The organism is Streptococcus suis (genome assembly GCF_046032535.1).
Classification (GTDB): Bacteria; Bacillota; Bacilli; order Lactobacillales; family Streptococcaceae; genus Streptococcus; species Streptococcus suis_AK.
This window is the reverse complement of sequence record NZ_JARQPL010000009.1, coordinates 1-57,671: the sequence shown is the minus strand read 5'-3', so window position 1 is coordinate 57,671 and position 57,671 is coordinate 1. Positions and strand designations below refer to the sequence as shown.

Here is a 57,671-nt window from a genome sequence, read left to right as displayed (position 1 = left end):
ACCATTACGCCGTTTGGTGTTATTTCAACTATTATTTTGCTTTTGTTGACTATCCTTTTCATCTTTCCTTTCTATTGGATTATGACAGGGGCCTTTAAGTCACAACCGCATACCATTGTCATTCCACCACAGTGGTGGCCAACCCAGCCAACACTGGAAAACTTTACCAAGTTGACGGTTCAAAACCCTGCCTTGCAATGGTTATGGAACTCCGTCTTCATTTCCTTGGCAACCATGATTTTGGTGTGTTCAACGTCCTCACTAGCAGGCTATGTTTTGGCTAAGAAACGCTTTTATGGTCAGCGGATTTTGTTCTCTATCTTCATTGCGGCTATGGCCCTTCCGAAACAGGTTGTTCTTGTGCCTCTCGTTCGGATTATCAACTTCATGGGCATTCACGATACGCTAGCTGCGGTTATTCTGCCACTTGTTGGTTGGCCATTCGGTGTTTTCTTGATGAAACAATTCTCAGAAAATATCCCAACGGAGCTCTTGGAATCTGCTAAGATTGACGGTTGTGGCGAGCTATCAACCTTCTGGAATGTTGCCTTTCCAATTGTCAAACCTGGCTTTGCTGCCTTGGCTATTTTTACCTTCATCAACTCATGGAACGACTACTTCATGCAATTGGTTATGCTGACTTCACGTCAGAATTTGACCATTTCGCTGGGTGTTGCGACCATGCAGGCTGAGATGGCAACCAACTATGGTGTCATCATGGCAGGTGCCGCTATGGCTGCTGTCCCAATCGTTACCGTCTTCCTTGTCTTCCAAAAATCCTTTACACAGGGTATTACAATGGGAGCAGTTAAGGGATAAGTTATCTAGTTTTTCATGGAGAAAGTTGCATGATTTACGATCATATTGAACATGTTAGGCACTATAAGGACCTGCATCCTAACTTGGATCTTGCCTTGGCTGTTCTGGAAAAGGGAGATTTTCGAGAGCAAGAGCTAGGCAAGTATGAAGTTGCAGGTCAGAATGTCTATTATTTCCTCCAAGAAAATACCCTCTCTGAGGAGTTTAAGGAGGAATTTGAATACCACCGTTCTTATGCGGATATTCATTTTGTCATCAGTGGTCAGGAACAAATTTCCTATGGTTGCCGTCTGGTTGGAGAGGATACTGGATTTGACCAGGCAGGTGATATCGGTTTTGTTCCCAGTGAAAAATGGGTGGATTGTCTACTAGATGGGAATTACTTTGCTATTTTTCTACCCGGGGAAGTTCATCAGCCAAACCAATGGGCAGGTGGTGCCAAGACTGTCCACAAGTGTGTATTTAAAGTCTTAATTGATGATTAAGTCCTTTATAAAATAGAAAGGGGGAAGATGAGGATGAAAGGAAAAGGTGGTAGAACACTGGTTCAGTCCCTGTTTGATGTCCATCATCCAGCTTGGCAACTGGTAGAGAAGATCTTCGATTTAATGCTCTTAAATGGCTTAACTGTTTTGGCAAGTCTTCCTCTTTTTACCCTGGGAATTGCCAAACTTGCCCTTCAGGCTAGTTTATGGGACATGCATGAAGAGGGGAAAATCAAGGTCTGGTCGACCTACTGGGGGCATTTTCGTCGCCAGTGGAAACAGGGTCTAGTCTTGTCACTGGTAGAAATTGGGCTAACAACCTTTTGCCTTTTGGACCTCTATCTAATCTGGGGGCAGGCTGGACTAGTTTTTGATGGTTTCCGTGCAAGCTGCATTGCTATCTTGCTCTTTAGCCAGTTGCTCTGGGTCTATGTCTACCCACTAGCCAGTCGTTTTCAGCTCCGCTTGAAAGACTTGTTTTTGCAAGGGATTTTCTACCTTGGGACTATGTTGTCTCTGACTTTTATGGTCAGCCTGGTCTTGCTCCTCTTGGTTGCGATCCTCTTCTATTCAGACCTCACTCTCTTGATTGGTCTGGTGAGTTTCCTGTTTTTTGCCTATGCTGGCCTATCCTTTCTATTTATTAGAGAATTTGGGTCACGATTACAATCGTTAAAAAGGAATTAGAATGAAAGATTTATCGAAATATCATGGTATTATCCCAGCCTTTTATGCCTGTTATGATGAGGCTGGGGATATTAGTTCAGAGCGTGTAAAAGCTCTGGTTCAGTATTTCATTGACAAGGGTGTTCAAGGGCTTTATGTCAATGGTTCGTCTGGTGAATGCATTTACCAGAGTGTGGCAGACCGCAAGCAAATTCTTGAAGCGGTTATGGAGGTTGCCAAGGGCAAATTGACCATCATTAACCATGTGGCCTGCAACAATTTGAAAGACAGTGTGGAACTGGCACGCCATTCAGAGGAATTGGGTGTCGATGCTATTGCAGCTATTCCACCGATTTATTTCCGTTTGCCTGAGTACAGCATCGCAGCTTATTGGAACGGCATTAGTGCAGCTGCACCAAATACAGATTTCATCATCTACAACATTCCGCAACTGGCAGGTGTGGCTTTGACGCCTAGTCTGTACAAGGAAATGTTGAAAAATCCACGAGTGGTAGGGGTGAAGAATTCTTCTATGCCAGTTCAGGATATTGATACCTTTGTTAGTCTAGGCGGTGAAGATTATGTGGTCTTCAATGGTCCAGATGAGCAATTTCTCGGCGGTCGCCTCATGGGGGCGAAGGGAGGAATTGGTGGTACCTATGGTGCTATGCCAGAACTCTTTCTACGACTTAATCAGTTGATCGCTGACAAGGACTTGGAAACAGCCCGTCAATTACAGGCAACCATCAATACCATCATTGGTAAATTGGTGTCTGGTCATGGTCATATGTATGCTGTCATCAAGGAAGTTATCCGTATCAATGATGGCTTGGACATTGGCTCTGTTCGGGAACCTCTAACGGCCTTAACAGAAGCGGACCTTTCCATCGCTCAAGAAGCAGCCCAGTTAATTCGCGATGCCAAGGAAAGATTTGGTGCCTAGGAGGTGGCTATGAAAACCTATCTTGCTATTGATATCGGCGGAACCCAGATTAAATATGGCCGCCTAGATGCAGCAGGTCAGATTCTAGAAAGTTACAAGATGGATACGGAAGCCCACAAGGGCGGTCCCCATATCCTTGCGACAGTCAAAAAACTTGTAGCAGACTTTCATGCCCAATCCCCACTTTCAGGTGTAGCCATTTCCTCAGCAGGGATGGTCGATCCTGATAAGGGAGAGATTTTCTATTCGGGACCGCAGATTCCAAATTATGCTGGAACCCAATTCAAGTCTGAAATTGAAACAAGTTTCGGACTTCCTTGTGAGATTGAAAATGATGTTAACTGTGCAGGGTTGGCAGAAGGGATTTCAGGCGCTGGTCAAGGTAGTCGGATTTCCGTTTGCTTGACCATTGGAACGGGCATTGGAGGCTGCTTGCTGGTGGACGGTCAAATCTTCCACGGCTTTAGTAATTCGGCTTGTGAGGTGGGCTATCTCCATCTTTCTGATGGTGCTTTCCAAGACCTGGCTTCAACGACGGCTCTTGTCCAAGAAGTGGCTCGCCTGCATGGTCAGGATCCAGCAGACTGGAACGGCTATAAGATTTTCCAAGAAGCCAAGGCTGGAGATGCCCACTGTATTGCGGCTATTGATCGCATGGTCAACTATCTCGGCCAAGGCATTGCCAACATCTGCTATGTAGCCAATCCAGAAGTGGTTATTCTTGGTGGTGGTATTATGGCGCAAAAGGATTATCTCTTTGAGAAAATCCAGGCAGCCCTTAAAGAAAACTTGGTTTCTAGCCTAGCAGACAAGACCAGACTTGCCTTCGCAGAGCATGAGAATGCAGCGGGAATGTTAGGTGCTTTTTATCATTTCCAGCAGAAGCAAGGTCTGGGTTAGGAGGAACTATGATTGATACAATGTCTCTGCAGGAAATGGAGTCTTATCTTGGCAGACAGGAAGTCCCAACAGATTTTGAACAGTTTTGGCAAGGTCATCTTGCCAGTTTGCCAGACTTACCAGATTTTGAATTAGTGGAGAAAGAGGTCGGCCTAGAAGGGGTTGCTTGTTCCGAGTTGACCTTTATCGGTCAAGGAGGCTCAAAGATTTTTTCTAAAGTCATTTTTCCAAAAAAAGAAGAAAAAATACCAGTCCTCTTTTATTTCCATGGTTACCAAGGTCAAGGTCCAGACTGGTCAGAATTACTGAAATACACAGCCGTCGGAATTGGCGTTGTAGCAATGGATGTCAGAGGGCAGGCAGGTCGCTCTCAAGATTTGGGTTGCTTTGAGGGAATAACCGTCAAGGGTCAGGTGATTAGAGGGATGGTCCAAGGTCCAAATCATCTTTTTTATAAGGATATTTACCTGGATGTTTACCAGTTAATTCGTCTTGTGTCAGGATTTGAAGAGGTTGATGCCAATCGCTTGATGAGTTACGGAGCTTCTCAGGGAGGAGCCCTAGCCTTGATTGCAGCAGCCCTCTATCCAAATTTGTCTAAGACTGTCTCTATTTATCCCTTCCTATCCGATTTTAAGCGGGTATTGGAATTGGGCAACAATAGTGAGGCCTACGATGAACTCTTCCGTTATTTCAAATATTCAGACCCATTTCATGAGACTGAGTCAAAAATGTTGGATACACTATCCTATATCGACATTAAAAATTTTGCTAGCATGATAAAATGTCCTGTTGCCATGGTGACTGGTTTGGAAGACAGTGTTTGTCCACCCTCTACTCAATTTGCGGTTTACAATCGTTTGCAGGTAGAGAAGCAAATGAAAATCTTACCAGATTATGGACATGACGCCATGCATGTAAAGGTCAATGACTATGTCTATGATTATTTAATTGGGACAAGTTTTTTGTAATCCCAATTTGTAACATTAAGCTAGATAGAAAAGCTATCTATGTTAGTCTTAGATAAACGACTACATTTGTCTAAAAGAAACTAACATAAATGACCTATATCCGTGAACCACAAATGAACTTGTGATGATAGTGACATACTACTAATAATGCACGAAGCGTGAGCGTTATGATGGACTCGATGTTGTTGATTTCATTAAGCAAATCAAGGAAAAATACCCCGAACAACTTTTTATGGCAGATATTTCAACCATTGAGGAAGGATTAACTGCTTATGAAGCAGGCATCGATTTTGTTGGGACAACCCTTTCGGGGTATACATCTTACAGCCGCCAAGAGGATGGTCCAGATATTGAATTCGTTAACCGCTTGTGCCGAGCAGGTATTGATGTGATAGCGGAAGGGAAAATACACTATCCTGACCAAGTAAAAATTATTCATGATTTAGGTGTGGCAGGAATCGTTGTAGGTGGTGCAATCACGCGTCCAAAGGAAATCGCAGAGCGGTTTATTAGTGCTTTACATAAATAATAAATAGGTTATAGAAAGGAATGGAGTATGAATTTTAAGAAGTTTTCTCAGCTAGGGCAGGCCTTTATGCTGCCAATCTCAATTTTGCCTGTTGCTGGTCTCTTACTGGGAATTGGAGGCGCCTTATCAAATAGTAATGCTGTAGCACAATTTCCTGTATTGGATCAAGCGTGGTTGCAAGCTGTATTCACTATCATGAGTACGGCAGGTAGTGCGGTATTTGCGAATTTAGCGTTGATTTTTGCAATTGGTGTTGCTGTCGGATTAGCGGATGCAGATAAGGGTACAGCCGGACTATCCGCAGGTGTTGCATACCTTATTTATACCGCTACAATTAGTGGCTTTCTAACTCTTTTTGCAGGGGAAGGAGCAAGTATTGATACTGGTGTTCTAGGAGCTTTGGCGATTGGTATCACTGTTGCAACTTTACACAATAAATACCGAAAAATTGAATTACCAGCCTTTCTTGGTTTCTTCGGAGGTTCTCGCTTTATTCCAATTATTTCATCATTTGCAGCAATTGCGATTGGATCCGTTTTTTATATAATTTGGCCACCAATTCAGAATTTGTTAGTTGATTTTGGTAAGGCAATAGCAGAGATGGGAAGTTTTGGAACCTTCTTATATGGTTTTGGTTTACGTTTGACAGGTGCCTTTGGCTTGCACCATACCATCTATCCAATGTTTTGGTATACTTCATTAGGTGGAAGTGAAGTGGTAGCAGGTGAGACAATCCAAGGTGCGCAAAATATTTTCTTTGCTCAATTAGCAGATGCGAACCATACAGGCTTATTTACTTATGGAACTCGATTTTTTGCTGGTCGATTTGCAACGATGATTTTTGGTCTACCAGCATCTTGTTTGGCCATGTATCACGCAATTCCTAAGGAAAATCGTAAGAAGGTTGGCAGTTTTTATTCAAGTAGTGCATTAACTTCCCTATTGACAGGAATTACTGAACCAATCGAGTTTTCTTTCTTGTTTGTTGCTCCATGGCTATATGTTGTTCATGCATTTTTAGATGGACTATCATTCTTAGTTGCGGATCTCCTGCAAATTCGTATTGGGAACTCATTTTCTGGTGGGCTTATTGATTACTTGATTTTTGGTGTTTTTCAAGGAAATGACAAAACCAATTGGATTTACGTTATTCCTGTTGGCTTGCTTTGGGCAGCAGTTTATTATCTTGTTTTCAAATTTTTAGTAACCAAATTTCACGTGCTAGTTCCTGGTATGGAAAGCAGTGATCAAGCATCACATTCTGAAAAAGTTTTATCAAACGGTTCTAGTCTTCGTGATAATGCAATTGCTATCATCGATGCTCTTGGTGGAGCAGATAATATTGAGAATGTGACTGCCTGTGCGACTCGATTAAGAGTATCGCTTAGAAATAGTGGTCTTGTGGATAAGGGAGTTATTCAGTCTATAGGTGCAACGGCTGTTTTGGATGTAAAAGGAGGGATACAGGCTATTTTCGGAGGTAAGGCTATTCTGTATAGCCAAGAAATCAATCAAATTCTTGGTCTTGAAGAATAGGGTTATATTTAAGCGAATTAAAAGCATTCAAACTGTACCTATCGGGTATTTTTGAATGCTTTTTGTTTTATTAAGATTGTTGTGAAATAGAAAGACGGATGAATTATTCTCTAATAGTTTGCTTGAAAATATTCTCTTTTTTCTCCTTGTCAATAGCCAAAAAATAGGCGTAGATAATATCTAGCATGATGAGTAGGGGAATTTGGGGTGAGATACGATTGCCGTAATTGAGGTGGCGGACGGAGGCGACTGGGATGATTTGGTCAAAAGTTGGATGGGGAAAACTCTTAGTTGTTAACAGGGCGGTAGGAATCCCCTTTTGAGCAGCCAGCTGGAGATGCTCCATGACCTCTTCTGTCTGACCAGACAAAGAAAGACCGATAACCAAGCAGGTCTGATCTAGGATATTGGTTGTCCAAATAAGATTGTTTTTATCAGTAATTGCATCACAGACTACACCCAGTCGCATAAAGCGGGATTTGATTTCCATTGCAACCAAACCAGAACTGCCGATTCCATAAAAATAGACACGCTTACTACTGTCAATCAGTCTGGCAATTTCTTCCAATTTTTCTTCATCAACGAGTTTATTGGTAGCAGTTAGGATTTCCTCATAGTCTACCAAGACTTTTTTTGTCAGGCTTCGCTGTAATTTTTCAAAATGTTTATCCAAGTATTCTTGGTTATTCTGAAAGGCAAAGACAAATTCTCGATAACCGGAAAATCCACATTTTTTGGCAAAACGGGTAAGAGCAGATGGAGAAATATGGAGTTGTTGTATAGTGTTTTCTTGGCTAAGATCGGCGCTAGATGGGTCTAACTGAGTAAAATAACTGGCAATCTGCTTTTCAAGTCTAGTCATCTGATCCAGATGAGACTCAATGATGGCAGTGATGTGTTTCGGTGTTTGTAACATTTTCCACTCCTCTGATAGCTTCTGAGGATATTATACCACTAAAAACCCCCTCATTGATAGGTTTTATGATATAATGGAAACGTAAAAGGAATGTAAGATTATGTATATTGAAATGATTGATGAAACAGGGCAGGTTTCTTCTCAAATGCAGGAGCAGATTACGGAATTGCTCCAGTTTGCTGCCGAAAAAATTGGCAAGCAGAATAAGGAAATGGCTGTGACTTTTGTGGACAATAAGCGTGTCCATGAGGTTAACTTGGAGTACCGAGGAATTGACCGTCCGACAGACGTTGTCAGCCTAGAATATAAGCCAGAGTCGGAGATTGTTTTTGATGAGGAAGACTTACTGGACAATCCTGAATTGGCTGAAATGATGGAAGATTTCGATGCCTATATTGGTGAATTGTATATTTCTATCGATAAGGCGCGTGAGCAAGCTGAAGATTATGGTCATAGCTACGAGCGTGAAATGGGCTTTTTAGCTGTACACGGTTTTCTGCATATCAATGGCTATGATCATTATACGCCAGAAGAAGAAACAGAAATGTTTGGTTTACAAGAAGAAATTTTGACGGCCTATGGACTTACAAGAGAATAATTCAAAAAATCGCTGGAAAAACCGAGAATTGATTGCTAGTCTAGAATTTGCAGTGACGGGTTTGTTGACGGCTTTCAAGGAAGAACGCAATATGAAGAAGCACCTTGCTTCAGCTATTCTTGTAGTGCTTGCGGGACTTATTTTCCAAGTATCTGTTACAGAATGGCTCTTCCTCTTGCTCAGTATTAGTCTAGTTATCGCTTTTGAAATTGTGAACTCGGCTATTGAGAATGTGGTGGATTTGGCGTCAGACTATCATTTTTCCATGTTGGCAAAGAATGCAAAAGATATGGCAGCAGGGGCAGTCTTGTTTGTGTCAGGCTTTGCCTTGTTGACAGGATTGATTATCTTTGTGCCGAAAATTTGGGACTTTATTTTTTAGAATATAAGGAGAATACATGACATTTAAGTCAGGTTTTGTGGCGATTTTAGGTCGTCCAAACGTTGGGAAATCAACCTTTCTCAACTATGTAATGGGGCAAAAAATTGCGATCATGAGCGATAAGGCTCAAACCACCCGTAACAAGATTATGGGCATTTATACGACAGAAGAAGAACAGATCGTTTTCATCGACACACCAGGAATCCACAAGCCTAAGACGGCCTTGGGAGATTTCATGGTGGAGTCTGCTTATAGCACCCTGCGTGAAGTGGATACGGTGCTCTTTGTGGTGCCAGCGGATGAGAAACGGGGCAAGGGTGATGACATGATTATGGAACGGCTCAAGCAGGCCAAGGTTCCCGTTATCCTCGTTGTCAATAAGATTGACAAGGTCCATCCAGACCAGCTTTTGGAGCAGATTGATGATTTCCGTCAACAGATGGACTTCAAGGAAATTGTGCCTATTTCTGCTACCCAAGGCAACAATGTAAACCGCCTCATGGAAATTCTCAAGGAAAACCTAGACGAAGGTTTCCAATATTTTCCAGCGGACCAAATCACTGACCACCCAGAACGTTTCTTGGTATCTGAGATGATTCGGGAGAAGGTTCTATACCTGACTCGTGAGGAAATTCCGCACTCTGTTGCCGTTGTCATTGAATCTATGAAACGCGATGAATTTACGGACAAGGTTCACATTCGTGCGACGATTATGGTGGAGCGTGATAGTCAGAAAGGCATTATCATCGGCAAGCAAGGAGCCATGCTCAAGAAAATAGGCTCCATGGCCCGTCGTGATATCGAACTCATGCTAGGAGATAAGGTCTTCCTAGAAACCTGGGTCAAGGTCAAGAAAAACTGGCGTGACAAAAAACTCGACCTCGCCGATTTTGGTTATAATGAGAAAGAGTATTAAAAACGTCCGGAGAACGTTTTTAACCCGAGCCAAGAAATTGGAGAGCGAGGTAGCCTGGTGTGACTTGTCTCGACAGAATAGAAATGAATTAATTTCAAGCGTGAAGCACCACTTTTGTGGTGTTTTCCGTCGTTACGGTGAGATATTATGACGATTAGAGCAGTTAATGAACAGACTCTTTCTATCTGGGCTTCTTTTGCAAGTCAGGTTTGGCAGACAAATGAGCAAGTTTTGATAGAAAAATTTTCAAATAATGAGTTTCCTTTTGAGTTTTTGTATTACTCTCAAAGTGAGGAGCCGATAGCGTGGATTAGTTTGTCGCTTCGCCACGACTATGTAGAAGGATGTCAGGTGGGTCCAGTTGCCTATTTAGAAGGGATTTTTATTAGCCCGAATTACCGTAGTCAAGGGATTGCGAAAGAACTGTTGAATTTTGCTGAGCATTGGGCTAAAAGTCAAGGGATAAGCCAACTGGGGTCTGATGCGGAATTAGATAACCTACTTAGTCAGAAGTTTCATATCAAGCATGGCTTCCGTGAAGTTAGCCGAACAGTTCACTATATTCGGGATTTGAATAGTGAATAAAAGTATGTCTAACACAAATTTAGTTAAGAAAGGAAAGTCAATTAGGCGTTAGAATTGAACTCGCCTACGACTCTTTGAAAAAAGATAACCGTGACCTAGGTGTCGAAGCAGCGTCGGTCAGGTTTCTATTTGCTTTGTAATTTTGTTAGAAAGGACGAGTGTTTGCGTACTTGAAAAGGTAGTTTGTTGCACTATTTAAGGCTAGTGTCAACATCTCAGCACAGTGGTTGATTGGCAGATTTGTTCGTGTTCCACACTCCAAATCTGACCTAATCAACTGTGTGGGGGAGGGAAGACGAACTCTTCTAGGATTGTTCGAGTTCTTTCCCTCTCCCAAATAGATAGAGTTCCTTGTGTGCAAGTCACACAGCGTCGCTCTCCTTTTATCTTGTTATCATTATTTAGAAAGGAAAGCCGATTAGGTGATGTAATTGAACACGCCTACGACTCTTTGAAAAAAGACAACCGTGACCTAGGTGCCGAAGCACCGTCGGTTAGGTGCCTATTTTTCTTTGACATTGTAATTTCATTAGAAAGGACGAGTGTTTGCGTACTTGAACCCGAGCTAAAAGCTCGGAAAATAGATAGAGCTCCTTATGTGCAAGTCACATAGCGTCGCTCTCCTAATTTTCAGTCGCTTTTTACGCTCTTGGTATCGTACATTGCCCGAATTGCCTGAGGTTGAGACGGTTCGTCGTGGTTTGAATCGGTTGGTCAAGGGAAAAGTCATCGAAAAGGTCAAGGTGACCTATGCTCCCATGGTTAAGACTGGAGTGGATGACTTCTGTCAAGCCTTGATTGGTCAGGAGATTTTAGATGTGGCTCGTCGTGGCAAGTATCTCTTGATTTACCTGACGGACCATGTCCTCATTTCCCACTTGCGGATGGAAGGTAAATACAATTTCTTTCCTGACCAGGTGCCTGCCAATAAGCATTTCCATGCCTTTATTACTTTTTCAGATGGCTCGACCTTGGTTTATCAGGATGTCCGCAAGTTTGGCACAATGGAACTGCTGGGAAAGGCAGATGTGGATGCCTATTTTATCAGTCGAAAAATCGGTCCTGAGCCGACGGAGGAAGATTTTGACTTAGAAGAATTTTCGAGAAAATTAGCTAAGTCGAAAAAGCCTATTAAGTCACATCTTTTGGCCCAGTCTTTGGTGGCTGGTTTGGGAAATATCTATGTAGATGAGGCTCTGTTTAGAGCACAAGTTCATCCTGCTCAAGCAAGTAATCAGCTATCGGCAGAGCAGGTGGCGGACCTCCGTCAAGCCACCATAGAAGTCTTGCAACTAGGTATCGAAAAAGGAGGCTCAACCATTCGGACCTACAAAAATGCCTTGGGCATGGACGGGACTATGCAGGATTATTTACAAGTTTATGGAAAGACAGGGCAGGCCTGTCCCCGTTGCCAGACGGAGATTGTCAAAATCCAGTTGGGCGGTCGTGGGACACATTTCTGTCCTCAGTGTCAGGTGAAACATGGCTAAAATTATTGGTTTAACAGGCGGTATCGCCTCTGGAAAATCAACGGTTACAGCTTTTTTGCGAGAACAGGGTTATCCAGTCATCGATGCGGATGCGGTCGTGCATGAGTTGCAGGCTAAAGGCGGTAAACTCTACCAGGTTTTGCTTGCCGAGTTTGGGGAAGCTATCCTGTCAGCTGATGGCAGTCTGGATAGGGCTAAGCTGGGACAGGCTGTCTTTGCGGATAGCAATCTGCGGGCTCGTTTATCTGTCTTGCAGGACAAGATTATCAGGCGGGAGCTGCTAGACAGAAGGGATGCTCTCAAGCAGAGTGAGGATGTAATTTTCATGGATATTCCTTTGCTTTACGAGGCAGATTATAGCGGGGAAGTAAATGAAGTCTGGCTAGTTTATGTCGATAGAGCGCAGCAGTTGGAACGGCTTATGAAACGCAATGGTTTAGCTGTTCAAGATGCAGAAAATCGTCTGGCAGCTCAGCTTTCTTTAGAGGAAAAACGGTCGCAAGCCCAGGTGGTGATTGACAATAGCGGAGCGGTTGAGGCGACCTTAGCACAGGTTGCGCAACTTTTGGAGGAATTAAAGGATGGACGACGGTAGTAGTTATTGGAAGCAGAATTTGAAGGTGGCTTGGTTAGGAAATTTCCTAACAGGGACGAGTTTTACCTTGGTCATGCCCTTTATCTCGGTCTTCGTAGAGGAGTTGGGAGTGGGAGCAGGTCAGGTGGAATACTATGCAGGGCTGGCGGTGTCTGTTAATGCCCTTGCGGCAGCCTTGATGGCACCTATTTGGGGGAGTTTGGCGGACCGTTACGGTCGCAAGCCCATGATGGTGAGGGCTGCTTTTGCGATGATTTTTACTATGGGTGGTATGGCCTTTGTGCCAAATGTTTTTTGGTTGCTTGCCTTACGTGTCCTAAATGGGGTATTTACAGGGTACATTCCCAATGCGACTGCCTTGATTGCCAGTCAGGTTCCAAAGGATAAGACGGGGTATGCTCTGGGGACATTGTCAACAGGTGCGGTAGCGGGTAATTTGATTGGTCCGACCCTGGGTGGTATCTTAGCAGAGATGTTTGGCGTACATACGGTATTTTTGCTGGTGGGACTTCTTTATGCTATCGTTGTGTTACTGACCGTTTTCTATATTCGAGAGGATTTTGTTCCAATCAAAAAAGGCGAAGAGATGTCGGTTAAAGAGGTATTTGAGCAGGTGAAAGATCGGCAGATGCTGGTTGGGCTTTTTGTGACTTCTATGATTATTATTGCAGCTGCTCAGGCTGTTGTTCCTATATTGACCCTCTACGTGCGGCATTTGGGACAGACAGATAATCTGTTATTTGTTGCTGGTTTTATCATTTCCTTGCCTGGTATGGCATCGCTAGTGACATCAGGTTATTTAGGGAAAATTGGTGATCGTATTGGCAACCATCGACTTCTATTGATTGCTTTGACTTACAGTCTGTTGATTAATGTTTTCTGTGTTTTTGCAGAAAATCCTTTCCAGCTCGGTTTGTTGCGATTCATGTATGGTTTTGGGACAGGAGCATTGTTGCCTTCGGTCAATTCTCTTTTGACCAAGTTGACTCCAAAAGAAGGGATTTCAAGGATATTTTCCTACAATCAACTCTTTAATAATCTAGGTTCTGTTGTTGGTCCCATGATGGGGTCTGCGGTGGCTGCTCACATGGGTTATGACTGGGTTTTCTATCTGTCGAGCGGACTTGTCCTCTTTAACCTTATCTGGTCTTTGACCAATTTTAGAAACTATTTGAAAGTAAGGGATGTTTAGTGAGAGTTAAAATCAATTTACAATGTTCAGAATGTGGTAGTAAGAACTACTTGACTAGCAAAAACGCCAAGACTCATCCAGATAAGATTGAAGTCCTTAAATACTGCCCAAAAGAGAGAAAAGTAACCCTCCACCTTGAAACTAAGTAGGTTTTATGGTATAATGACATAAGTTATTGTAGAAAGTGAAAAAAATATGTATCAAGCATTATTGGCAATTCTGTTGATTTTATCTGTTATTTTGATTGTAGTGATTTTTATTCAACCGGCTAAAAACCAGTCTAGCAACGTCTTTGACTCTTCTAGTGGAGCCTTATTTGAACGTACAAAGGCCCGTGGTTTTGAAGCGGTGATGCAACGCATTACAGCTATTCTTGTTTTTCTTTGGATGCTGGATGCGCTGGCACTTGTTATCATTTCAAGTAAGTAGATAAATCAGACTGGGACTTGTTCTTGGTCTATTTTTTTAGTAAAGGTAAGATGAAAAACGAAATTATTAACTATATTAAAGAAGTTGGTCCTGTGACCATGGATCAGCTGGCAGATCAGTTTGGAGCTAGTTCTGCTAAGAGCTTCACAGACTTGGTCAAGCTGGTTTCTAGCATGGAAGGCAGTCGTCAACTTGTCTTTGACAATGCTGGGCGGATTACTCTTCCTGCTCCAAAAATCTCCAAAAACAAGGTGACCTTGCAGGGTATTTTCCGTGCCCACAAGTCAGGTTTTGGCTTTGTGACCATTGACGAGGAGGAAGATGATCTCTTTGTCAGTCGTGACGATGTCAACTTCGCTATTGAGGGCGACCGAGTGGAAGTGGCGATCAAGAAAGTAGCAGACAGGCTCAAGGGGACGGCTGCGGAAGCGGAAGTCATTGATATTTTGGAACATAGCCTGAAAACTGCGGTGGGCTTGATTGTTTTTGACGAAGACAAGCCAGAATATGCAGGCTACATCAAGTCTAAAAACCAGAAAATCGCTCAGAATATTTACATCAAGAAGTCACCTCTGGTATTGACCGGAACGGAAATCCTCAAAGTCGATATCGAGGCTTATCCAAACAAGAAACGGGACCACTTTATTGCGACCATTCGGGACGTGGTGGGTCACAAGGATGATGTGGGCATCGATGTCTTGGAAGTTTTGGAATCCATGGACATCGTGTCGGAATTTCCTGATGAAGTCTTGGCGGAGGCCAATCGAGTGCCAGAAAGCCCGTCTGAGAAGGATTTTGAAGGACGCTTGGACCTGCGAGATGAAATCATCTTCACTATTGACGGTGCAGATGCCAAGGACTTGGATGATGCGGTCCATATCAAGCAACTCAAGAACGGTAATCTGGAGCTGGGTGTCCATATCGCTGATGTCAGTTACTATGTGACCGAAGGTTCTGCCTTGGACCAGGAAGCTGTCAAGCGTGGGACTTCTGTCTATGTGACCGACCGTGTGGTGCCGATGTTGCCAGAACGCCTGTCGAACGGCATCTGTTCCCTTAATCCAAATGTGGATCGCCTGACCCAGTCGGCTATTATGGAAATTGACCGCAAGGGCAAGGTGGTTAAGCACTGGATTGGTCAGACGGTCATCAAAACCACCTTCCGTATGACCTATTCCGATGTCAATGATATGATTGTGGGCAATCAGGAAAAGCTTGCTAAATACAAGGCGATCGTGCCAAGTGTTGAGCTCATGGTCAAACTCCATGAAACCCTGGAAACCATGCGGTACAAGCGTGGAGCTCTCAACTTTGATACAGCTGAAGCAAAAATCATCGTCAACAAGGATGGTCTACCAGTCGATATTCAACTGCGTCAGCGGGGTATTGCCGAGCGGATGATTGAGTCCTTCATGCTGGCTGCCAATGAGTGCGTTGCTGAGCATTTTGCCAAGTTGGACCTGCCTTTCATCTATCGGATCCACGAGGAGCCTAAGTCAGACAAGTTGCAGAAGTTCATCGACTATGCGACCAGCTTTGGTTTGACGGTCTATGGTACGGCCAACTCTATCAGCCAGGACGCCCTTCAGGACCTCATGGAGCGGGTCAAAGATGAACCTTATGCTGATGTCCTCAACATGATGTTGCTCCGTTCCATGCAGCAGGCACGCTACTCGGAGCACAACCACGGCCACTACGGACTGGGTGCGGAGTTTTACACCCACTTCACCAGTCCTATCCGCCGCTATCCTGACCTGCTGGTTCACCGTATGGTGCGGGAATATGGTCATAATCCTGCGGAAAAAGCAGAGCATTTTGAGCAGGTCATTCCTGAGCTTGCCAAGTCTTCGTCCAGTTTAGAACGCCGTGCCATTGAGGCAGAGCGGGAAGTAGAAGCCATGAAGAAGGCAGAGTTCATGCAAGAATTTGTTGGGCAAGAGTTTGACGGTGTCGTGTCTAGCGTGGTCAAGTTTGGGCTCTTTGTCGAGTTGCCAAATACAGTTGAAGGCCTGATCCATGTCACCAACCTTAACGAATACTACCAGTTCCACGAGCGGACTCTGACCTTGCAGGGTGAGAAATCTGGTCGGGTCTTCCGTGTCGGTCAGCCAATCCGTATCAAACTAACGCGGGCGGACAAGATGACAGGGGAAATCGATTTTGCCCACGTGCCGTCCGAGCTGGATATCGTAGAAAAAGCTTTGAAAGCCAAGCGGAGAACGGCTAGTCACTCCAACCGTGACCGTGATGATCGGTCAGGGCGAGGACGGGGCAAGCACCACAAACAAGAAGCTGCTGGTCGCGATAGCGGACGTCACAAGTCTGGGAAAGACCACAAGTCAAAAAGTGGTAAAAAAGACAAGAAAAAGAAACCATTTTACAAAGAAGTGGCTAAAAAGAACAAGAAGAAAAGGAGATAGGCATGGCCAAGGGTGAGGGCAATGTGATTGCGCAGAATAAAAAAGCCCGCCACGACTATACCATTGTCGATACAGTGGAGGCGGGGATGGTCCTGACGGGGACGGAGATTAAGTCTATTCGTGCGGGGCGGATCAACCTTAAGGATGGCTTTGCCCAAATCAAGCAGGGCGAGGCTTGGTTGGTCAATGTCCATATCGCTCCCTATGATGAGGGCAATATCTGGAACCAGGAGCCAACGCGGACACGTAAACTTCTCTTGCGGAAGAAGCAGATTGAATCTCTGGGCAATGAGGTCAAGGGAACAGGGATGACCCTGGTGCCCCTCAAAGTCTATATCAAGGACGGCTTTGCCAAGGTCTTGATTGGGCTTGCCAAAGGGAAGCATGACTACGACAAGCGAGAGTCCATCAAACGCCGTGAGCAAGACCGTGATATTAAACGGACCATGAAGGCTATCAATAGTCGCTAAGACTGGGAGAAATCCTGGTCTTTTTTGATTTTCATTGAGTATCAGTCACAAATTTCAGACATTTTCTGATTTTTATGGTTGAACACGTGTAATACGTATGGTATAATGATCTTGTCAGGAGGTAAAAGCGCTATGCCTATGACACAAAAAGAAATGGTTAAGCTACTTACCGCCCATGGTTGGACAAAGACCAAAGGTGGTAAGGGGTCGCACGTTAAACTTGAAAAAGCAGGCGAGCGACCTATAACCATTCCCCACGGTGAAATTAACAAATACACCGAAAGGGGTATCAAAAAGCAAGCAGGGCTGTTATAACAACAGTCTACCGCTTGTTTTCTTTTGGAGGTAAACTATGCTTGTCACTTATCCAGCTTTATTTTATTATGATGATACAGACGGAGCTAACGCCCCTTACTTTGTAACTTTCCCTGATTTTGAGCATTCAGCAACTCAGGGCGAAGATATGGCAGACGCTATGGCAATGGCTAGCGATTGGTTAGGCATGAACTTAGCTGATTATATCGAAAATGGAAGAGACATTCCTACCCCGTCTTCTATAAACACTTTGTCATTAGTAGATAATAACCCCTTCCGTAATGAGGATTTTGAGATGGTTTACGATTCTAGCAAGTCTTTTATCTCCATGGTGATGGTGGACGTTGCAAAGTATTTGGGCAGTCAAGAGCCAGTAAAGAAAACACTCACTATCCCACGCTGGGCAGACACTCTAGGACGTGAACTAGGATTGAATTTCTCACAGACCCTCACGGATGCAATTGCAGATAAAAAAATTCATGCTTAACACTTGCTTCTGTTATTGCAAATGCTGAAACTGGACCTTTCTACTCCCGTTGAGCATTAGTAGTTCTAATGAGTGGGATGGTTCCGTTTTTATCTTTCTATAAATTATACGAAAACCCCCAGACAGTTCAGAGACTATCTGGGGCTCTCTTTTGTATTATACTCAATGAAAATCAAAATCAGGCTAGGCGACGCAGGTGCAGATAGAACTGAAGTTCATCAAATCAAGTCAACAACGGCTGAGTTTGATTTTCGAAGAGTATTAATCCACCGTCACCATTGCTTTAATAGTTTTGCGGTTGGCCATGTCTTGGTAGGCTTGGTCGATATTGTCCAGGCTGTAAGTTTGAGTGAATACACGACCTGGGTTAATGTCGCCTTTGAGAACAGCATCGAGCAAAATTTCCTTATCATAGGTTGTGACAGAAGCAGAGCCACCACCGATAATGATATTTTGAGCAAAGGTTGAGCCAAGGGCGTGGTTATTGTAATGAGGCACACCGACAAAACCGATACGACCACCATTGTGAAGAACACCGAGGGCTTGGTCAATAGAGGCTTCTGTTCCAACACATTCGAGGGCAGCATCCGCTCCACCACCAAGAATTTCACGGACTTTGGCAATGCCTTCCTCGCCCCGTTCTGCCACTACAGCAGTAGCCCCTGATTCCAAAGCCATTTGCTGACGATCCGCGTGACGGCTCATCATGATAATCTGAGAAGCTCCGCGCATTTTTGCAGCAATGACGGCACATTGGCCAACCGCTCCGTCACCGATGACGACGACCTTGTCGCCTGGTTTGACATCTGCTACGCGGGCTGCGTGGTAGCCTGTTGGCATAACATCAGCTAATGTCAAAAGGGATTTAATCATGCCTTCTGAGTAGTCACTTGGCTGACCAGGAACTTTGACCAAGGCCCAGTTGCCGTAGTGGAAACGAATGTATTGAGACTGGTAGTTGTTGCCCCAGTTGGTGTAGCCTGGGTGGTTGTCACAGGTACCGTCAAAGCCAGCACGACAGGCATCACAGTGTCCGCAACCATGTGTAAATGGAACAATAACGAAGTCACCAGGAACAAGTGTTGTAATGTCTTCGCCTACCTCTTCAACGATACCAATGGCTTCATGACCAGAGTTTGTGTCACCGTGGTCATGGTGAATATCCTCACCGTAGCCCCAAAGGTCTGACCCACATACACAAGCCCGAACGACCTTGATAATGACATCATCCTTAGCTTGAAGGCTTGGTTTTTCGATTTCTGCAACGGTCATCTTACCGGCTTTTTCATAAATAGCTGCTTTCATATTTATCACATTTTTACTTTGCAAGTAAATATCCTTTCTAATTGATATGAACTATTATACACCTTGGAGTCAACTCCAAGTCAAGTAAAAAATAGGTTTGAATTCATATTTCCTTTGTGATAGACTAGAACTACTATTGACTAGAAGGAGAAATAATGACAGTTTTAGTTCCTTACAAACGGATGCCCATTTGGAATCAGGATACGGTTCCCCAACATTTTTTGACCAAGCACAATACCAAGGTGGGGACTTGGGCCAAAATCAAGGTCTTGAAGGGTCAACTCAAATTTGAGCCCATTTCAGATGATAATGAGATTTTGGGAGAATATGTCTATGGTCCGACAGACGATATTCCTTTTGTGGAGCCACAGGCTTGGCATAGGGTGACCCTGTTGACAGAGGATACGGAGTTTTTCTTGGAATTTTTCTGTCAGCCAGAGGATTATTTTACTAAAAAATATGACTATACACGGACACATTCAGAAGTCTTGGAGGCCTTGAAAATCATCGAGCCCTGTAAGGTTTTGGATTTGGGTTGCGGTCATGGTCGCAATAGTCTCTATCTAGCCCAGCAGGGATTTGAGGTAACGGCGGTTGACAAGCACGTGCCGAGCATTCAGACGCTCTTGCAGGTCAAGGAAGCGGAGGATTTGGACTTGCAAGCTGGGACCTATGACATCAACTCAGCCAGTCTGGAGCAGGATTACGATTGGATTATCTCAACTGTGGTCTTTATGTTCTTGGAGCGGGAGCGGGTGCCAGCTATTATCCGCAATATGCAAGAGCAGACGCGGCCGGGTGGTTATAACTTGATTGTAGCGGCCATGGATACGGAAGATGCACCCTGTCCTATGAATTTCTCCTTTACCTTCGGAGCGGGTGAGTTGAAGGAATACTATCGTGACTGGGAATTGGTCAAGTACAATGAGGATTTTGGCCAGCTCCATAAGCGTGATGAACATGGTAATTTCCTCAAAATGCGATTTGCGACCATGTTGGCTAGAAAAAATGTGTAAAATATATCTGAAAGCACTTGCAAGGCAGGTGCTTTTGCGTTACAATATATGTGCAAAAGGGTATTTTATTATATGAAAGGAGAAGTCTATGAAAAAGACTTTTGTTCGTATAGCCACATTTCTAATGTTGGTTTGCCTATTCCCTGCTCAACTTGTTCAAGCCTGTTCAGGCTTTATCATTGGGAAAGGGTTGACAACGGATGGTTCTATCCTTTATGGTAGAACGGAAGATTATCCCTATCCACCAGATAATGGAGCGCACAATAAAAATTATATTGTGGTTCCAGCAGCAACCTATGCTGAGGGAGATATGTTGGTGGATGAAACATTTGGTTTTACAGCACCACACTTGGCAAATGAGTTCAAGTACACCTCTACGCCTGATGCGGCGCGTGGGGATGGTTCAAATGGTAATTATGGGGCGCACGGTTTTAACGAAAAAGGCGTATCCATGACTGCTACTGTAACAGCTATTCCAAATGCTAAAGTCTTGGCAGTTGATCCTCTAGTTGAAGCTGGAGGGCTGGGAGAACCAATTTTGATTGATTATGTTCTTCCTAGGGTCACTAGTGCGCGTGAAGGTGTTGAGCTGATTGCAAAGACAATCGATGAAAAAGGCTCTGCTGAAGGAAATATTGTTATCATTGCTGACAAAAATGAAGTTTGGTACATGGAAATTTTGTCAGGACACCAATACGTAGCCATCAAGTTCCCTGAAGACAAGTATGCAATTTTTGCCAATACCTACTATCTAGGTCATGTTGATTTTACCGATACAGAAAATGTGATTGCTTCTGCAAAGGTTGAAGAAGTAGCCAAACAAGCGGATAATTATGTGACAGTTGATGGGCAGTTCCATATCGCTAAATCATACGGTCCTGCAACTTATGCTGAAGCAGACCGTTCCCGTGTGTATGCAGGTATTAAATTGATGGATCCAGCATCGCCTGTAACCTATGAAGATGCTGTGTATGATTTGCTACGTCAGCCAACAGATCCAAGTCGTCGCTTTAGTTTACAAGATACCTTTGCCTTACAACGTAACCGTTTTGAACATCTTCCAGAATTTCGTCCAGACGATGAAGCAGGCAAGGTAAAACAAGGGGATAATGGTGCGAATGACCAAGCGGCAGATGCGACTTATAAATACGCTCTTGGTAATGAAAACGTCATCGATGCCCATGTTTATCAGATCAATAGTAGCTTACCATCAGCCTTCGGTGGCACAGTGTGGTTGGGCTTGGCTCAGACAAGGAATACACCGTATGTTCCATTCTATGGTATTGTGACGGATACTTATGAAGCCTTTAAAAATCGCTCAGCTTCTTATGACACGAATTCATGGTACTGGACGGTACAAAATATTGATAAGATGGCCATCTCACACCCAGAGTTATTTGGTACATCAATTCAAGAAAAATGGATTGCTCTTGAAAGTGAATGGATTGCTGCGCAGGCAGCTCTTGATGCTCAATATGCTGGACTTTCAGAAGATGCAGCCGTAGCTCTGGCTCCAACTGTAACCGAGGAAACCTTGGCTCGTTCAGCAGAGATTTTTGCCCAACTAAAAGCTGTTGAAGCTGAAATAATGGCAAAAATTGAAGCAGCAACAACTCCGTCATCCAGCAGCACCGACTCATCAAGTAGTACTGAACCATCCACTAGTACCGAACCATCGACCAGCACTGAGCCATCATCAAGTGGTACCGAAACTTCAACCAGTACAAGTCAGTCTACAAGTGCTTCTGATACAGGAGGAGCTGCGGATACTTCCTCCTCAAGCGGAACAGTAGTGTCTTCAGATAAGAAAGTAACACCTACCAATAAAAAAGGTAAATCAAGTCTTCCTAGTACAGGTGAGCAAGTCAGCCTCTTGTTGGTGGCGCTAGGTGTTGCAGGAATTTTAACAGCAATTTTTCTTCATCGAAAAAAATCTAGTAAAGAATAAATGAATATGTAAAAGTAGGTTGGATTGATTTCAATCTACTTTTTTGAAACAATTTTGTTTACAAATGTAGTCGTATATTGTATAATTTGTTTACAGATGTAGTCAGAAAAGGAGTAACCTATGAAACAAGCAAGCTATCCCATTCAAGGTATGACCTGTGCTTCCTGTGCTATGACAGTTGAGAAAGCGGTTGGCAAATTAGCAGGAATGGAAGAAGCTAGTGTCAACCTAGCGACTGAAAAATTGAGTGTTAGCTATGATGAAAAGCTTTTGGGACTAGAGGATATTCGTCAGGCAGTTGAAAAGGCGGGATACCAGTTAGTTGATAACTTGGTGAACGAGTCTTATGACATTTCAGGCATGACCTGTGCTTCCTGTGCCATGACGGTTGAAAAAGCTCTGGGAAAACTAGAGGGTGTAGAAGAGGTCGCTGTCAATCTGGCAACAGAAAAGGCGACCATCCGTTATAGCCGTGATAGGCAGAATCCAGCTAGTCTTGAAAGAGCAGTTGAGCAAGCAGGTTATCAGCTAATTCGACCAGAAGAAGTAGAAGAGGCTGCGGACAAGGGACCGAGCAAGGAAGACAGGCTATGGAAACGATTTGTCTGGTCAGCAGTCTTTACTCTTCCACTGCTCTATATTGCTATGGGTCCTATGTTGCCTTGGGGTGGGCTTCCATTACCAGCTTTGCTCCACCAACCACTAGTCTATGCGATCAGCCAAGTCATCTTGCTCATCCCTATCCTCTATATCGGACGCAGTTTTTTCCAAAAAGGCTTTAAAACTCTCTTGCAAGGCCATCCAAATATGGATTCCTTGATTGCTGTTGGGACTGGAGCAGCCTTGGTTCAAGGTCTTTTGATGATTGTCTTTCTTCTAATGGGGAAAGAAGTAGCCACGCACGGTCACCATCCAGAACTGTATTTTGAATCAGCCGCCGTTATCTTGACACTGATTACCCTTGGAAAATATTTTGAAGCTAGGTCCAAAGGTCAAACTTCTGAGGCCATTAAGAAGTTGATGGATTTGGCTCCCAAGACAGCCCAGGTCCTACGAAATGGGCAGGAAATACAAGTGGCGATTGAAGAAGTGGTAGTCGGTGACCAGGTCCTTGTTCGTCCAGGTCAGCAGATTCCTGTTGACGGTCAAGTTCTAGAAGGCCAGACACGTGTCGATGAATCTATGTTGACGGGTGAGAGCCTGCCAGTGAAGAAGGCTCTAGGCGATACTGTTTTTGGCGGTACCCTTAACCAGCAAGGTGCCATTACCATGCAGGCTACCAAGGTTGGTCGTGATACGACTCTGGCTCAGATTATTCGCTTGGTAGAAGAGGCTCAAGGGTCTAAGGCTCCCATTGCCAAATTGGCTGACCAAGTATCTGCCGTCTTTGTGCCAGTTGTCATGGGCTTGGCATTCTTGTCGGGTCTGGCCTGGTACTTCTCGGGGCAAGAATCCTGGATTTTTTCACTTAGTATTATCATTGCCGTCTTGGTCATCGCCTGCCCTTGTGCTCTGGGTCTAGCAACCCCTACGGCTATCATGGTAGGAACTGGAAAAGGAGCAGAAAATGGTCTTTTGTTCAAGTCTGGTCAAGCTATTGAAACCCTACAAGGTGTGAACACCATTGTCTTTGACAAGACTGGGACCATTACAGAGGGCAAACCTCAGGTGACAGACATTCATCTGGTGTCTACGAAAAATCGTGAGCAGGTTCTCCAGCTGGCCGCAAGTAGCGAGCAATTTTCCGAGCATCCTCTGGCTCAGGCCCTCCTGCAAGCTGCTCAGACTGAAAAGATTGATCTTTTGCCTGCCACCGATTTTCAGGCGCTTTCAGGCCGTGGTCTTTCGGTGACAATAGCCGAGCAGACCATCTATCTGGGAAATGAACGGTTGATACGGGAACAGGGAATTGATGTTTCCAAAGGATGTGCAGTTGCGGAAACATTTGCCCATCAAGCTAAGACGCCTGTTTTCCTAGCAACCCAGCAAGAATTACTAGCAGTCATTGCCATTGCTGATAAAGTAAAAGAGACCAGCCGTCAGGCTGTCCAGGCTCTGCAAGCTATGGGATTAGAAGTGGTCATGCTGACAGGGGACAATGAAAAAACTGCCCAAGCCATTGCCAAGGAAGTCGGCATTGAGCAGGTGGTCAGTCAGGTCCTGCCAGATGACAAGGCCAACCAAGTTAAGCTCTTGCAAGAACAAGGCAAGACAGTCGCCATGGTAGGTGATGGTATCAACGATGCCCCAGCCCTCGCTCAAGCCCATGTGGGTCTGGCCATTGGTTCTGGGACTGATATTGCCATTGAGTCTGCCGATATTGTTCTCATGCATAGTGACATTTTGGATGTGGTCAAGGCTGTTAAACTCAGCCAGGCAACCATGCGGACCATCAAACAAAATCTCTTCTGGGCCTTTGCCTACAATGTGATTGGCATTCCAATTGCCATGGGACTTTTACATGTATTTGGTGGACCTCTGCTCAATCCTATGTTTGCAGGTGCAGCCATGGCCCTCAGTTCAGTGTCAGTCGTCTTGAACGCTCTGCGATTGAAAAGGGTAAAAATGTAGAAAAAAGATTTAAGAGAAATATCTGACAAAAAATGGATAGTCTGTTAGTTATTTGTGTAACATGGGACAATCCTCACAGGATATTTCCTTATATTATAATACTAAAAACAAAGAAAAGTCCTTAGAAACCTAATTCTATGGACTTTTTCTTTGGTCTGGCAGTTTAAATTTTTGAGTACAAATCAAGTATTATCCAATTCCTTCAAATAATTTTCTATCTTCATCAGCATTAAAGGATTGTTATAAATCTTGCATAGTTCTTTCGCTTCTATGTAATAATTTTTAACCTGTTCCTTGTCTAGAAATTGTGCACCAGCATTTCCGACGAGAATAAGAAGGGGAGCCAGTTGATAGCTTGTTTGCCTTTCTTTACAGAGTTCAATTGTTTCAAGAGCTTCTTGGATGGCTTCGTTATATTTTTCCTTTGATACTAAATAGTGAGCGTAGTTGTGGCGGACTCTGATGTAACCAAATAAAAACTCTTGATGATCTAGATTTTTTGTCTGATACAACTCCATTAAATGAGAGTAGTTTGCTTCGTATTCTTGTTCACGGCCAACAAGGGAGTAGAAATTAGATAGTGTGTTCAATACCTTTAAGTAAATTAAAGTAGTTGAGGATACTTTTGATAATATATTTTCCAAGTAGGAGATAGCCTCAAACTGAAGGTTATATTGATAGAAGTCAATGATAGCTTTAATCCATTCAAGGTAAGTTCGATCTTCTAGTGTTAGAAAAGTGCTTCGGTCAACCTCTATTTTATAAAGATATTCTAAATCGTCATAATTTCTATCGTCTAGTAGACGAGAAGATAGGTGTTTGAAGTTGGACAGGTTAGATTTAACTTCAATTTGTTCATTGAAAAAGTAATCTAGTGGGACTTTAAGTCGTTGAGAGAGTTTGAACAAAAGGTCTGCGGAAGGGATGAAATGCCCCTTTCAATTTTACTAATCTGACTTTGTTCACAAATTCCTTCAGCAAGAGTTTGCTGGGATAGTCCTAGCTCTTTTCTTTTTAATCTGAATTTTTCAGCGAGTATACTCATAAAGACAATATTTCCTTTTATTTTTCTGAATCCATTATATAGTATTTAGTTAAAAATGGCAAATTTAGCCAATCTAAAAATAACTGAATGGAATAAAAAAAAGTAAGAAACGGCATAAAAGTAATTGACTTGAAAAATAAATGTGTGCTAGAATGAAGACAAGAATCAGAAAGGGTTTTCACAAGATGAGTAAGCACAAGGGATTAAAAAAACTGTTTGGTTTGTGTTTATTGAGTTTGCTAGTTTTATATCTGGAAAAGATGTTCTGGTCTATGATAAACCTACTTCAAATTTAGATAGTATTAGAAAGGATTGGTTTCTAAATTCCATAAAGTTTTTGAAGAAAAGAAGTATTGTTATGCTAATATCCCATGATGATGAGGTGATTAAAAGCTGTGATCAAATAATTCAAATTAAGGAGGTAAATAAAAATGCTTGAGAATCTATTAAAGGAAATTAATCCATTCTATTCTGAACCAATTATAAATCATATAATATTATCAGTTAGTATCATTGTTGCAGGTATGTTTCTATTGAGTTATGGTATAAAAAAAATCAATTCAAGTTTAAAAATAAATTTTAGAAACGTTGAGTATGTAATTAGTGAGCACAGTTTGAAATACTTAATTGTAATTTCTGGAGTAGTATTATATACCTTCCTATCTCTAGAGGTTCTTAGTAATATTTTGGTCAAGTCTACCTATTACCTAGGGAGAGTTTGTTTAATCCTAATTTCGCTTTTGTCGTTATGGTATATCTTAAAAAATAATAGACTTTTAAATAAAGAGTGAATTTAATTTTTTAAATGCGTAATTTTATCCCTATATTTCTGGCTCTATAATTTCTGTTATAGGTACTCCCATCGCAGAGGTAATAGAGCTTTTTGAGTATACAAATTGAATGTACAAAGAACCGCCCAATATACTTTGTTATTAAGCGTTTACATTGTGATTGGCCAAAGAGGGATAAATTTTTTCAATCAATTACCTAGTCTGAATAAGCGACTTGTTGTGTTTAATAGAGAAAGTGCCTCCTCTTAGCATTGTCAGAACGGAGCCTCCTTCGCGACGAATGACCACATGTTTGATTGGTTGGTATGAAGACGCTTGGAAGATGAAAAGAGCCTGAAAATATAAATACCAGTCAAAAAACTGGTATTTTTGCTTATAAACGCTTACAATAGATATATTAAGTGCAAGGGAGATGTTTATGACAACCTTTATTGGAAAACCGGTGACTTTGGTAGGTCCACGATTGCAGGTGGGAGATACCGCCCCTGATTTTGTCCTCATGGCCAATGACTTGAGCCTGAAAAGCTTGAAGGACTTTGGCAAGCAGACTAAGGTCATCAGTGTGGTGCCTTCTATTGACACAGGGATTTGCGATACCCAGACCCGTCGCTTCAATCAGGAACTGGCTGACCGTGACAATACGGTTGTCGTGACCATTTCAGCAGACCTGCCTTTTGCCCAAAAACGCTGGTGCGGAGCTGCAGGTTTGGAGGATGCCATCACCCTGTCTGATTACTATGACCATGCCTTTGGTAAATCCTACGGTGTGCTCATGCGAGAGTGGAATTTGCTGGCGCGTGCGGTCTTTGTCCTTAATGCCGACAATGAAATCACTTACGTAGAATACTTGGACAATGTCAACGAACATCCCGACTATGATGCGGCTTTAGAGGCTGTTAAATAAAGATAGAACGGTGCCTGAAAAGGTATCGTTTTTTTAACGTTTAATTTATCCTGCTAGAAATTTATTGTGAAGATACAGTGTGAAAAGAGGGGATGTTCATGATTTAGTATGAAACGAAGAGATAACATACATATTCTAATATAGATTTTATAAATAATATGCAAATGGATATTTTTATTGTCTTTAAAATTCATAAGTGCTAGAATAGTTGTATAATACGAGTGAGGTAACAACAATGAGAATACAACTAGGCTCTAGGTTAAAACAAAAAAGAAAAGAGATGAAATTATCTCAGAAAGAATTGGCAGAAGGTGTATGTAAACAAGGTCAAATTAGTAGAATTGAGAGTGGCGCTTATACTCCTGGTTCTGAATTGCTTTTTGAATTATCAAAAAAACTAAATGTTTCGATGAATTACTTTTTTGAAGACACTGTTTCTGAGCAGGAAGAGGAGTTAGTAGAATTCAAAACTGTTGTACGAAATTTCTTAGTCCATAGAGACTACCAAGGACTAAGATATGTTTATGAATTGGAGTCTAATAATAAACATCGTTTATCGGTAGCAAATCAATTATACTTAGAGTGGGTAGGTGGATTAGTCGATTTTTATTTTTATGATAAAAAGAAGGAAGCTATATCCAAAATGGAATATCTACTTGAACAATTGGAGAGTTCTAATTTATTTTTTTTACAAGTATCAAATACACTCCTAAATTTTTATTTTGATGTTAATGATGAAGAATTATTTGATGTACAATTTGAAAGACTGACAGAAAAAACGGATAATTTTCAACCTAGCATGATTGAAGAATTGGAATTAAAAATTAAACTTCAATATAACATTTCACGTTACCTGTGGCTAAAGAAGGATTACATCCAAGCTATAGCTAGCATCACAAAGGCCATCGAATTTTGTAGGTCACACAGAAGCTATTATTCCTTACCCGATTTATTTTGTTTACTAGGTAATGTCCATGAAGAACTTGGAAATACAGAGAGTGCGAAACAACATTTTCGTCAGGCATATTTTTTATATAAATTGGATGCTAACCGTCAAATGGAATTGAATCTGGAGCGATATATAGAAGAAGACAAAATATAGGAACTCTAATGATGAAGATTGGCAAGAGTTGATAGTAGATAAGTATATATTTAAACGCAGAGAATTAGCCAATTTGCTCACATGATTTCTGCGTTTTTAATTTGCAAAATTCTTTTAATTATACCACCAGAGATACATATTTGAATATAATTTTAAAAAATACGAATTCTTTATTTTTAAAATTGACAAGATAAAAGAGTTATGATAAACTATAAATGAAAGGGATTACAAAATCCTGCCATGAGAAAATTGAAAATGAGAGAAAAAACAAAAATAACAGCTGGTCAAATTTGTCTATACTATTGGTATGGAATCGGTTTCCTTTGCTGGGATTAGTTTACATGGTTCCGTTCACCAAATAATTTAATAACTTGACTGGTCGATAGTTTGTCACTTTTCTATCGACTTTTCTTTTTAGGAGGTTGCTATGGCAAATACATTATTAAATGTTACAGCAGTATCCAAAACTTACGGAAAGCAAAAAGTTTTAGATAATATTAGTTTTGATATTAACTATGGAGAAATTTGTGGTCTAGTGGGAGAAAATGGTGCTGGCAAGACTACCTTAATCCGAATTCTTGCAGGATTGATTTCGAGTAATTCTGGAGAAATAAGTGGTTTAGAGAGTCAAGGTGTTTCCTGTATAGTAGAGTCACCTGCTCTGTATCCCCATTTATCTGCAGGCGACAATCTTCGTGTTCAAATGATTGGTTTAGGAATCGGAGCGGATAAAGACAAAGTCAAAAATTTATTACGTATGGTTGGACTTGAGGGTGTAGATTCTAAGAAAAAAGTGAAAGATTTTTCTCTTGGAATGAAGCAACGTTTGGCAATAGCCTTGGCGATCTGTGATTGGCCCAAACTACTCATATTAGATGAGCCAATAAACGGTCTGGACCCTGTGGGTATTAAGGAAATTCGTGAGATTCTTCTGCTTTTGAAAAATGAATATCGTATGACCATTCTAGTTTCAAGCCATATCTTGTCTGAATTAGACTTAGTCGTTGACAAGTATATCATCATGAGCAAAGGAAAAGTGTTGCAAATAATACAAAAAGATGCCTTGCAAAACTTACTTCAAACTAAGCGTATTGTTAGAGTGGATAAGGAGCCTGAAGCACTTGAAGTGTTACTTTCCGAGGGAATTGAGGCGATAGTGACCGACGAAGGAATAGAGCTTTCAGAAATTGGGAAATCAACTAGCTGGATTATTGATTGTTTACGGAAAAATGAGATTCAAATCGAGGAAATCATTAAATTTCAACCGAGTTTTGAATCCTATTATCTATCTTTGATTACAAGAGAGGAGGATTCTCATGTTCTATAAGGTAAAAGCAGATTTTTATAGGGTCTGGAAAGAAAGAAGTTTATTTTTTCCAGTCTCTCTGGTGATTCTTTTAGGAGTACTCTTTGCTTATTTAATGAGAGAGACTGATGGACAAGGAGGTGTTACGATGATTTTATCATCAGTGGCAGGATTTATACCTCTATTCTTCTCAAGTGCCTGTAATCTAGTCTGGGGAGAAGAGTTCACCAATCGCACCATTAACCATGCAATCATAAAAAGTTCCTCTCGATTTTCAGTCTACCTTTATAAATTGTTTGAAACCTTGTCTCTGTGTTTTGCATATACGCTTTTACTGTTTGTTACAGTAATTGTATGTAGAAATTTTTTGAATGGACAAGTAGATGTGGGTGAATCATTTGACCTGCTCATTAAACAGTTGCCATTTCATCTCTGTTTTTCGCTACTATGTCTGTTCATTTTTCAGTATGTAGATAAGATTTATCAAGCCTACCTTATTTATACCATGATTGTCTTGATGTTTGATAATTTAGTTTCGTATGTTACAACAAGTCTTTTGGCAAATGATGTCTTTTCTCATTTCTTTCTATTTAATCAGGTAAAGTTAATCACTAATCAAACAGAATTTTTTACTCCGTCTAGTCTTATTGCATTGATATTTAGTGTTGTCTATTTATTGAGTTCGTACTTACTTTTTTCTAGTAGGGAGTTTAAATAGTTTAAGGAGGGCACTTGTAATGAAAAAAATAATTCCATTTTTCATTTTAATCATTACTTTTTTAGGAGTTGCGATTTACCTAAGTTTAGAGAGTGACAAAACAGATGTAGAAATTGCTAAGTCTTGGACTGTAACGAGCAAAGAAATTAATACTATTGAAATCTATGGTAGCGAACAACCTTTTGAACTTGAAATTTTGGAGACTGACAATGAAGTGACGATGATTAGTTTGACAGGGAAAATTTCTGAAACAGCAATGTCAACACTTGAGAAGGCAGATATAGGTACAAATGATGCTTATATACCATTGGGTAAAAAGGGTTTTAAGTTAGTTACCGTCGCAAGTGGAAAGAGTAGTTTAAAAGCAAAAATTGAATTGGCAAAAGGTGCTACATTTAAAGAAGTTTATGTTGATACATGGAATGGTACTGTAGATATTACTCTGCCTCGAAGTTACGATGGAGGATATGATGTCAATTTGAATAGTGGGGCAAAGTTACTAGAAGTTCCTGAAGAAGGAGCTAATAAGGCAAGTATCCTCAAAATAGATGCCTATGCCGATGTTAGCATCAGAAAGGGTGATTAAGATGATTACTCATCATAAGGTATTCTAAGTCCTACATCAGGTGAATTATGTTTAAATGAGAAAACGTTTGGGACTTTAAAACATACAGATATAACACAATATGTTAGTAGTTACTCAAACGAATATAGATTGTTTGCTGGAACAGTGATGCATAATATGTACTTTGATTTATTTACAAATTCTCATATAAATAAAGTTGCTTTCAATAGATTTTTAGGATTATACCATAATTATCAAGTAAATTCTCAAGGGAAAAATTTATCTTTGGGTCAGCAACAACGATTATTGATACTGAGAGCCTTGGTCCAAAAAAATAAGCAGGTTTTTGTATTTGATGAGCCAACTAGTAATTTAGATGAGCAATCTAGAAAAGAATTCATGCAGATGCTATTAGAATTAAAAGAATCAGGAAAAATAATTTGTATCGTTTCACATGACAAAAATTTACAGTCTATTGCAACAGATACTATATGTCTAAGTAGGTAGTATTTGATTGCATTTGTTCAAATTCATCCAGTTCTACGTGGAATACCTAGACAATGTCAACGAACATCCAGATTATGAAGCAGCTTTGGAGGCTGTCAAGTAAAAGAATATATAACGGTGTCTGAACAGGCATCGTTTTTTGTTTTTTATATTGACTTATAGTGAACTACAAGTGTTATAATGGCATACAGGAGGTGCAGACCATGGACAAACTCGGCTACACGATTGCGGAAGTCAGTCAAAGATACCAGATCAATAGTAATACTCTGCGTTATTATGAACGAATTGGCTTACTGCCAGATGTTCCAAGAGCAAGCAATGGACATCGCTATTTTACAAAGGAAATCCTGGCTTGGCTGGAGATGATTATCTGTTTGCGTCACTCAGGTGTCAGTATTGAAACGCTGACAGAGTATGCTTCCTTGTTGAAGGAGGGAAATAGTACCGTTAAGGAACGGGAAAACTTGTTGCGGGAGCAGTTGACAACTCTCTATCAAAAGCAGGCCAACCTCCAACGCTCCATTGACCGCTTGGAGAAAAAAATAGCCTTATATGAATCAGGTGAGATTGAACAAGACCTTTCCTACTTTGAAGACTATGCGATTTTATCCGATGAAAAGGACAGTTGGAAGGAGATAGATGTATGAAAATAGATGTATTTGCCCATGTATTGTTGCCCCAGTTTTACCAAAAAATGTCGGCCCTTGATCCAGCCTTGCCTCAAAAAATGCCTTTTTTACAGAATCCTATCCTACAAGATATGGAAAAAAGGCAGGCTCTGCAAGATCCAGCTGTCAAACAGATTATTTCATTTGTCAATGTCAATCCAGAAGATTATCTGGAAGCTGATCCAGCCCTGGTTTTAGTCCAAGAAGCCAATCAAGAACTCTTGGAAACTGTTCAGGCCTATCCAAATCAATTTTTTGCTGGTGTGGCCATGCTGGTCCTGAACAATATTGAGGGAAGTCTGGAAATTTTGGAAGACTTTGTCGCTAAAAATCCTGAAATTGTTGGTGTACAGCTGTTTTCAAGACACCTTGGCCTGTCCATTGCAGACCAGAGCTTTAGACCAATCTTCGCTAAATGTGAAGAATTAGATATTCCTATCTGGTTGCACCCTGTATTTGATAATCGCAAACCAGATAACAACATTGTTTTTTCATGGGAATACGAGCAGAGTCAGGCCATGCTGCAATTGGTTCAGGCTGGTATCTTCCAAGATTATCCTAATCTGAAAATCATTATTCATCATGCAGGAGCCTTAGCGCCTTTCTTTAGCGGACGGATTCAGTACATTTTGCCGGAAAAACAGGTGGAGGACTTCCGCAAATTCTATGTGGATACCGCTATCTTAGGTAATCCAAAAGCTCTAGAATTAACCATCGATTATTTCGGTTTAGACCGTGTTCTCTTTGGAACAGATGCTCCTTTGGGTATTGCACCTGCAGGGGCTACGCAGGTCATCTCAGAAGCTATTGACTCTCTGCCCTTATCTCAAGAGGACAAGCAGGCCATTTACTCTGAAAATATCAAACTATTACTGAAGGAGGCAAAATAGATGAGTAAGCCAGTTGTTCATTTATTTCATCTGGGAATTGATGAGAAAAATCGTGATAGTTTTTTTCAAGTTGGTGTGAAGAATTTCCAGACCTCTTATGAAGAGGAAGCAGGTACTCTTGCCATGTACGCCAGTTCTTTAAAGGGAAATTCGTTGGAGTACAAAGTTTTTGAGGTCTATGCAGATGAAGAGGCCTACCAAATGCATCGGAATTCTCCGCACTTTAGAGCCTATGTAGAGCAGGTGGGGGCCCAACTCACCAAGCGGGAAGTCTTTGAAGTAGAAGCCTTGTTTTTGGAGGAAAAACTGCCGTCGGGTATCTGGTTGGAAGCAGAAGACCATTTCCTAAAATTTGCCCAGCTTCAAGTGGAAGCGGGGAGTGAAAAAGCCTATGAAAAAAGTGTCCTGCGGAATATGCAAACTTCTATAAAAGAAGAATCGGGTGTTTTAGCCATGTATGCCGCCAAGGACAGCCAGCAATCAAATCGTTATTATTTCTACGAAGTGTATGTGAGTGCGAAAGCCTACGAAGACCACCGATTGACTCCGCATTTTCAACGCTATATTTCAGAAACACAGGATATGGTGGAAGAAAAAATCTTACAGGACTTAGAAAACAGTATCGCCATCTCGAAAGGGCAGTTGGCTTTTTCTAGCTAATTTGTATCCTCTAACTTTCTGTGCTATACTGGTGAAATGAAAAAGTTTTAACAGGAGATTCTATGCCCTTTATCAAGCATAAAAAGGTCGAGTTGACCGAATTATTTTATGACTTAGTCTATGTTTATACCATCAGTCAGCTGACTTCAATCATTCACCATGCCCATCACGGAGTCGTCAGTCTCCAGTCCCTTTTTAACTTCTCAGTTGGCCTGATTATTTTTGTTAATTCCTGGATGGTGCAGACAGTCTTTACAAACCGTTTTGGAAGTAACAGCTTGAGAAATATCATTTTTATGTTTTTACAGATGATTTGTCTTTTGGTGGCATCAAGTGCAGTTGCAGGAGATTGGCAGACTAGTTTTGTATGGATTTTTCTACCCATGGCCATTATTTCCTTGCTACTTCTGGTCCAGTACGTCTTAGAATATCTCCAGACTTCAAACGATGCGGATCGGAGTTTGATGAAGCAGTTTTTCTATATCCTAGGTTTGCGGTCTGTCATGCTCTTTCTTTCCTTATTTTTCCCGTATGAGATAGGTATGTGGATTGCCTTGGTCGGTATTCTCTCGACCTGGTTGCTACCTGGATTGCTCAGCGATCCCAACCGTGGCTTTGTTTCGGCTGACTTGAATCCAGTAAATTTTCCACACTTGATGGAGCGCTTGTCGCTCTTAGTGATTATTACTTTTGGCGAGTCTTTGATTGGAATTTCAGAGCATTTCAGTCCAGAGAATTTTTCTTGGGAATCCATTGCGATTTTCATTACTCTGACAAATCTTTTCATGGTCTATATTGTAGAAGTGGACCACCTGCTTGATGTAGAACGGGAAGAAACTGGGATTCGTGCCATTTATAGTCACTACCCCATACTCTTTGGGCTCAGCTTGATAACCATAGCCCTCTCATTTTTGGGAAATGGTGACATGAATGCCCAATACACCGTCTTTTATTTTTACGGTGGTCTAGTCCTCTTTATGCTCGGACTTCTTCAGCACAATGCCTACAACAAGCAAGGCAGAATTCTAACCAAGCAGTTTCATATTACCCAGCTCCTACTCATCAGTATCGGCTTTGGAATTAGTCTGTTAGTCTTTACTCAGTCATGGAGTTGGTTGATTGTGACCAGCTTGATCGTGACTAGTCTGACGATGCTTGGTTTTGTTGGTTTTAACATTGGTCATTCGGCAGAATAACAAAATCCCACTCCAATCGAAGTGGGATTTCTGCTTACTGACGCTCAATGGTCAGGCTGATTTTGATGATTGGTTTGCCTGGCGTCCGCTTGGTCCACCAGTCTTTTATGTGGAAATAGCTGAGCAGGGCAAGCAGGATTGGATAGGCAGTTGACCGGACACTGACAAGTGTATGTAGTTTTGAGACTTGAAGCACCAGTGATTCCTTGGTTGCCAAAAGGATGCTCTTATCACGAATATAGTCTTGAATGCTGTCAAACAAGGCTTGCACATTACCGATTTTTGTCAGAGGAGTTTCAGCTACGATGGATTGAATATCCGTCCCAATCGCCTGAACATCCAGTTCTTGTATGACTTGGACAGTTTTCCATAAGTCCAGTCCAGTCGAGAGACTAGTCACCAAACCAAAGACAATCAAGCCGATTGAGCCCCAGAACAAGAGGCGGTAGCTCCAAATAAGAAGCTTGTTAACCTTGCCATCCATGAGTTTGAAGGCCTTGATGAGCTTGCCAGTTAGGACATAGAAGAGAATGATTTCTACTAGGCAGATGAGGACCATGACAATAAGGGGGATAATTGCCCGACGTACCCAGCCCTGTATCAGCTGGTCTTGGATTAGATTGCTGATGTTTTCCAGGTCAAATTGGAAGAGGCCTTGAATTAGCTTGTTAAAAAAATGGTACTTGGAAGAAGAAAATCAACCAAGACAGAGTCAGATAGATTGCACTCCAAGTAAATGAAGATAGGGATAATTTTTTCACTTTTTCATGCCTTTCTTATGCTAACGTTTGCATAAGAAAGGCATTGCAACATATGTTCAGTTTTAAGTCTAGTGACTGGCTTGCTTTCGGCCTATTTTCGCTTATATCTCTGTAGGATTTTAGCAGTTGCTAATCGGATAACAGCCAGATAGAAAACGGTCACACCAGCCATTTCTAGTAGGAGTTTCTGCAACTGCTTCCCTACTGTTATGGTAGACTGAGGATTTGTGCCAATCAGAATGGGATAATGTTCTTGGAAGGTAAATTGGAACTGATGTGCCAATAGAAGGAGCATGAAAAGCATGAGGGCATAGATAGCAACTTGGAGGAGAAGAGCAAGTTGGGTCAGGCTAGTGGCATATTGATCAGGGGATAGTCCGTTGATAAAGAGGAGACCACGATGTTTGGAAAGGTCGGTCAGCAGGAGCCAGACTAAGAGACAGCAGATGACGAGAGGAATCATATAGTTACTAGCTGGAAGAACTTGTAACAAGGTCAGATAAACATCCTTGGGAGCAGTAGGGTAGTGAAAGGAAAGAGTTTGCTCTAGAACTTTTTTATAGACTGTGATACGTTCTGCCAGTTCGCTGTTTGTAAAATGATTGATATTGTGCCCCTTTGCCTCCCAGTTTTGCATGGTCTGGTAGAGTTCTAACTCCGTTTCCAAGACCTCCTGACTTTTTCCTTGGATATGTTCCTTTTCTAAGTAGGTGGTCGTCAGTTCCAAGAGTTTTTTATAATAATCCATGCTTTCCTGGTCTAAGGCTAGAGCTTCATTATTATCAGTATATAAGAAGGATTCCGCTTCTTTTTTGACTTGTATGATGCGGGTTCGGTCCTCAAATCGCAGGTTTTCGGCCTCTAGGACATTCCGATAGGCCAGAGCAAGTGGGATAAGAGCCACAGCAGTCATGAGGGCTAGAAAAATAGCATTTCGTTTCAGTCGTAGAATGAAAAGGAGCAGTAGATTCATGGTCAAGCCTCCCTATTCAAATAGTTCTTTATAGATTTCTTCGGACTGGTGCTCCTGAATGCTAATATCCAAAATTTCTACCTGACAAGTCATGAGCTGGTCTAGATAGAAATGCAGACTGTGAACACTGGTGTCTACCTGAATGCTATCATTGGCCAAAGTCAGTCCCTTCACTTGCACAAGTTTCTGATAAACTGCCTGATTGTCACTAGTCTGAATGGCATATTGTCGCCCAACCTGTTCCAGTTTCCACTCAATGATTTTTCCCTGTTTGAGAAAGAGCAACTGGTCGGTTAGCTGGTCCACCTCGTTTAATTGGTGGGAAGACACGATAATGGTTGAACCATTTTGGGCTAGTTTCTGGAGCAATTTTCTGGTCTGGATGTAGCTGGTCGGGTCCAAGCCGTTCAAGGGTTCATCCAAGAGCATGACCTGGGGCTTGTTCATAATACCGATTGCCAGCAGGAGATGTTGTTTCATTCCCAGGGAATAATTTTTGACAGGGATCTTCACATAATCACGGATGCCGATTTCTTGGATGACTTCCTCAATCCGCTCTTTTGGTAAACCTTGGATAGTCTGGACCAATCGCAAATGCTCCAGCCCAGTCAATTCAGGGTAGAGGACACGGTTGTCCTGCAGGTAGGCAAAGGTTTGGTAGACATTTGGATTATCATGCTTTTTGCCGTTTATAGAAATCTCTCCCGAATCAACGGTTTGCAGGTTAGCAATGCAGTCTAGGAGGGTTGTCTTTCCAGAACCGTTTGGTCCAATCAAGGCCCAGATTCCAGGCTCTACCAGTTCTAGGTTTAGCTGGTCAAGTATCTTCTTTTTCCCGTAGGATTTGCATAAATTGTGAATGGATAATCGCATGGTTAGACCTCACTTTTTCTTGTCAGGAGATAGAATTGCAGGCAATAGATGAGCAGGTTACTGATGAGCAGGACTGTAAAGACTTTGGGAATGCTGTATCCTGTTAATTGATGGTAGATGATAGCACTTCCGTCCGCCAGATTGCCTGCCTTCCATAGGCTAAATGGATTGAAGATATGGGGATAGAAGTTGGCAGAGATGACAAGTCCTAGTGTGACAACTAGTCCAGCCAGGCCATTTTTTAAGACTCTAGCCAAGGTCTGTGCTACTCCCAGCAAAAATAGAAGGTAGAGATAGTGCATGCCACAGGCCAGTAAGATGACTTGGTAAATAGGTTTGATAGCTGTTTGGATCAGGCTGAAATCAATTCCCTTACTGATATAGGTGGTGACGGGATAGATCCAGCTACTATTTCCATTTAGTAAAAAAGCGATGAGCAAATGGCTCAGATAGAGGGTTAGAAAGAGGGCAGTATAGAGTGTTAGGAAGGCTAGGTATTTATTGGTTGTAATTCGGATTCTAGTCAGCCCTAGGGTCTGTAAAAGGCGAATCTGCCGGCTAGTTCCCTGCTGGTCTTTGATGAAAAAGTTGGTGAAAGTTAAGAGAAAGAGAGGAAGGGTGATGACCAGACCCAGCTGTTTTTGCCCTTGCCAGATTTCATGACTGGTTCCCTTTAAGGCCTGCTGGCCCCGGCTCTTGACAATTTCTCTGTCTGTTGGTGTTTTGGGATTCTCAAAGGCTGTCAGGTAAAGCTCAGTTGGAAAGGCAGAGGGTATCTCCTTTTCTAACAGATATTTGGAAATCAAGAAGGTATTTTCGATGGTTTGTGGGGTAAATTCATAGCTTCGGTAGGAAAGGCTGATATACTGTCCATCCTTCTGATAGTGCTGGATATTTTTCTTATAAAAATAGGTCCAGTCCTCCTGTTTGACCGCCTCAATCTCCTTTTGGTGGTTGGCAATATAGTCTGTAAAGAATGTTTTTTCAGCCTGGTAATCCTCTTCGCTGAGGGCTTGATTCTGATACTGTGTTTCTAAATCTTGTATGATATTTTCAAATTTTTGAATGTATTGTTCATAGTTCTGGATGACATTTAATTTGGCTTGGCGATTTTGGTAGCCTGCTAGAAGGGAACTAGCTAGAATCGTCATCAGCATGACCAAGATAGCGACCAAGTTTTTCTTGCTACGGAAAAATAGCTTTCCTTCAATTTGAAACATAGATACCTCCAAAAGAGAAGAGATTGTAGGGGCAGGTATTAATTTTTATCTAGAGATAGTTCCTGAATAGTAGGCTAAGTAATAACCGTCACTAGTTTTTTGATAATCGGTTAAGCGTAAATAACCAGAATATCTTACACTGTCTCGAAATTCTGCATGGTGTCTGGTTTGAGTTAGATTACGAACTACAAAAAATTTTCTGTTAATGTAATAGGAACGAGGGATTGCTGCCACTCTTAGCGAGGTTTCAGCATTTACAGATAGAGTTGTAGTTGTTACTATTGGGCTAATGATAGATAGTAGCAAGGCTGAACGCAAAACAATTTTTCATGTTATATTCTACATTTATTTATGGAAAGCCTCTTCTCTACATACTATTATATTAATTTTTCAGACATAGTCAATATAAAAAATGAAAATTTTAATATAAAAATGATGATATTCATTTTAAAATAGAGTATAATATTCTTAAATAAATTTGGAGTATGTTATGAATAGTATAAGTGGTAGTCGTTTTAAGCAACGAAGAAAAGAACTTGGACTGACTCAGAGTGCCTTAGCTAAGGATATTTGTGAGCAGAGTTTGATTAGTAGAATTGAAAATACCAACCTTTCTCCCTCATCGGAAATCCTTTTTCTACTGTCTAATAGGCTGGGTGTGACCATGAATTATTTTTTTGAGGAATTTGTTCAAGAAAGTAGGCATAGTATAGGAAAAATACGAACTATTTTCTCCCAACAATTGCTTCTCAGAAATTATGAAATTGTAGAGCAATTGTATGTGAAAGAGGTGGAAAGCAGGCACTTATTGAATGAGGAAGATAAGGCTTATTTAGATTATATTTTTATCTTGGTTCAATTTTACTTATACAATGAAAGGGATTTTGCGACAAAAGAGTTTGATAGACTAAGTGCCATTATCGCTCCTCATTACTATTTTTATTTAGATTTTTTGAACAGCTACGCCAGTTTTCTAGGTGAAGTTGGTGAAGATGCCAAATATATGGAGTTGGTCAGCAATGTAAAATCAGAGGTGAATAAGCTTGATTTATCAATCAATGCTGACTTTCAAGCCTATATAAAGATTGGTTACAATTATGCTAGATTTCTTCTAAAACGAAAACAGACGAACTTAGCTTTAGATGAAGTGACAGAACTGATTAACCAATTGAATGCTTATAATAGTAGTTTTTTATTGCCAGATTTACTATGTTTGTTGGGGAATATCAGCAAAGGCTTATTGAGAGAAGATGAAGTTTTAGATCTGTATGAGCAGGCACTAGTTTTATACAAGTTACAAGGAAATACAAAGTTATATTTGTCATTGAAGAATTTTTTAGTAACAATGGGTAAGGAAATATAGTGAAAAATTAGTTATATCAAAAAGGAGGTATGTATGAAACGGATAGTTACAATGATTTGTCTACTTCTCGCAATCGCAATAGTAATCATTCCCCTTAAACGAACCGTTACGAGAAGTTCTGATGGATTTGATCCTGGGGGAATTAATATTATGAAAAAATAAAGAACTTGAATATCTTTATTAAATTTGATATACTAAATTTATCAAAAACAAGGAGGGTCTTTTATGGAAAAGACACAGATTATTCAAGACGTTTTGGCTCTCATTCAAGACTTGAATCGGGCCTTCCAAGCAGATAAAGTAGGAACAGCTGATGAGCAACGGTTCCAACATAATTTGACAGAGACGACACGCATATTGTCGGAGGCTAAAATGGTTACCAATACAGAACTGATTGCGATTGAGAAATTTTATCGTTCGACCAGTTTTCTAGTTGGACTGGGCGACCTGCGGTTGAGTGAGACTAGCAGGCAGGTTTGGCAGGCCTTCGATCGCTATTACTACCAAACGATCAGAGAAGAACTCAAACTCTATGGTGGCTCTGCCATTGCCCAAGTATAATAGATGTTAAGGGAGTGGGACAAAAATCGGTAACCCGCAGGGTTCGATTTTATCGTCCCACCCCCGCACAGTTGAGTAGGGCTGTAAAAGCTGATAAAATCAGCTAATTAGAGCCCACTCAACCACTGCGTCAAGTTTAACTATTGAAAAAAACTAAGGAGGCCAGGACTTTTGTCCCAGCCTCTTTATGTTATAATATTACTAAGAAAAGCGAGGTGTACCATGTCCTATATCCAAGTAAAGAATTCTTCGAAATATTATCAGATGGGGGATGCGACCATTGTGGCCAATGACAGCGTGTCCTTTGAGATTGAACAGGGGGAGCTGGTCATCATTCTTGGCTCATCTGGTGCGGGCAAATCCACTCTGCTCAATATCTTGGGAGGCATGGACAGCAACGATGAGGGGGAGGTCTGGGTTGACGGTGTGGACATTGCCAAGCTGTCAAGTCATGAACTGACCAATTATCGTAGAGACGATGTGGGTTTTGTCTTTCAGTTTTACAATCTGGTTGCCAATCTGACCGCCAAGGAAAATGTGGAATTAGCTGCAGAAATCGTCAAGGATGCCTTGGATGCTGAGGAAGTCTTGGAACAGGTCGGACTCGTTCACCGAATCAATAATTTCCCTGCTCAGCTTTCAGGCGGTGAACAACAACGTGTGGCCATTGCCCGTGCCGTTGCCAAAAAGCCTAAAATTTTGCTTTGCGATGAACCAACTGGCGCTCTGGACTACCATACAGGTAAGCAGGTCTTGCAAATCCTACAAGATATGTCCCGCACACAAGGGGCGACGGTGATCATCGTTACCCACAATAGTTCCCTAGCCCCTATTGCAGACAGGGTCATTCGAATGCGGGATGCCCGTGTGCATTCGGTCGAGCTGAACGCAGAACCGCAGGATATTGCTAGTCTAGAATATTAGTGGGTGAAACTATGAAAAAGAAAATCTACTGGAAGGATATGAGGCAATCTCTGCTTTCTTCCAAGGGGCGTTTTTTGTCCATATTTAGCCTGATGATGCTAGGAGCTCTAGCTTTGACAGGTCTGAAAGTAACAGCTCCCAATATGGAAAAGACGGCCCAAGCCTATATAGCCAGTCATCGAACGATGGATTTGGCGGTAATTTCAAGTCTGGGACTTAGTCAAGCTGACCTTGACGAATTAGAAACGATAGAAGGTGCTACTCTTGAAGCGGGCTACTTTAAAGATGTGATTACTAATGAAGGCCAGACTGCAATTCGGTTGTTTTCAGCACCCAAGACCCTATCGACCTATAAGCTAGTAGCAGGGGAAATGCCCAGCCAAAAGGGGCAAATAGCCCTATCAGCTTCTTTAAAAAATCGTTACAAATTGGACGATACATTTCAAGTAACCGAGCCTGACAAGGATGGCACCATCCTGACCCAAATCACCTTTAAAGTTGTGGGCTTTGTCGCATCAGCAGAAATTTGGGACAATGAAACCATGGGCATGGCTGCAAGTGGTGATGGGCAGTTAGGTGGCTATGGCCTTGTTAGTCAGGATACCTTCAAATCAGAAGTTTACACTATTGCCCGTATTCGCTATGATGATTTGGTTGATTTACCATATTACAGTCAGGCCTATCAAGATAGGTTGGACCAGCACCAAGAAGACTTAGAAAAGTTATTGGCTAACAATGATGAACAACGATTGGCAACTATTCAGTCAGATGGACAGACAGATATTTCAAAAGGGGAAGAGGAAATTGCTCAGGCTCAATCCCAGCTGGATCAAGCAGCAGGAGAATTGGCATCTGGGAAAGACCAGCTCGCAAGTGGTCGTAGAGAGTTTGCGCGTGGTAGGGCCAAACTAGTTCAGTCGGAAATGGAATTGCGAACCGTCCTTGCTCAATTATTACAAACCAAGTTTCAATTGGATGAAAGTAAAAAAGAGTTGGACAGCCAGAAGGATAAACTAGACCAAAGCAAATCTTTTTTGGATGTAAGTCACGAGGGACTACTTGAAACTGCTCAACGCTTGGAAAGTGCCAAACAGCAACTGGATTCCCAAAATGCCCAACTGAGTCAGACCGCATCTCAGATTTCCACAGGGCGAGCTAGTTGGTTTCAAGCTCAGAAAGAGTTAGACCTTGAAATTGCCAATCACTTGCAAGAAGGTCAAACCCTCTCAGACTATCCTGACTTATTGGCTAGACAGGAAGGTTTGGATGTTGAGAAAAGCCGATTAGACCAAATGGAATCTGCACATGAGCAGGCCAACCAAGCCTATTTACAAGGTTATGATTACTATCAAACCAAACAAAATGAATACAATAGCAATCTAGCCCAGTACCAAACTTGGAATCAAGAATATCAGGCAGGTTTGGCCCGTTATCAAGCAGGTTTGAGTCAGTATGAACAAGGCATTGCAGCCTACAATAAAGGAGTAGAAGACTATGAATGGGGACTGAGTCAGTTAGAGTCTTCAAATCAACTGCTCCGTCAGGAAGAACTCCGTTTGGAGGAGGCTGATAAAGAGTTAAGTCGAGCTCAATCCCAATTTTCTGAGAAGAAAGCCACGGCCGATCAAGAAATTAGCCAAGCTCAAACCGAGATTGCTCAGGCTAAATCCGACTTAAGTAAGCTGGAAAAAGCGCCCTATCAGGTCTATACTCGATCAAGCCTACCAGGTGGAGATGGCTATACTACCTATAGCAATGCGACTAGGTCTATTGCAGCAGTGGGCAATGTCTTCCCAGTTGTTCTCTACCTTGTCGCAGCTCTAGTGACTTTTACCACCATGGCCCGTTTTGTCGATGAAGAGCGAACACAGTCAGGTCTCCTCAAGGCCCTTGGCTATACGAATAGACAGATTATGGCTAAGTTCATTCTCTATGGTTTGGCGGCAGGTCTGGTAGGAACAATAGTCGGTATAATAGCAGGCAATCTCCTCTTGTCTCCACTTATTTCTAATATTATTACGCAGACAACCGTGATTGGGCCAGCTAAACTTCATTTTTATCCCCTTTGGACAGGTTTAGCTTTGCTCCTGTCTTTGGCTTCCTCGGTCCTGCCAGCTTACTTGGTGGCTCGTCGGGAGCTGACAGAAAAACCTGCTCAGCTACTTTTACCTAAGCCACCGGTTACAGGCTCCAGTATTTGGCTAGAAAAATGGCCAGCTATCTGGTCGCGTCTAAGTTTTACCCATAAGGTGACAGCCCGCAATATCTTCCGCTACAAGCTTCGTATGCTTATGACCATCTTTGGAGTAGCAGGGACCGTCGCCCTTCTTTTTGGAGGACTGGGTATCCGTTCCTCTATTTCAGGAGTTGTCCAACGACAGTTTGGGGAGCTGATCCATTATGATATGTTGGTGGTGGAAAATAGCAGAGCTACTGAGGAAGAGTTGGATAAGTTAACACATTTTCTTCAGTCAGATCAGGTTCGCCAATCCTTGCCAGTGGCTTTTGAACAGCTCAGTCAAACAGTGAAAACTAGTGGCCAGAGAAAAAATATTTCCATTGGACTGTATATTTCAGACCGTCAGGACTTGGGAAATCTAGTCAGTCTTGAAAATTCTTCTGGTAAAGCTATCCAGCTGAGTGACAGGGGGATTGTCCTCACAGAAAAATTGGCGCAAATCTACGGGGTCTCTGTTGGTGATAAGTTATCACTGACCTTGGAAGATAAGGAAGTTTCAGTCAGGGTAGAGGCTGTAGCTGATATGTACGCAGGGCATTTTATCTATATGACCAGAGGCTACTACGAACAAGTGACCAGCAAGCAGAAGACTGCCAATGCCTATTTGGTTCAGTTGAGAGACAGTCAGTTGGGGCATATTCAGACTCTTGCAAATCAACTCCTAGCGATGCCAGCAGTCAGAAGTTTGGTTCAAAATACTTCTCTTATAGACATGCTTACCACGATTGCGGGCTCGCTTCAGACCATCATGACCATTCTAGTCATCCTATCCATCTTGCTTGGCTTGGTTATACTTTACAACCTTACAATTATCAATATGTCCGAACGGATTCGTGAAGTATCCACCATCAAGGTACTGGGCTTCCACAATAAAGAGGTGACCATGTACATCTATCGTGAAACCATTGCCCTTTCGCTGATTGGTATGTTGGTTGGACTGGTTGGCGGTATTTATCTCCACAAGCTCCTTCTTGCCATGATTGGTTCGGACAGTATCCGATTCAATCCATCTGTCGGACTAGAAGTCTATCTCATTCCTATCTTAGCCATTAGTGGAATTTTGGCTGCTCTTGGTTGGTACGTCAATCACCATCTGAGAAAGGTGGATATGCTGGAGGCCTTGAAGTCGGTTGATTAAAACAGTCTGGGAATAGACTGTTTTAACCCGAGCCTTGAAATGGGAGAGCGAGGCACAGTCTGGTTTTGGTAGGAATTTTAAAAAGAGAACGACAGTCTTGCGATTCAAAAATCCTAGTGTATCTAGGATTTTTCTGTAAAAACAAGTCTAGAAGTATGCTATAATCATCTCATGAAAAAAATAAGTGATTTAGGATTAACAGGTCGAAAATTAGTTGGAGAAGGTCTAATCTTAGTCTTCATCGGTATTGGATTTTTAATTGCTGGTTGGCAATTTCCAAGACTGATTCTTCGATTTGTTCACGCAGGTCTATTCTTTTTAGCTTTATATGAATTGAGCATGATATTTTTCAGAAAGAAGAAATCGAGTGAAAGTGTCATTGCGCTAGTTGGGAAGGCTGTTCTTTTCGGGATCCTAGCCAGTCTCGATTTAGCTGTTCAAATTCCCCTCTATTTCGCGGCTATTTTTGTTGGGATTTACCAGCTTTTTACGGCAGTCATTAATTTTATTACTTTTTACCTATATCGAAAAGATGGGGTACAGCCACGGATTCGCTATTTAATAGATGGAATTTGGTTATCCTTACTAGGTTCAGCTTCCCTATTTGTGTCAGGCACACAGCTGGTTGTTCAAACCATTGTCATCGGAGGTTATCTGGTCTTGTACGGACTAACTAATCTGCGTGATGGCTTCTTGTTTGAGGAGGCTATTGAGCAACAAAATCTTAAGCGCCATGTCCGTTTGCCCCTACCTTTATTTTTAGCAGCTTTGATTCCTCGTATGACCCTGCAAAAAGTCAATGATTACTTGGCGGATAATAAGGGACAAACGGCTCAGTCTATCTACAACCGCCACAAAGAAATTGCGGAGCTTCCAGCATTAGAAGTCTTTGTACACGTTGGGGAAGAAGGGTTCGGAGCAGTTGGACATGTTGATTTGAGTTACAAAGGACAGGTTTATGGTTATGGTTCATACGATGTCCTGTCTGAGCGTTTGGGTGGTGCGATTGGTGATGGAGTCTTGTTCAAAGCAGAGCGCCAAGCCTATATTGACTTCTGTAATCAAGAAGGAATGACTATGTTGGGTTATCAGCTAAGCCTGACACCTGAACAGGAAGAAGCAGTTGAGGCTCGATTGGCTGAAATTGATAATCTGCTCCTACCTTGGAATCCAAGTCCTGAAAAAGTATCGAAAACGGCAGACGGCCAGCCTATCGAAATGTATGCCTACCGCATGAAAGAGGCAATTGGGGCAGCTCTTTTCAAATTTAAAAAATCAAAATTCAAAACCTACTTTGTCCTCTCAACCAACTGCGTCCTTTTGGCTGATTCAGTAATCGGTCAAGCAGGAACAGATGTCCTAGGCTTGCGCGGTTTCATTGCTCCAGGAACCTACCAATCTTACCTAGATCAAGAATATGAAAAACCACATAGTTTAGTAGTCGCAAAGAACATTTATTATCGAAAAGAGAAATCCTAGTCACTGACTGGGATTTTCTATTATTTCAGCCCTCCCTAGTCCACTAAAACATACGTTTCATGCTATAATAGAGACATGAAAAAAAATAAATTATTATTAATCGATGGCTCTTCGGTAGCCTTCCGTGCTTTCTTTGCACTTTATAATCAAATTGATCGTTTTAAGAGTCCGACAGGTCTTCACACCAATGCTATCTACGGCTTCAATCTCATGCTAGACCACATGATGAAGCGGATTGAACCGACCCATATTCTCGTGGCTTTTGATGCTGGGAAGACCACTTTCCGTACGGAGATGTATGCAGACTATAAGGCAGGTCGTGCCAAGACTCCAGACGAATTCCGTGAGCAGTTTCCTTTTATCCGTCAGATGTTGGATGCCATGGGGGTCAAGCACTATGAGCTAGCTCAGTACGAGGCAGACGATATTATCGGTACCTTGGACAAAATGGCAGAGCGGACAGACATTCCTTTCGATGTGACCATTGTCAGCGGTGACAAGGACTTGATCCAGCTGACTGATGAGAACACCGTAGTCGAAATTTCCAAGAAAGGCGTAGCCGAATTCGAAGAATTTACCCCAGCCTACCTCATGGAAAAAATGGGTATCACCCCCGCTCAGTTTATCGACCTCAAGGCCCTCATGGGCGATAAGTCCGATAACATCCCTGGCGTGACCAAAATCGGTGAAAAAACAGGCCTCAAACTCCTGATTGAACATGGGTCACTGGACGGCATTTACGAAAATATCGACAGCATGAAGGCTTCTAAGATGAAGGAAAACCTGATTGCTGATAAGGAGAAGGCCTTCCTATCTCGTACACTTGCTACCATTGATACTCAGGCACCAATCGAAATTGGTCTGGATGACATTGTTTATCAAGGCCCTAAGGTAGATGAACTGGGACAATTTTATGATGACATGGGCTTCAAGCAATTAAGGGCTCAGTTAGGTACGACCAGCTCGCAAGAGGAAGCGGTACTCGATTTCCAAATCGTAACGGAAATCAGCCCCGCTATGCTCGAAAAAGACCAGTTTTTCTATTTTGAAATCTTGGGTGAAAATTATCACCGAGAGGATTTGGTTGGTTTAGCTTGGGGGGATAAGGAGAAAATCTATGTCGGAGGGCCTGAGCTACTTGATAGTCCAGTCTTGCGTGACTTTTTAGAAAACCAAACCATAAAAACCTATGACTTTAAGCGTGGAAAAGTTCTTCTCGACCGAAAAGAGATTACGCTACCCCCAGCTACTTTCGATAGCCGTCTAGCCAAATACTTGCTTTCCACCGTTGAGGACAACTCCCTAACAACCATTGCCAACCTCTATGGTCAGACCAGTCTTGTTCCAGATGAGGCAGTTTATGGCAAGGGTGCTAAGTTAGACTTGCCTGAACGCGAGGTCTTTTTCCCGCACTTGGCACGTAAGGTTCAGGTTTTGATTGAGACAGAAGAGCCGATGCTGACCAAATTAGAAGAAAATCAGCAATTAGATCTTTTGTTTGACATGGAGTTGCCACTGGCAAATGTTTTAGCTAAGATGGAAATTGCTGGTATTAAGGTGGAAGCTGAGACTCTCAAAGCTATGCAATCTGAAAACGAAGTTTTGATTGACCAGTTGACCAAGGAAATCTATGAACTAGCTGGTCAGGAATTTAATATCAATTCGCCTAAGCAGCTTGGGACCATTCTCTTTGAAGATATGGGTCTACCGTTGGAATATACCAAGAAGACCAAGACAGGCTATTCAACAGCAGTGGATGTCTTAGAACGCTTAGCGCCAATTGCACCAGTTGTTTCAAAAATCTTGGAATACCGTCAGATTACCAAGCTTCAATCAACTTATGTAGTCGGCTTGCAGGATGCCATTTTAGAAGATGGTAAGATCCATACCCGCTATGTACAGGATTTGACACAAACAGGTCGCCTATCTTCGACGGACCCTAACTTGCAAAATATCCCTGTTCGTCTAGAACAAGGGCGCTTGATTCGTAAGGCATTTGTGCCATCGCTTGAGGACAGTGTCCTCTTGGCTTCGGATTATTCCCAGATTGAATTGCGCGTCTTGGCTCATATTTCTAAGGATGAGCATTTGATTGAGGCCTTCCAGCAAGGTGCAGATATTCACACTTCGACAGCTATGCGGGTCTTCGGTATCGAAAAAGCTGAGGATGTGACACCAAATGACCGTCGGAATGCCAAGGCTGTAAACTTCGGTGTTGTCTATGGTATTTCAGATTTCGGTCTATCCAATAACTTGGGGATTACACGTAAGGAAGCTAAAGCCTATATCGATACCTATTTTGAGCGCTTCCCAGGAATTAAGAATTACATGGAAACCATTGTTCGTGAGGCACGTGATAAGGGGTATGTAGAGACGATTTACAAACGCCGTCGTGAATTACCAGATATAAACTCTCGCAATTTCAATGTCCGTAATTTTGCGGAACGAACAGCCATCAACTCACCAATTCAAGGTTCGGCTGCAGATATTCTCAAAGTAGCCATGATTAATCTTGACAAGGCTTTGACTGAAGCAGGTCTTGCGACACGTATGTTATTGCAAGTACACGATGAGATTGTTTTGGAAGTCCCAGTGGCAGAGCTAGAAACGGTAAAAGCCATGGTAAAAGAGACCATGGAATCGGCGATTAGCCTGTCTGTACCATTGATTGCGGATGAAAATGAGGGACCGACATGGTATGAAGCTAAGTAAGAAAGGAAGAGTATGAAAAAAATAGTTCTTTGTATTGGTCTATGTAGTCTTCTGCTCGCAGGTTGCGGAAAAACATCGCAGAAGGCAGAGAAAACACCAGCTTCTTCAGGGGAAGAGTTTTCAACCACTTTACCGATTTTGCAAGAAAAGCAGGATACTACGAACGAACAGTTCAATGTTTTAGCAAATGCAGAGCTTGTAGCTGTTAATAGTACACCACCTGCTGACGAAACACAAAAAGGCCACAAGATTTATGCGGCCAATAATGGTGTTGCTGAAAAAGATGAAAATGGGAATATCAAGGAATATTTCCGTTATTATGATGTGCCATCTACTTGGACAATTAATGCAGAAAATACTAAGGATGAGACGGTCGCTGCAGTCTATGATGTTAAAGAAGGTTCCAGCAATTACATGGTTCAACTCTATAATATCAATGCTTTTAATCAGTCTCCATTGGAAGACGGTCGCAATATGACGCCGGAGGAATTAGAAGCACGGATGCTTGAAACAAATCATTCTTTCAGTGAAAAGACGGTTGTCACAATCAATGGTCAGGAATGGCAGGTTGGGCGACAGTTATTAACAGATCAAAAATTAGCTCGTCTGACTTTTTATCGGATGGAATCAACAGCTGCTTATGATGACTCCGTGGTTGTGGGTTCAATCTATTATTCCTTAGATCCAGGAACCGATAAAGATCGGACCAACCTTAAAAAGGTTATCGGCCAAGTTAAGGATGTCGTGTACCAAATTGCTAAAAAATAATCAAGGTAGACAAGCTATAATCAGTAAAGAGTTAAAACTGACAAGATTGTGTTATAGCACACCTTATTCATTAAGCTTTTATTGATTCTAACATTTAATATACATTAAAGGAGGTCTCTATGTCTTATTCCTTCCAAAATCCTAGTCAGGACATTATCTTTGACTATCTGAAAAATGCTAAGACCATTGCAGTGGTCGGTTTGTCTAGTCGAGAAGAGACAGCAGCCTACCGCGTTTCCAAGCTCATGCAGGAAGCGGGCTATAAAATTATTCCAGTTAATCCCAAGGCTGCTGGTGGGACTATTTTAGGCGAGTTGGTCTATAGTAGTCTAGCAGAGATTGACCAACCTATTGATATTGTAGATGTTTTCCGCAGAAGTGAATTTTTACCAGAGGTAGCACAGGAATTTATCCAGTCGAACGCCAAAGTTTTCTGGGCTCAATTGGGTTTAGAAAGTCAGGAAGCAGAAAAACTATTGCGTCAGGCAGGTCGTAACGATATTGTCATGAATAAATGTATCAAGATTGAATATCTTGAAATGAAAGAACAATACTAATAGAGGGTGGGAAGACGAACTCTTTTAGACTGGTCGAGTTCTTTCCCACTCCCTTTTTTCATCGAAAAAGCAGTTCAATGAACCATTGAACTGCCGGATGACTCTAAGGAGGAGCACTTAGAATTGGAACAAATTACTACACATGGCGTAAAAAATAGAAAGGAAGAAATCTGCTCCAATACCAAGCAGGCTAAAATAGTCCTTTGTCGCTCCTCAGTCATAGTATAACACAATCCAAATGTTTTTACCAATTATTACTATATTTTTTTATTAAATATAGACATAAAAGTATATATAAAAATAAGAGCAGATATCGCTCTTATTTTTATACGTAACTCATTTTCTTAGCCTGATCATCTAAAATTTCTTCATGGAAGTGCATTTGTGCAGCATAGTGATACGGCCATACATATAAGCCAGCCAGGCCAAACGTAATAATGACAAGAAGGAACCAGCCAATGAAGGATAAATCAAGTGTAAAGCGTTTAAACTTGTAACCTTTCATCAACTTTCGACTAGATTTAATGATTGAAAAAGCACCTGTATATTCTTCGCGTTCCAATTGTTCAAACAAGATATATTCTACCTGTGAATAAGCATAGAATTGTGGAATATAAAGAGCAATTCCTAAAACCATAAGTAGGATACCTCCCATGGCCATTAGCCCTAGTATGGCAAGGATTTCCATAGGAAGTGCATCAGGGTCCAAGGATTGACTGGATGCAGCTATGATTGTAATCATCGTTCCAGCACCGATAAGTAAACCAATACCAAGGTAAAACAGTAGTCCCCAAAGGAAGAGCAAGAAACTTTTTAAGATATAGGTTCGAAAGATTTTCCAGAAATCTTTATGATTGAAAATCATCAGCACATCTTTAAATGATGTGGAAGTTTTTACCCCTTTGATAAGATGAAATATAGTGCATATAATGGATAAGTGCAGTAGTCCTAATAGCAATCCGTAAAATAGTGGAAACAAGGAGGTAGAAATAAAGTAGCTAGGACTAGCAAGTTCCTCAGCTGTTACTCCAGCAAGGCTATTGCGAGAGAAAGAAATTAACTGAACGATAACAGAAATAGTGACGGGAATGACGGCCACTTGATAGATACCAGGTGTCTCGTTTAGTGTTTGGCGAGCCCGCTCACGTATATTAGAAATTGTAAACATCTACATAACCTCCTTGCTGAATATTGTAACATAATTCTAGATGACAAGCTAGGCTTTTTTTGATAGACTGGAAGGTGCTGTGGTAATTTGTCAGTTTGTTGTGATGCGCCTGTCTATTTACTATTAAATAAGTAGAAGACAAGGTAAATATCGCTGAGATAAGCGAGAACATTAAAGACATTCTGATGGATTAGACCATGCAAGATTGAGAAACTGTATTTCCAGGTAAAGTGCTTTTATGGATGATATGAAAGAGCTGAACTGTGAATCCAGAACTAATATCCTAGGACTGTTTTTCCTAGCGGGAGGTAAATAAAACATGACAGATGTTCCAATCAAGTATCGCTTGATTAAGAAAGAAAAGCACACAGGTGCACGTTTGGGCGAAATCATTACCCCACACGGGACCTTTCCAACTCCGATGTTTATGCCAGTTGGAACTCAGGCAACGGTAAAAACCATGTCGCCTGAAGAATTGAAGGTGATGGGTTCAGGAATTATCCTATCGAATACCTATCATTTGTGGCTTCGTCCAGGTGACGAATTGGTGGCGCGTGCAGGTGGTTTGCACAAGTTTATGAATTGGGATCAACCGATTTTGACTGACTCAGGTGGTTTCCAGGTTTATTCTTTGGCGGATAGTCGCAATATCTCAGAAGAAGGAGTGACCTTCAAAAACCATCTCAATGGTAGTAAGATGTTCCTGTCACCTGAAAAAGCTATTTCCATTCAGAACAATCTTGGCTCTGATATTATGATGAGCTTTGATGAGTGTCCGCAGTTCTACCAGCCTTATGACTATGTAAAAAAATCCATCGAAAGAACAAGTCGTTGGGCAGAACGTGGTCTCAAGGCTCACCGCCGTCCGCATGACCAAGGTTTATTTGGTATTGTCCAAGGTGCTGGTTTTGAAGATCTTCGTCGCCAATCAGCCCATGATTTGGTTAGTATGGATTTTCCAGGATACTCTATTGGAGGATTGGCTGTTGGTGAAACACACGATGAAATGAATGCTGTACTGGACTTCACGACCCCTCTTTTACCGGAGAATAAACCACGCTATCTCATGGGTGTTGGAGCACCAGATAGCTTGATTGATGGCGTGATTCGTGGGGTTGATATGTTTGACTGTGTATTACCAACACGTATTGCGCGTAATGGAACCTGTATGACCAGTCGTGGACGTCTTGTGGTGAAAAATGCTCAGTTCGCTGAGGACTTTACACCGTTAGATCCAGAGTGCGATTGCTACACATGTAAAAACTATACACGTGCGTATCTCCGCCATTTACTTAAGGCCGACGAGACGTTCGGTATTCGTTTGACAAGTTATCACAACCTCTACTTCTTGATTAATTTGATGAAAAATGTCCGTCAAGCAATCATGGATGACAACCTTTTGGAATTCCGTCAAGACTTTATGGAAAAATATGGTTACGGTAAAAACGGTAGAAATTTCTAAACAAAATGACCTCCTACAAAATCGTAGGAGGCTTGTTTTTTACCCTTCAAAATACAGTAATTCTTTTGGTGTTTTTGTAAAGACTTCAAAGCCATTTTTGGTAACGTAACCACAATCCTCGATACGAACACCAACTTTTCCAGGAATGTAAATGCCAGGCTCGACAGAGAAACACATACCTTCTTCGATGACCAAATCATTGCTTTCCATAATCGATGGGAACTCGTGGACACTCATTCCCAAACCGTGACCGAGTCGGTGGTTGAAGTACTCGCCATAACCTGCTTTTTCAATCACAGAGCGAGCGGCATAGTCAATCTCGCCAGCAGTCACACCAGGCTTAATCATATTGACCGCGGCCATGTGAGCCTCCAGAGTCAAGTTGTAAATATCTTTTTTAAACTGATCAGGTTTACCGACAGCGACAGTCCGTGTCATATCAGACGTATAACCCAAAGTTTCCACGCCTAGGTCGAACAATAGCAGAGCGTTATTCTCGATTTTGTTTGTTGAGGGAATACCGTGTGGATTTGCAGCATTGTTACCTGTCAAGACCATGGTCTCAAAGCTCATTTTTGAGATGCCCTGTTTTTTCATCTCAAATTCAATCTGAGCAATAATATCAGTTTCAGTTACGTTGAGGGAGATATTGTTAAAACCAACCTGCATAGCCTTATCCGCAAACTCTCCAGCAACCAGCATTTTTTCAATTTCATCACGAGACTTGATCAATTTCATAGTATTAATCAGAGGCGTAATGTCTGAAAATGGTTGGCTAAAGATAGACTGAAGACCATGGTAGCGGGTTAAATTCAAATTATCAAATTCTGCACCGATTGCTGAGAAAGATTTTTGTGGCAATTTGCTCTTGATAATCTGCCATGGATTTTCTGAGTCCATATAGCCGGCTACAGGAAAGTCAACAGTCGCAACCGCACGCTCTACATCCAAGGCAGGGAGAAAGAGTAGTGAGTCGTGGTCAGGCATAACAAAGAGCATCATGTGGCGCTCATGAGGATCGCTATGATAGCCAGTCAGATAATAGATGCTAACTGGATCAGAGAAGATGGCCAAGTCCATTTTGTTGGCTTCTAAGTAGGATTTAACATGATGTAATTTTGACATAGTGGAGACCTTTCTAGCATGTAGTGGTAAAAAAAGTGAAAGTTTCGTTTATTATATAGACTATTGTTCCAAAAAATGAAAAAAATTGCAAGTATTATCAAAAAAATGGCGTTTTTCTCTTGAAAGTGGTTTCAAAAAGTGATACACTATACTTGAGTGAAAGCGTAATTTTCATAGAACTAGAACTATTGAAAGGGAGTACATAACGTATGTTAAACACTGACGATACGGTAACGATTTATGACGTTGCCCGCGAAGCAGGTGTATCCATGGCGACAGTATCGCGCGTGGTAAATGGGAATAAAAACGTAAAGGAAAATACTCGTAAAAAAGTATTAGAAGTCATCGACCGTTTGGATTATCGTCCAAATGCTGTTGCACGTGGATTGGCCAGCAAGAAGACTACCACTGTGGGGGTTGTGATTCCAAATATTGCTAATGCTTATTTTGCAACCTTGGCCAAAGGTATCGATGATATTGCCGATATGTACAAATACAATATCGTCCTAGCAAATAGTGATGAAAATGATGAGAAAGAAATCAATGTAGTAAATACCCTATTCTCAAAACAGGTGGACGGAATCATTTTCATGGGCTATCATTTGACAGACAAGATTCGTGCGGAGTTTTCACGCTCACGTACACCGATTGTTTTAGCTGGTACCGTGGACTTGGAGCACCAATTACCTAGTGTCAATATTGACTATGCTGCCGCTAGTGTTGATGCAGTCAATCTGTTAGCTAAGAACAACAAGAAAATTGCCTTTGTATCAGGGCCGCTTGTAGATGACATCAATGGTAAAGTTCGTTTTGCAGGCTACAAACAAGGCTTGAAGGACAACGGAATAGAGTTTAACGAAGGATTGGTTTTTGAATCCAAGTATAAATACGAGGAAGGCTACGCTCTAGCAGAACGTATTTTGAATGCAGGAGCAACTGCAGCTTATGTTGCAGAAGATGAGATTGCTGCTGGTCTATTGAATGGTGTCAGTGATATGGGCATCAAGGTTCCAGAAGACTTTGAAATCATTACAAGTGATGATTCCCTAGTGACCAAGTTTACCCGTCCAAACCTGACCTCTATCAATCAGCCACTTTACGATATTGGTGCGATTGCTATGCGCATGCTTACCAAAATCATGCACAAGGAAGAGTTGGAAAACCGTGAGGTAGTTCTTAACCACGGAATCAAAGTACGGAAATCAACTAAGTAATAAATATGGGAGTAGCCGGATAAGATATCTTATTACTCCGCCCCTCACTCTATCAAACATTATAATCATTTAGTTTATCTTTTATTGCTTCGACGAGCGAGGAAATATTTCCAACCTACAGCCTTTAGGCTGTTATAGCAACCTGTAGCTATTGAGGCAAACTTGCTTCGACTTATCTCCAGCCTTCAAAGGTTCCCCGAATCTTTGAAGCGAGTACTAAAAGCAAACGAAATGGCTATACTAACCGAAAACTAAAAGATTATAAAAAATAAATATAAAGCCCTCGCTAGATGTATAAGCTTAGCGAGGGCTTTGTGGTTGATTTTAAGTTTGTCACACGCTGTAAGTTGTGGAGATGTTGATGCGAATCTAGAGAAGCAGTACTGGGCTTTTTCTCATCCTTTAGAACTGTATCAGTTAGGTGATTATTATAATTTACGTTTACGTGTAAATAACGCAATTGCAAGCCCGATAATACCACTTGTCAATAACCATAAACTTCCTTTCTCACCAGTTACTGGTAAGATTTGCTTAGCAGTTTCGGTTTTAAATGTTGAAGTCTCCTGCTTGTCTGTTTTTTCAGTTGTTGGTTTAGTGTTTGAATTTTCTTCGACTGTACCATTTTGGTTGTTCTCATTAACAGGTATCTGTTTTTTAGAGGTTTCGATATTTTCCTTCTCTTTATTAGCCATTTGCTTTTCAGGTGTTACGGCATTGTCCTTCTCATTAACAGGCATCTGTTTTTCAGAGGTTTCAACCTTATCGTTCTCTTTATTAGCCATTTGTTCTTGAGGTGTTGCGACCATGTCGTTCACAATGCTTGGCTTCTGTTTTTCAGAGATTACAACTTCATCGTTCACTTTATTGTCTGTTTGCTTTTCAGGTGTTACGGCATTGTCCTTCTCATTAACAGGCATCTGTTTTTCAGAGATTACAACCTTATCGTTCTCTTTATTAGTCATTTGCTTTTCAGGTGTTACGGTATTTTCGTTCATAACACTCGTCATTTGTTTTTCAGAGATTACAATATTATCCTTCTCTTTATTAGCCATTTGCTTTTCAGGTGTTACGGCATTGTCCTTCTCATTAACAGGCATCTGTTTTTCAGAGATTACAACCTTATCGTTCTCTTTATTAGTCATTTGCTTTTCAGGTGTTACGGCATTTTCGTTCACAACACTCGGCATTTGTTTTTCAGAGATTACAATATTATCGTTCTCTTTATTAGTCATTTGCTTTTCAGGTGTTACGGCATTTTCGTTCATAACACTTGGCATTTGTTTTTCAGAGGTTTCAACCTTATCGTTCTCTTTATTAGTCATTTGCTTTTCAGGTGTTACGACCATGTCGTTCACAATGCTTGGCATCTGTTTTTCAGAGGCTTCAATATTATCCTTCTCTTCATTAGCTATTTGCTCTTTAGGGGGTTCGATATTTCCCTTCTCTTTATCGGTCATTGCTTCCTTAGAGACTTCATTATCAGTAATAACGCTATCCGTGGTTGGCGCTATTAACTTCCCAGGATTCAAAATATTCTCGAAGATTTGATCGCTATTTTCATAAGTCACTGTTGAGACTAGTTGTCCGTGATTGTTATCTTTCACAGTGACAGTGGCCTTAATATCTGATTTGTCATAGATAATATCGCCAAGTCCACCATCAACTTCTGAAACAGTGTAGGTATAGGTTCCCTCTTTTGTAAATGTTAGGGCACTAAAGTTTACAGAACCATCTGCTTGATTGCTTACCTTTTCGATTTCATCGCCTTTTTCATTTTTTAAAACAAATTCGAATTCACCGGTGTTTAAGGTACGTCCCTCGAGGACTTTTTTTATCGAAAGACTAGCAGCAGCTGGAGCAGGTGTATAGAAATTGTTAAAGACATTGTCATCAGCAATAAATTCAATCATTGCCTGTAATTGTCCGTTGTTTCGATCTTCTACAGTTATTTTTGCTACAATATATTTTGAATCATACTCAACACCACTAAGCTCATTTTTTACTTCTGAAATTGTATACCAATATTCGCCGGGCTTATCGAATGATAGATTTTTAAATCTAACTTGACCCTCTTTTGTATTTTGAGTTGTATCAATAAGTTTCTCACTATCCACTTCTCTAAGCTCAAATTTAAATTCATTTTCTAGAAGCTCACGACCAAATAGACAATATGTAAAGACCCCCAGTTGAGAATTCGTGGATTTACCTGTACACTAGAATAAAAAAAACAATCAACTTCTAACAGGAATTACCACACTCAATTGGAGGTCTTATATGTTTCATTTTACCACACTTTTC

At 41.6% G+C, this 57,671-nt stretch carries 52 protein-coding genes and 2 pseudogenes (1 of these 54 running past the window's edge); 44 read left to right on the top strand and 10 right to left on the bottom strand.

Features of this window, described 5'->3' with window-relative positions:
- The 8 genes and pseudogenes from P7J58_RS04570 to P7J58_RS04535 form a co-directional block, all read left to right on the top strand.
- A protein-coding gene (locus tag P7J58_RS04570; protein ID WP_024376836.1) for a carbohydrate ABC transporter permease crosses the window boundary here: on the top strand, positions 1–819 show its 3' portion. The gene continues 12 nt to the left of window position 1, outside the view; only the last 819 of its 831 coding nucleotides appear in the window; its start codon lies off the left edge, out of view; its stop codon occupies positions 817–819.
- Between the two features lie 29 nt (positions 820–848).
- On the top strand, positions 849–1,304 hold the full coding sequence (locus tag P7J58_RS04565; RefSeq protein ID WP_408555777.1) for a YhcH/YjgK/YiaL family protein: 456 nt from the start codon (positions 849–851) through the stop codon (positions 1,302–1,304).
- Between the two features lie 33 nt (positions 1,305–1,337).
- Complete coding sequence (locus tag P7J58_RS04560) at positions 1,338–1,991, top strand: DUF624 domain-containing protein (protein ID WP_408555776.1); 654 nt, start codon at positions 1,338–1,340, stop codon at positions 1,989–1,991.
- Between the two features lies 1 nt (position 1,992).
- On the top strand, positions 1,993–2,913 hold the full coding sequence (locus tag P7J58_RS04555) for a dihydrodipicolinate synthase family protein (protein ID WP_408555775.1): 921 nt from the start codon (positions 1,993–1,995) through the stop codon (positions 2,911–2,913).
- Positions 2,914–2,922: 9 nt separating this feature from the next.
- Positions 2,923–3,813, top strand: coding sequence for an ROK family protein (locus P7J58_RS04550; RefSeq protein ID WP_408555774.1), 891 nt, complete (start codon positions 2,923–2,925; stop codon positions 3,811–3,813).
- An 8-nt stretch (positions 3,814–3,821) separates the two neighbouring features.
- Positions 3,822–4,784 carry an acetylxylan esterase gene (locus tag P7J58_RS04545; RefSeq protein ID WP_408555773.1) on the top strand — a complete coding sequence of 321 codons (963 nt, stop codon included), beginning with the start codon at positions 3,822–3,824 and terminating at the stop codon, positions 4,782–4,784.
- Positions 4,785–4,932: 148 nt separating this feature from the next.
- Positions 4,933–5,313: pseudogene (locus P7J58_RS04540) on the top strand (N-acetylmannosamine-6-phosphate 2-epimerase); the annotation flags it as partial.
- A gap of 27 nt (positions 5,314–5,340) precedes the next feature.
- Positions 5,341–6,849, top strand: a complete 1,509-nt coding sequence (locus tag P7J58_RS04535) for a PTS transporter subunit EIIC (RefSeq protein ID WP_408555772.1) — start codon at positions 5,341–5,343, stop codon at positions 6,847–6,849.
- 103 nt (positions 6,850–6,952) lie between these two features.
- Here P7J58_RS04535 and P7J58_RS04530 read toward each other — a convergent pair whose 3' ends face one another.
- On the bottom strand, positions 6,953–7,765 hold the full coding sequence (locus P7J58_RS04530) for a MurR/RpiR family transcriptional regulator (protein ID WP_408555771.1): 813 nt from the start codon (positions 7,763–7,765) through the stop codon (positions 6,953–6,955).
- A 100-nt stretch (positions 7,766–7,865) separates the two neighbouring features.
- Between P7J58_RS04530 and ybeY the strand changes: the two genes are divergently transcribed.
- The 13 genes from ybeY (at position 7,866) to P7J58_RS04465 (ending at position 17,644) form a co-directional block, all read left to right on the top strand.
- On the top strand, positions 7,866–8,363 hold the full coding sequence (gene ybeY, locus P7J58_RS04525; RefSeq protein WP_408552791.1) for an rRNA maturation RNase YbeY: 498 nt from the start codon (positions 7,866–7,868) through the stop codon (positions 8,361–8,363).
- The gene (locus tag P7J58_RS04520) at positions 8,344–8,745 is read left to right on the top strand and encodes a diacylglycerol kinase family protein (RefSeq protein ID WP_002935751.1); all 402 of its coding nucleotides are present in this window, start codon (positions 8,344–8,346) and stop codon (positions 8,743–8,745) included. Before ybeY ends, P7J58_RS04520 begins: the two co-directional genes overlap by 20 nt.
- Positions 8,746–8,761: 16 nt before the next feature.
- Positions 8,762–9,661, top strand: coding sequence for a GTPase Era (gene era / locus P7J58_RS04515; RefSeq protein ID WP_408555770.1), 900 nt, complete (start codon positions 8,762–8,764; stop codon positions 9,659–9,661).
- Positions 9,662–9,808: 147 nt separating this feature from the next.
- On the top strand, positions 9,809–10,246 hold the full coding sequence (locus tag P7J58_RS04510) for a GNAT family N-acetyltransferase (protein WP_408555769.1): 438 nt from the start codon (positions 9,809–9,811) through the stop codon (positions 10,244–10,246).
- 662 nt (positions 10,247–10,908) lie between these two features.
- Positions 10,909–11,736 carry a DNA-formamidopyrimidine glycosylase gene (gene mutM / locus P7J58_RS04505; protein ID WP_408555786.1) on the top strand — a complete coding sequence of 276 codons (828 nt, stop codon included), beginning with the start codon at positions 10,909–10,911 and terminating at the stop codon, positions 11,734–11,736.
- Positions 11,729–12,331, top strand: a complete 603-nt coding sequence (coaE, locus tag P7J58_RS04500) for a dephospho-CoA kinase (protein ID WP_408555768.1) — start codon at positions 11,729–11,731, stop codon at positions 12,329–12,331. The genes mutM and coaE overlap by 8 nt, the downstream gene beginning before the upstream one ends.
- Entirely contained in the window at positions 12,318–13,523 is a 1,206-nt protein-coding gene (locus P7J58_RS04495) for a multidrug efflux MFS transporter (protein WP_408555767.1), read from the top strand. The genes coaE and P7J58_RS04495 overlap by 14 nt, the downstream gene beginning before the upstream one ends.
- Positions 13,523–13,672: a 50S ribosomal protein L33 gene (gene rpmG / locus P7J58_RS04490; RefSeq protein WP_012775228.1), complete on the top strand. Its 150-nt coding sequence runs from the start codon at positions 13,523–13,525 to the stop codon at positions 13,670–13,672. Before P7J58_RS04495 ends, rpmG begins: the two co-directional genes overlap by 1 nt.
- Before the next feature lie 46 nt (positions 13,673–13,718).
- Positions 13,719–13,952 carry a preprotein translocase subunit SecG gene (gene secG / locus P7J58_RS04485; RefSeq protein ID WP_002935768.1) on the top strand — a complete coding sequence of 78 codons (234 nt, stop codon included), beginning with the start codon at positions 13,719–13,721 and terminating at the stop codon, positions 13,950–13,952.
- 50 nt (positions 13,953–14,002) lie between these two features.
- On the top strand, positions 14,003–16,372 hold the full coding sequence (gene rnr, locus P7J58_RS04480; RefSeq protein ID WP_408555766.1) for a ribonuclease R: 2,370 nt from the start codon (positions 14,003–14,005) through the stop codon (positions 16,370–16,372).
- 2 nt (positions 16,373–16,374) lie between these two features.
- Positions 16,375–16,842 carry an SsrA-binding protein SmpB gene (gene smpB / locus P7J58_RS04475; RefSeq protein ID WP_002935771.1) on the top strand — a complete coding sequence of 156 codons (468 nt, stop codon included), beginning with the start codon at positions 16,375–16,377 and terminating at the stop codon, positions 16,840–16,842.
- 132 nt (positions 16,843–16,974) lie between these two features.
- Complete coding sequence (locus P7J58_RS04470) at positions 16,975–17,157, top strand: type II toxin-antitoxin system HicA family toxin (RefSeq protein WP_014637653.1); 183 nt, start codon at positions 16,975–16,977, stop codon at positions 17,155–17,157.
- A gap of 37 nt (positions 17,158–17,194) precedes the next feature.
- The gene (locus P7J58_RS04465) at positions 17,195–17,644 is read left to right on the top strand and encodes a type II toxin-antitoxin system HicB family antitoxin (RefSeq protein ID WP_024404710.1); all 450 of its coding nucleotides are present in this window, start codon (positions 17,195–17,197) and stop codon (positions 17,642–17,644) included.
- Positions 17,645–17,905: 261 nt separating this feature from the next.
- Here P7J58_RS04465 and P7J58_RS04460 read toward each other — a convergent pair whose 3' ends face one another.
- On the bottom strand, positions 17,906–18,949 hold the full coding sequence (locus P7J58_RS04460; RefSeq protein ID WP_408554138.1) for a zinc-binding dehydrogenase: 1,044 nt from the start codon (positions 18,947–18,949) through the stop codon (positions 17,906–17,908).
- Between the two features lie 155 nt (positions 18,950–19,104).
- Here P7J58_RS04460 and tehB point away from each other — a divergent pair, with 155 nt between their 5' ends.
- The 3 genes from tehB to P7J58_RS04445 all read left to right on the top strand — a co-directional run bounded on the left by tehB (position 19,105) and on the right by P7J58_RS04445 (position 24,484).
- Positions 19,105–19,965: an SAM-dependent methyltransferase TehB gene (tehB, locus tag P7J58_RS04455; RefSeq protein ID WP_408555765.1), complete on the top strand. Its 861-nt coding sequence runs from the start codon at positions 19,105–19,107 to the stop codon at positions 19,963–19,965.
- Positions 19,966–20,053: 88 nt separating this feature from the next.
- Positions 20,054–21,913 carry a C69 family dipeptidase gene (locus P7J58_RS04450; protein WP_408555764.1) on the top strand — a complete coding sequence of 620 codons (1,860 nt, stop codon included), beginning with the start codon at positions 20,054–20,056 and terminating at the stop codon, positions 21,911–21,913.
- Positions 21,914–22,033: 120 nt separating this feature from the next.
- Positions 22,034–24,484 carry a heavy metal translocating P-type ATPase gene (locus tag P7J58_RS04445; protein WP_408572560.1) on the top strand — a complete coding sequence of 817 codons (2,451 nt, stop codon included), beginning with the start codon at positions 22,034–22,036 and terminating at the stop codon, positions 24,482–24,484.
- Between the two features lie 182 nt (positions 24,485–24,666).
- Here P7J58_RS04445 and P7J58_RS04440 read toward each other — a convergent pair.
- Positions 24,667–25,529: pseudogene (locus P7J58_RS04440) on the bottom strand (helix-turn-helix domain-containing protein).
- 1,209 nt (positions 25,530–26,738) lie between these two features.
- Between P7J58_RS04440 and tpx the strand changes: the two are divergent.
- The 10 genes from tpx to P7J58_RS04390 all read left to right on the top strand — a co-directional run bounded on the left by tpx (position 26,739) and on the right by P7J58_RS04390 (position 34,836).
- Positions 26,739–27,224, top strand: coding sequence for a thiol peroxidase (tpx, locus tag P7J58_RS04435; RefSeq protein ID WP_408555762.1), 486 nt, complete (start codon positions 26,739–26,741; stop codon positions 27,222–27,224).
- 235 nt (positions 27,225–27,459) lie between these two features.
- The gene (locus P7J58_RS04430) at positions 27,460–28,326 is read left to right on the top strand and encodes a helix-turn-helix domain-containing protein (protein WP_408555761.1); all 867 of its coding nucleotides are present in this window, start codon (positions 27,460–27,462) and stop codon (positions 28,324–28,326) included.
- 427 nt (positions 28,327–28,753) lie between these two features.
- Positions 28,754–29,653, top strand: a complete 900-nt coding sequence (locus P7J58_RS04425; RefSeq protein ID WP_408555760.1) for an ATP-binding cassette domain-containing protein — start codon at positions 28,754–28,756, stop codon at positions 29,651–29,653.
- Entirely contained in the window at positions 29,643–30,350 is a 708-nt protein-coding gene (locus tag P7J58_RS04420; RefSeq protein ID WP_408555759.1) for an ABC transporter permease, read from the top strand. The genes P7J58_RS04425 and P7J58_RS04420 overlap by 11 nt, the downstream gene beginning before the upstream one ends.
- 19 nt (positions 30,351–30,369) lie before the next feature.
- Entirely contained in the window at positions 30,370–30,936 is a 567-nt protein-coding gene (locus P7J58_RS04415; protein WP_408555758.1) for a hypothetical protein, read from the top strand.
- Between the two features lie 21 nt (positions 30,937–30,957).
- Positions 30,958–31,422 (top strand): ATP-binding cassette domain-containing protein, encoded by a 465-nt coding sequence (locus P7J58_RS04410; RefSeq protein ID WP_408555785.1) that lies wholly within the window; start codon positions 30,958–30,960, stop codon positions 31,420–31,422.
- Between the two features lie 203 nt (positions 31,423–31,625).
- Positions 31,626–32,069 (top strand): MerR family transcriptional regulator, encoded by a 444-nt coding sequence (locus P7J58_RS04405; RefSeq protein WP_044758488.1) that lies wholly within the window; start codon positions 31,626–31,628, stop codon positions 32,067–32,069.
- Entirely contained in the window at positions 32,066–32,980 is a 915-nt protein-coding gene (locus P7J58_RS04400; RefSeq protein ID WP_408555757.1) for an amidohydrolase family protein, read from the top strand. The genes P7J58_RS04405 and P7J58_RS04400 overlap by 4 nt, the downstream gene beginning before the upstream one ends.
- On the top strand, positions 32,981–33,640 hold the full coding sequence (locus tag P7J58_RS04395) for a putative quinol monooxygenase (RefSeq protein ID WP_408555756.1): 660 nt from the start codon (positions 32,981–32,983) through the stop codon (positions 33,638–33,640). It begins immediately after the preceding gene.
- A gap of 62 nt (positions 33,641–33,702) precedes the next feature.
- The gene (locus tag P7J58_RS04390; RefSeq protein ID WP_408555755.1) at positions 33,703–34,836 is read left to right on the top strand and encodes a low temperature requirement protein A; all 1,134 of its coding nucleotides are present in this window, start codon (positions 33,703–33,705) and stop codon (positions 34,834–34,836) included.
- Positions 34,837–34,870: 34 nt separating this feature from the next.
- Here P7J58_RS04390 and P7J58_RS04385 read toward each other — a convergent pair whose 3' ends face one another.
- From P7J58_RS04385 to P7J58_RS04370, 4 genes are all read right to left on the bottom strand, one after another.
- Positions 34,871–35,395, bottom strand: coding sequence for a hypothetical protein (locus P7J58_RS04385; protein WP_408572559.1), 525 nt, complete (start codon positions 35,393–35,395; stop codon positions 34,871–34,873).
- Between the two features lie 293 nt (positions 35,396–35,688).
- Positions 35,689–36,570 carry a hypothetical protein gene (locus tag P7J58_RS04380; protein ID WP_408572558.1) on the bottom strand — a complete coding sequence of 294 codons (882 nt, stop codon included), beginning with the start codon at positions 36,568–36,570 and terminating at the stop codon, positions 35,689–35,691.
- 12 nt (positions 36,571–36,582) lie between these two features.
- A complete protein-coding gene (locus tag P7J58_RS04375; RefSeq protein WP_408572557.1) occupies positions 36,583–37,443 on the bottom strand; it encodes an ABC transporter ATP-binding protein in 861 nt (286 codons plus the stop codon).
- A 2-nt stretch (positions 37,444–37,445) separates the two neighbouring features.
- Positions 37,446–38,663, bottom strand: a complete 1,218-nt coding sequence (locus P7J58_RS04370; protein WP_408572556.1) for a hypothetical protein — start codon at positions 38,661–38,663, stop codon at positions 37,446–37,448.
- A gap of 490 nt (positions 38,664–39,153) precedes the next feature.
- On the opposite strand from P7J58_RS04370, the gene P7J58_RS04365 reads away from it, so the two are divergent.
- From P7J58_RS04365 to P7J58_RS04330, 8 genes are all read left to right on the top strand, one after another.
- Complete coding sequence (locus P7J58_RS04365; protein WP_029188482.1) at positions 39,154–40,026, top strand: helix-turn-helix domain-containing protein; 873 nt, start codon at positions 39,154–39,156, stop codon at positions 40,024–40,026.
- Positions 40,027–40,251: 225 nt separating this feature from the next.
- The gene (locus P7J58_RS04360; protein ID WP_099811220.1) at positions 40,252–40,587 is read left to right on the top strand and encodes a helicase BlpT; all 336 of its coding nucleotides are present in this window, start codon (positions 40,252–40,254) and stop codon (positions 40,585–40,587) included.
- 222 nt (positions 40,588–40,809) lie between these two features.
- Positions 40,810–41,511, top strand: coding sequence for an ABC transporter ATP-binding protein (locus P7J58_RS04355; RefSeq protein WP_099811223.1), 702 nt, complete (start codon positions 40,810–40,812; stop codon positions 41,509–41,511).
- A gap of 11 nt (positions 41,512–41,522) precedes the next feature.
- Entirely contained in the window at positions 41,523–44,888 is a 3,366-nt protein-coding gene (locus P7J58_RS04350; RefSeq protein WP_408555750.1) for an FtsX-like permease family protein, read from the top strand.
- Positions 44,889–45,059: 171 nt separating this feature from the next.
- Complete coding sequence (locus P7J58_RS04345; protein ID WP_408555749.1) at positions 45,060–46,367, top strand: hypothetical protein; 1,308 nt, start codon at positions 45,060–45,062, stop codon at positions 46,365–46,367.
- Positions 46,368–46,442: 75 nt separating this feature from the next.
- Complete coding sequence (gene polA / locus P7J58_RS04340; protein ID WP_408555748.1) at positions 46,443–49,079, top strand: DNA polymerase I; 2,637 nt, start codon at positions 46,443–46,445, stop codon at positions 49,077–49,079.
- Positions 49,080–49,091: 12 nt separating this feature from the next.
- Positions 49,092–49,847: a glucose-6-phosphate isomerase gene (locus tag P7J58_RS04335; RefSeq protein ID WP_408555747.1), complete on the top strand. Its 756-nt coding sequence runs from the start codon at positions 49,092–49,094 to the stop codon at positions 49,845–49,847.
- Positions 49,848–49,966: 119 nt separating this feature from the next.
- Positions 49,967–50,404 carry a CoA-binding protein gene (locus P7J58_RS04330; protein ID WP_014636445.1) on the top strand — a complete coding sequence of 146 codons (438 nt, stop codon included), beginning with the start codon at positions 49,967–49,969 and terminating at the stop codon, positions 50,402–50,404.
- A gap of 325 nt (positions 50,405–50,729) precedes the next feature.
- Here the strand turns inward: P7J58_RS04330 and P7J58_RS04325 are convergent, their stop codons facing one another.
- Positions 50,730–51,572, bottom strand: a complete 843-nt coding sequence (locus P7J58_RS04325) for a DUF975 family protein (protein ID WP_408555746.1) — start codon at positions 51,570–51,572, stop codon at positions 50,730–50,732.
- 319 nt (positions 51,573–51,891) lie between these two features.
- Here P7J58_RS04325 and tgt point away from each other — a divergent pair, with 319 nt between their 5' ends.
- Positions 51,892–53,034, top strand: a complete 1,143-nt coding sequence (gene tgt / locus P7J58_RS04320) for a tRNA guanosine(34) transglycosylase Tgt (RefSeq protein ID WP_408555745.1) — start codon at positions 51,892–51,894, stop codon at positions 53,032–53,034.
- Positions 53,035–53,073: 39 nt separating this feature from the next.
- On the opposite strand, the gene P7J58_RS04315 is transcribed toward tgt, so the two are convergent.
- Entirely contained in the window at positions 53,074–54,159 is a 1,086-nt protein-coding gene (locus P7J58_RS04315; protein WP_408555744.1) for a M24 family metallopeptidase, read from the bottom strand.
- Positions 54,160–54,368: 209 nt separating this feature from the next.
- Here P7J58_RS04315 and ccpA point away from each other — a divergent pair, with 209 nt between their 5' ends.
- Entirely contained in the window at positions 54,369–55,373 is a 1,005-nt protein-coding gene (gene ccpA, locus P7J58_RS04310) for a catabolite control protein A (protein ID WP_004298830.1), read from the top strand.
- Positions 55,374–55,801: 428 nt separating this feature from the next.
- Here the strand turns inward: ccpA and P7J58_RS04305 are convergent, their stop codons facing one another.
- Complete coding sequence (locus P7J58_RS04305) at positions 55,802–57,559, bottom strand: Spy0128 family protein (protein WP_408572561.1); 1,758 nt, start codon at positions 57,557–57,559, stop codon at positions 55,802–55,804.
- Positions 57,560–57,671: the final 112 nt, after the last annotated feature.

What these genes read in the sequence shown, in the direction of transcription:
- P7J58_RS04565 (WP_408555777.1), top strand. Translation starts at nt 849, where the DNA reads ATGATTTACGATCATATTGAACATGTTAGGCACTATAAGGACCTGCAT.
- P7J58_RS04560 (WP_408555776.1), top strand. Translation starts at nt 1,338, where the DNA reads ATGAAAGGAAAAGGTGGTAGAACACTGGTTCAGTCCCTGTTTGATGTC.
- P7J58_RS04555 (WP_408555775.1), top strand. Translation starts at nt 1,993, where the DNA reads ATGAAAGATTTATCGAAATATCATGGTATTATCCCAGCCTTTTATGCC.
- P7J58_RS04550 (WP_408555774.1), top strand. Translation starts at nt 2,923, where the DNA reads ATGAAAACCTATCTTGCTATTGATATCGGCGGAACCCAGATTAAATAT.
- P7J58_RS04545 (WP_408555773.1), top strand. Translation starts at nt 3,822, where the DNA reads ATGATTGATACAATGTCTCTGCAGGAAATGGAGTCTTATCTTGGCAGA.
- P7J58_RS04535 (WP_408555772.1), top strand. Translation starts at nt 5,341, where the DNA reads ATGAATTTTAAGAAGTTTTCTCAGCTAGGGCAGGCCTTTATGCTGCCA.
- P7J58_RS04530 (WP_408555771.1), bottom strand. Translation starts at nt 7,765, where the DNA reads ATGTTACAAACACCGAAACACATCACTGCCATCATTGAGTCTCATCTG.
- ybeY (WP_408552791.1), top strand. Translation starts at nt 7,866, where the DNA reads ATGTATATTGAAATGATTGATGAAACAGGGCAGGTTTCTTCTCAAATG.
- P7J58_RS04520 (WP_002935751.1), top strand. Translation starts at nt 8,344, where the DNA reads ATGGACTTACAAGAGAATAATTCAAAAAATCGCTGGAAAAACCGAGAA.
- era (WP_408555770.1), top strand. Translation starts at nt 8,762, where the DNA reads ATGACATTTAAGTCAGGTTTTGTGGCGATTTTAGGTCGTCCAAACGTT.
- P7J58_RS04510 (WP_408555769.1), top strand. Translation starts at nt 9,809, where the DNA reads ATGACGATTAGAGCAGTTAATGAACAGACTCTTTCTATCTGGGCTTCT.
- coaE (WP_408555768.1), top strand. Translation starts at nt 11,729, where the DNA reads ATGGCTAAAATTATTGGTTTAACAGGCGGTATCGCCTCTGGAAAATCA.
- P7J58_RS04495 (WP_408555767.1), top strand. Translation starts at nt 12,318, where the DNA reads ATGGACGACGGTAGTAGTTATTGGAAGCAGAATTTGAAGGTGGCTTGG.
- secG (WP_002935768.1), top strand. Translation starts at nt 13,719, where the DNA reads ATGTATCAAGCATTATTGGCAATTCTGTTGATTTTATCTGTTATTTTG.
- rnr (WP_408555766.1), top strand. Translation starts at nt 14,003, where the DNA reads ATGAAAAACGAAATTATTAACTATATTAAAGAAGTTGGTCCTGTGACC.
- smpB (WP_002935771.1), top strand. Translation starts at nt 16,375, where the DNA reads ATGGCCAAGGGTGAGGGCAATGTGATTGCGCAGAATAAAAAAGCCCGC.
- P7J58_RS04470 (WP_014637653.1), top strand. Translation starts at nt 16,975, where the DNA reads ATGCCTATGACACAAAAAGAAATGGTTAAGCTACTTACCGCCCATGGT.
- P7J58_RS04465 (WP_024404710.1), top strand. Translation starts at nt 17,195, where the DNA reads ATGCTTGTCACTTATCCAGCTTTATTTTATTATGATGATACAGACGGA.
- P7J58_RS04460 (WP_408554138.1), bottom strand. Translation starts at nt 18,949, where the DNA reads ATGAAAGCAGCTATTTATGAAAAAGCCGGTAAGATGACCGTTGCAGAA.
- tehB (WP_408555765.1), top strand. Translation starts at nt 19,105, where the DNA reads ATGACAGTTTTAGTTCCTTACAAACGGATGCCCATTTGGAATCAGGAT.
- P7J58_RS04450 (WP_408555764.1), top strand. Translation starts at nt 20,054, where the DNA reads ATGAAAAAGACTTTTGTTCGTATAGCCACATTTCTAATGTTGGTTTGC.
- P7J58_RS04445 (WP_408572560.1), top strand. Translation starts at nt 22,034, where the DNA reads ATGAAACAAGCAAGCTATCCCATTCAAGGTATGACCTGTGCTTCCTGT.
- tpx (WP_408555762.1), top strand. Translation starts at nt 26,739, where the DNA reads ATGACAACCTTTATTGGAAAACCGGTGACTTTGGTAGGTCCACGATTG.
- P7J58_RS04430 (WP_408555761.1), top strand. Translation starts at nt 27,460, where the DNA reads ATGAGAATACAACTAGGCTCTAGGTTAAAACAAAAAAGAAAAGAGATG.
- P7J58_RS04425 (WP_408555760.1), top strand. Translation starts at nt 28,754, where the DNA reads ATGGCAAATACATTATTAAATGTTACAGCAGTATCCAAAACTTACGGA.
- P7J58_RS04420 (WP_408555759.1), top strand. Translation starts at nt 29,643, where the DNA reads ATGTTCTATAAGGTAAAAGCAGATTTTTATAGGGTCTGGAAAGAAAGA.
- P7J58_RS04415 (WP_408555758.1), top strand. Translation starts at nt 30,370, where the DNA reads ATGAAAAAAATAATTCCATTTTTCATTTTAATCATTACTTTTTTAGGA.
- P7J58_RS04405 (WP_044758488.1), top strand. Translation starts at nt 31,626, where the DNA reads ATGGACAAACTCGGCTACACGATTGCGGAAGTCAGTCAAAGATACCAG.
- P7J58_RS04400 (WP_408555757.1), top strand. Translation starts at nt 32,066, where the DNA reads ATGAAAATAGATGTATTTGCCCATGTATTGTTGCCCCAGTTTTACCAA.
- P7J58_RS04395 (WP_408555756.1), top strand. Translation starts at nt 32,981, where the DNA reads ATGAGTAAGCCAGTTGTTCATTTATTTCATCTGGGAATTGATGAGAAA.
- P7J58_RS04390 (WP_408555755.1), top strand. Translation starts at nt 33,703, where the DNA reads ATGCCCTTTATCAAGCATAAAAAGGTCGAGTTGACCGAATTATTTTAT.
- P7J58_RS04385 (WP_408572559.1), bottom strand. Translation starts at nt 35,395, where the DNA reads ATGGTCCTCATCTGCCTAGTAGAAATCATTCTCTTCTATGTCCTAACT.
- P7J58_RS04380 (WP_408572558.1), bottom strand. Translation starts at nt 36,570, where the DNA reads ATGAATCTACTGCTCCTTTTCATTCTACGACTGAAACGAAATGCTATT.
- P7J58_RS04375 (WP_408572557.1), bottom strand. Translation starts at nt 37,443, where the DNA reads ATGCGATTATCCATTCACAATTTATGCAAATCCTACGGGAAAAAGAAG.
- P7J58_RS04370 (WP_408572556.1), bottom strand. Translation starts at nt 38,663, where the DNA reads ATGTTTCAAATTGAAGGAAAGCTATTTTTCCGTAGCAAGAAAAACTTG.
- P7J58_RS04365 (WP_029188482.1), top strand. Translation starts at nt 39,154, where the DNA reads ATGAATAGTATAAGTGGTAGTCGTTTTAAGCAACGAAGAAAAGAACTT.
- P7J58_RS04360 (WP_099811220.1), top strand. Translation starts at nt 40,252, where the DNA reads ATGGAAAAGACACAGATTATTCAAGACGTTTTGGCTCTCATTCAAGAC.
- P7J58_RS04355 (WP_099811223.1), top strand. Translation starts at nt 40,810, where the DNA reads ATGTCCTATATCCAAGTAAAGAATTCTTCGAAATATTATCAGATGGGG.
- P7J58_RS04350 (WP_408555750.1), top strand. Translation starts at nt 41,523, where the DNA reads ATGAAAAAGAAAATCTACTGGAAGGATATGAGGCAATCTCTGCTTTCT.
- P7J58_RS04345 (WP_408555749.1), top strand. Translation starts at nt 45,060, where the DNA reads ATGAAAAAAATAAGTGATTTAGGATTAACAGGTCGAAAATTAGTTGGA.
- polA (WP_408555748.1), top strand. Translation starts at nt 46,443, where the DNA reads ATGAAAAAAAATAAATTATTATTAATCGATGGCTCTTCGGTAGCCTTC.
- P7J58_RS04335 (WP_408555747.1), top strand. Translation starts at nt 49,092, where the DNA reads ATGAAAAAAATAGTTCTTTGTATTGGTCTATGTAGTCTTCTGCTCGCA.
- P7J58_RS04330 (WP_014636445.1), top strand. Translation starts at nt 49,967, where the DNA reads ATGTCTTATTCCTTCCAAAATCCTAGTCAGGACATTATCTTTGACTAT.
- P7J58_RS04325 (WP_408555746.1), bottom strand. Translation starts at nt 51,572, where the DNA reads ATGTTTACAATTTCTAATATACGTGAGCGGGCTCGCCAAACACTAAAC.
- tgt (WP_408555745.1), top strand. Translation starts at nt 51,892, where the DNA reads ATGACAGATGTTCCAATCAAGTATCGCTTGATTAAGAAAGAAAAGCAC.
- P7J58_RS04315 (WP_408555744.1), bottom strand. Translation starts at nt 54,159, where the DNA reads ATGTCAAAATTACATCATGTTAAATCCTACTTAGAAGCCAACAAAATG.
- ccpA (WP_004298830.1), top strand. Translation starts at nt 54,369, where the DNA reads ATGTTAAACACTGACGATACGGTAACGATTTATGACGTTGCCCGCGAA.